Consider the following 56,636-nt stretch of genomic DNA (forward strand, 5'->3'; position numbering starts at 1 on the left):
ATAGCGCCCGCTGCGCCGCCAGTGCCAAACTTCCCGCGACTTCGTGCCTTGGCGCTTTTTGGACGCCGGCCGCCACAGCGCGTGGAACCGTCCGTTATGCCGGCGTCCAAAAACCTGCACAACATGAGACCCAAGCACCGCAGCAAAGAGCCGAGTTATTCGATCACCTCATCGGTGATGGCGAGTAGCCCTGGTGGTACATCGAGTCCGAGTACCTTTGCGGTGTTGAGATTAATGGCTAACTCGAACTTCGTCGGCAGTTGGATCGGCAGATCGGCAGGCTTCGCGCCTTTGAGGATGCGATCGATATACCCTGCCGCCCGGCGAAACGATCTCCAAGCACTGCACCGGGTGCGATCTCGTCTGGTCGGCCAACGAACGGCTGTGATCAATCAGATCCGTGGCTTTCTCCTGGAGCATGGCATTGCAGTACGTCAAGGGCTCCGCTTCCTCCGCCAACAGCTTCCAGACATCCTGGCTAAACGCGGCGACGTACTGTCACCTCGCATGATCAGAATCATCGAAGATCTCAGCGGCGATTGGCGGCGTCTTGATGAGCGTATCCAGCACGTCACCGAAGAGATCGAGGTTCTGGCGCATACCAGCGAGAGTTGTCGCCAATTGATGACCGCTCCGGGCATCGGCCCGCTCATCGCCAGCGCCATGGTAGCGGCCATTGGCAATGGTGCTGCCTTTGCCAAGGGCCGTGACATACTGGAAGACCCCTTGTCCGCTTCTCTGACCTCTTGGGTCGACTTGAGCCTCTCGAGTTCTAGGACCGATGTTTGCAAAGTGCCTTCAATAGGCGACACGAGGCGCCCGGCTGTGTTAGTCGAGGAAACTTCGCGCGATCTATACGCGACTGCATCTGTTGCGGCCCCTTTTCGGCCGATGTCGAACCGCCTATTCTCTCGGGCAACGGCTTCACGCCGTATGGGACAGAAAATGCTACATTGGCGTCTTTTACTGCCCAGCCTGACAGCGATCGTCGCGTTGGTGGCGACAAATCCGTGTTTACCAGCGAGCGCAGAAGAAAATCTCGCTATCAAACAAAGAATGCTAGTGGCCCAAGCCGGCAGTACGGGCGGAACTATTGGTAAAACGGACAAATCGATAATATTTAATGGTGCAGATCAACAATCTCCGGGCCACCACACGAGGTCTGGCCTTCCAGCGAACCGAAATTCGGATAAAGAGGATTCGCTCCCAAGGACTATTCAATTGAATGACCGCGCCAACGGCCTAAGTTACTCCGTTACATTGCAAAATGTTGGCGGCAACAATTATGCTGGAACATGGAGTCACGGCTATGTCACGAGATTCACGGTGATTGCCTTCACACACGATTCCATAAAAATGAAGCGAAACGACAGTCCCGCATTTGGTTCGGTTACCGGGAGTTATTTAGGATCGCGGACCGGCAACCACGCGACAGGAGAGGCAACTGTTTCGAACGGAGCCACTTCTAATTGGGATGCCTCCTGGTGATCTTTGATGGAGCGTTCTAGTTGAAAGCGGCCCGTCGATGTCTTCGCCACAGCGGCTCAACTCCACCTTGGCACACAGACCAGCTCTTCCGGCGTCTCCCACGTGGCTAGCAGCCCGCGCTCGAACGCCTCGAACGTCCTCAACTGGTGATAAATCTCCATCGAGTCCTCGGCGTAACCCGCCGAGAGCAGGTCTTCGACGGCGCGTATCGCTCGCGCAGCAGCGCCCGGCAACGACGTCTCGATCCAGCCGATCTCCGCCGCGATCGTTCTGGCCTCAAGGACAACCTCGGGACGAGACCGCGACGCGATGGCTTGCCCCGTGTAGGACAGCTTCGGGGCCATCAACGCGCGGCCATGCTCCTCCACCCTCAGCACCCGAGTGGCGTGCAGGTAGAGCTCAACCGATCGCTCTTCTGCGTCCTCGTTTGCGACTGACACGAACGAAGGGTACGGCCAGAACTGCGCCGTGGGCATCTGCGCGAGCTCATCCAGCGAAAACCGGAGCAGGTACTCGAATGCATGGCCCGGAGTGTCCATCCATTTTATAATCGGTCGACCGTGCTCGCCTGAGACCTCGCGGACGATGCGCCCAACGCGGGATCGATCCAGCCCTTGCCCGGCTCGATTGGCGAGGTCGAGCAGCGATCGGGTCAGTGGGTGCCATCGACGACCTGACGGACCTAGGTCTTCAGTCTCGGCAGGGATGACGACCAGCGGCCCGACCATGGTCGCGAGGCCAAGGCTTGCTGACCCGACCAGTAACTCCCTGCGCCCGATGTCCATGGCTGCCTCCCGCCCCTGTCGAGGGAAAGCCGTAAACCAGGAGGCAAGTCCCGTACATGCCAGGGCCGGCCAAATCCGGATGACCGATGAGCTCGGCCCGGGGCCGGAGAGTTCAGTCGGCCTTCTTCCGGCCCGAGGACCTGGCGGGCTTCCGGAAGAACTCGGCCGGGTCCGCCCCTAGGACTTCCGCCAGCTTCCCGATGATCTCCAGTCCCACGTGGGTCACGCCCCGCTCGACCCGGCTCAGGTAGGCCCGGTCCACCCCGGCGTCGTGGGCGAGCCCTTCCTGAGAGATCTTCCGCTCGTGGCGGACGCGCCGGAGGTTCGTCGCGAAAAGCTGGCGTAGGTCCATGTACGACCCAACCAGCCTGTGGTTTATTAGCCTACGGCTTTAAAGCCTCAAACGGTTCTTAGATCGGGAAACGGGGGTGACGGATGGCTATGAGGACGACGCCTACCAAGCTCGGGGCCACGCTCACGCTGGTCGGGATACTGGTGACCCTATTCGGGATAAGCTACCTGCGCGACGGGATACATGGTCTGGCCGGATCGTTCGCATCGCCCGCCGGGCCGAAGTTCAAGGTCGAGTACGGGTACTTCATGATCCCGGCTCTGGACTGCCCGGGCGGCCGATGCCAGCAGCCAAAAGCACAGCGGTTGAAGGTCCAGTCGCTGGGCGAGCAGCCGGTCGCGGTCCGGGACGTAACGGTCAACGGCCGTCCAGACTGCGTCCTGGTCAACGGCCCGAAGGACACCACGATGAATTTCGGGGACGTGAGCTACGTCATATCGATCTGCGACCCTCTGAGGGTCCGGATAGTAACCGACAGGGGCGAGAGCACGTATTACCTCGAGTGACGTCATTGCCGGCCGACGGTCGATCAGCGCGCCGACGAACGGGCTGGTTCTGCGGCGCGCAAAATAATAATCAGTGACGACAGAGATGCCGGCAAGACAGACTGATTACATAAGGTCCCCGACGGGAGCGGCACGTAGCGCTGCTCCAAGTAGCTATCTAATTCAACGGCAGCCAGACGATTTCGCAGAGGACGTTGCAGCTATTGCAGTGCGCCGGCTTGGCAAAGGTGTCGGCCAGCTCCCACTCCTGACGCTCGTTGCTCCACTGCACTGTCGCGTTCGAAACGATGTCATCGGAGCGGCAGTGGCCGCAGACCGGCGTCGTTCGCACTGACAAACCCGCGCGTCGCCGAGCCTCCTGCGCGCGTTCCGGCAGTTGCTCCTGTCTCGAATGAAACGGGTTGAACAGAAGGGGATGCTTCATTTTCTTATTCTCCAGAGCCCCGTTACCCACATGACAAGATTCGGTCGCTTAAGCCAAGACCGGATTTTCACGGAAAGTCGGTGATGCGGTTATCGCGGCCCGGGTTCAAAACGCATTGGCGGTGGCGCTGCAGACTCAATTTATTGGGACGATAGTTCGACCTCCCGAACAACGTCCAACGTCCTCCACGGCTTTGGCATGAACGTCGTCCCATCGGGAAGATCGGGGCGACTTCGACCGGACGAGACGACAATCTTCAAGTTGGGAAAGCGACGTCTAGCCATGGTCGCCAGTTCAGCACCAGTCATACTTCCAGCAAGATCCACGTCGGCGAACATCATGCAAAGGCAACCGCCGACTTTCTCAAGGACCAGTTCCGCCGCCTCGCCACTCTCGCACTGGATGACTTGGACGTCCGCTTCTTGCAGAAGCATGACCACCCTAGCACGATGCGCCTGGTCGTCTTCGACCACGAGGGCGATTGACTTGAGTTTCCCTTCCATACGGTCTCTCTCCTAATTGAGGCGAGCAGAACTGTTTGGCACGCAACCAGACGGGAACGCTAACGGGGCTACAACCGATCATCCTTCATGGACGGCACTATCGAGGGAGATCGCTGTTCCCTCTCGCGAAGCCGACCGAGCCGGCGCCCGAGAGAGGCCGGAAGCGGTGATGGGGCATTCGGTAATGAGGCGCGTAGCCTCTCAGCGATCTCGTCGCTTATCGCCCGGCTATGCACTGAGTCGATTCTGTCGGTTTGCTTCGGCATGTTGGGTTCCAGTCAAATCTGTTCGCCCAAGAGACCAAGAGCCGATCGCAGCAATGGTTCACGACACGGATGCTCAATCTTTGCACTCCCTGGCACGGAACGGTTGACGCAGTCGGCGCTTAGCTCGTCACACAGCAAGCTTTCAGTCGATCGGTGTTTGGTTGCGTCTTTTGGTTCGCGAACCACAAAGGGATGGACTGGCCAATGAAAGACTTTCCGAACGCGAGTTTTCCGCCCGAGACGATAAAGCTGATGAAGGATGCAATGGAAGCGGCGGTGGAGACCCTGCCCGATCCAGTCAGTTCCGGGCATCTGAAATCCATAGCGGAGACCATCCTGCGAACGGCCAAGGAAGGCGAGCGAGACCCCGCCACGTTGCAGCGAATGGCTTTGCTGGAGCTTCAGATAAGGCCGCGCGATTGAGTGGGCGCCGGTCCTCGACTGATGAGGTTTTTACCGGAGTAAAACCGACTTCGAGCGATCGGATCCCCTTCCCCACCGGGTCCGAGTTCGTCGCGCGTCCTCGGCAGAACCAGCACACCGTCGTCGTATGACACGCGCCCCCTCAAGATGGTCTTGAACACGTAGTCGACCGCGAGCTCGTGGGTCTCGGTGACTCGCCTGACGTCCAGCTTGGTGATCAGGCGACGCTTGCCCACGTACATCTCTTGGTAGTCACTAAAGTGCTCGTCGACCGGGATCGCGAGCCTGGTATCGGGTGGGACCATCAACAGGCCATGGAAGTGAAGGCCGCCATTGCAAAGGACGAGCGGGGAAGACGTCGGATCCTTCTTGTAGACTTGGAGGTCGGCAGCCCCGATGAGGACAGGAAGCTCATCGGAAGGAGTAGTCCGAGGCTTTCGATGCGTCCTCGTAACGAACGTCGAGTAGACCCGTTGGAGTTCGCCCTTCATCGCCTGGATGACCGCGCCACGAGGACCGGGAAACTGCACGAACGGGAAGGTCATGAGATGGCAGGACCATCCGTCGTTCACCCGGTCGATGACCAGGCGGCCGAAGCCATTCACTTGTTGTCGGGTGATTGGATCGACTCGGCAGATCCGATCGTAATCATGAATTTCCGGGCGGGGTTTGATTGACTGAGCCGGTTGATCAATCTCGGATTTGTGCTGTTTGATTTTGTACCGGTTGGATCGGTCTGAATTGTCTTTTTCGGTTGTTGGATTGGCTGCGGTTGAATTGGATGTAGATGACCAATTGCCGCGGAAGTTACCCGACATTGCGAAGCTCCGATGTCGCAGGCACGGTCGAGTGGCGTATCCATCGAAGGCGTGGGTCTGCCTCGTATTTAGATTTTTAGAGCCCTGAAATTGTCCCCACGGCGAAGGATTTTTTCGGTGCTTGGGCGCACTCCCAGCCCTCCACAAACCTGTTCATAACTGAAAAATTATGTGGGGTGGATTGTGGGGTAACCTACAAACGGCCATCAGCTAAAACTAACAAAATCAATTACTTGAAGAAATTTCGTGGCGGAGAGGGGGGGATTCGAACCCCCGATAGGCTTGCACCTATGCCGCATTTCGAGTGCGGTACAATCAACCACTCTGCCACCTCTCCAGGCGCACATCAGGGCAAATCAGTGCCCTGCAGGGTCGGGGGCGAGTTCTAGTTGAGGATGCCCGACCAGACAAGGCGCGCGGGGCTTAAAAATTTCACCAAAAAGGGTGGGACCGCCAGACGCGGAAAAAACCGGCGGTCCCGTGTCGCGTCATTAAAATTGCGGGCCGGGAAGTGCGGCTTCACAGGCCAGCCTGAGCGACGACGAGACCGTAACGGCAGGCTCGCTCTCGGCAACGCAAACCCGGTCTTAACCTAACCGCTCAAGGTTACCGGCCCATACGGCGGGGCGATCGGCATGATCGTTTGACGCGTTTGACGCGAGCCGGTACCCACCTCGCTTCAGTCCTTGTTCTTCTTCTTGTCGTCGTCGCGTTTTTCGTCCTTGTCCTTGTGGCGGTTGGTGAAGCGGGCGTTGCCGAGCCCGGTACCGATGGTCAGCACGCCCCAGTGGTCGACGTCCTGCATGAAGGGAACTTCGGACAGGCCCTGTGCGACGCCGTCATTGTGCATCAGCACCGCGGTGTCGTGATCGCCGATGACGGGAATCCCCTCGATCAGGCTCGCCGGCAAATTGAACTTGCTGCTTTCCCAATTGCCCGGCAGGTTCTGCGCGCCCTTGGCGATCGAGCCATCCTCGTTGATCACGCCGGGACAGGAGATCCCGATAAAGGGCGCGAGCTTCAGCCCTTCGGCGTCCGCCTCTTCGATCAAGGCCTTCAGCATCTTGACCAGCCGCTTGACCGTGCCCTCGCGCGTCGGCTCGTCATTGGCATGGCGCCAGAGATCGGAGTGCCAGACCGAAGCCTTCGAAAGGTCCTTCGCCTTCTTCCATCGGGTTTCAACGACGCCGCAGCGAATATTGGTGCCGCCGATATCGACCGCGAGGATGCTGTCATAGGCTTCGAAAATCCAGGACGGCGCCAAATGCAGGCAGCCGATCAGCCCGGCTTCATCGGGATCGAAGCGGATCGGCACCAGATCCACCTTGAAGCCGTCGGCTTTGAGCAGAATATCGGTGCGGGCAATGGCGATTTCACCGACGCGACTTTGGCGAAAACCGCCGCCGACCACGATGCGCTCGGTATCGGCCCACGCCTTGGTTTTCAGAAATTTCGAGGTCACATAAGCGAGTTCGCGGGCGAACTCCTCGATCGCGCCGTGGACCAGGGCGGCCGCGCCGACATCCTCGCCCGTCAAGGCCGCATCGAGCTCGCTTTTGCTGATTTTATCGGCGGATTTGCCGCCGAGTGGATCGTCGCCGTTTTTCCTCAGCGGCTTGCGCAGATCGTCCAGGATCTTGCGAAAGGCCCCCTTACTGGCGCGATCGCCGAGAAAGCCGTCGTCGTCCTTCAGCTCGATATTGAAGCTGTCGACGTCAACCGACGGCAGGCGCGCAGCGCCGTGCCGGCCGATTCCGACGGTCGTTAGGGTGTCCTCAGCCATTTTTTCCTTAGCCCGCTTGCCAGTATGGGGACACAACCCCCGGGGAACCCGTTGGTTTCACGGCCTGGCCGGGCCGGCCCTAATTGGCCTATCTGGCGTCGAACCCCTCGATTTTGGCGGGTTTTGGGGCCAGTTTGCCTTGACTTGGGGCCTTAAGCGGCTATAAGTCCGCTCACCCGGCGCGGGAGATTTCTCGCGCTGTTTGTTTTTGTGCGGACTTTAATTGAGGCCTTGGCTTTTGGTTTTGGCCCGATCGCGCGAAAATTGAACCCATAAAGACTGTAGAAAAAGGCCGGCCCGGACTTGGTTCGAGGCCGGGATCGAACACGAAGGAATAAAACGATGTTCGCAGTCATCAAAACCGGCGGCCGGCAATACCGGGTCGCGCCGGATGATGTGCTCGAGATAGGCAAGATCGCCGGCGACGTCGGCACGATCGTGCAGCTTGGCGAAGTCCTGCTGGTTGGCGGCGATACGCCGGTGCTCGGTGCGCCGACGGTGGCTGGTGCTTCCGTTGCGGCCGAAGTGCTGGACCACAAGCGCGGACCGAAGGTGATCGCGTTCAAGAAGCGCCGCCGCAAGAATTCGCGCCGCAAGCGCGGCTATCGCGACGAGATCACGGTGCTTCGCATCACCGAGATCCTGACCAACGATAACAAGCCTTCGATCGGACCGCGCCCGAAGCGCGAGAAGGTGGTGGCGAAGCCGGCCGATGATGACGCTGACGAGGTGCCGAAGGCCGCAAAGAAAAAGGCCGCGGCAAAGAAGCCCGCCGCGAAAAAGGCTGCAGCGAGACCTGCCGCCAAGACCGCGGCAAAGAAGGCCCCGGCCAAAAAGGCGGCGAAGAAGAGCGACAAGAAGTAGCGTGCTGAAGTGACACGCTTCAGAATAGCGTGACATCAAGTGAAATGATTGCGTCAAAGAATTGATCTAGAGAACGGATAGAGTTGGAGACGGGCCATGGCTCACAAAAAAGCAGGCGGTTCATCACGTAACGGCCGCGATTCCGCGGGCAAGCGCCTTGGTATCAAGGCCTATGGCGGCGAGCGCGTGATTCCCGGCAACATCATTGCGCGTCAGCGCGGCACCACCTGGCATCCCGGCCTTAATGTCGGCATGGGCACCGACCATACTCTGTTTGCGAAGGTGGAGGGCCATGTCGAGTTTCGTGCGAAAGCCAATGGCCGCACCTTCGTATCGGTGATTCCGATGACCGAGGCGGCCGAATAGACGGCGGACATGCAAGATTCCGCCGGCTCCTGTTGAACCGGCGGAGCAAATGAAGGCTCCAAGGGGAGGCGGGAAACCGGCCTCCCTTTTTGTTGCGCGGCTTCCTATCTGGAAGGCGCGCACATCCAAGAGTGACCCCTCAAGGAGCCTTTCAGATGCTGCAGGATATCCCGCCCCGGGCACTCCACGAGGCTGGACGGTGCGTCCTCGAGACCGAACGGCTTGCGCTGCGCAAGCCGACGCTCGCGGATGTGAATGCCATTGCGCATCTCGCCAGTGATCGCCGCATCGCGGAGAATACCCGTCGCTTGCCGCACCCCTATTCGCAAGGCGACGCGGTTGAATTCGTTCGCGGCATTGCCACCAATCGCGAAACGGTTTTCCTGGTCGAAAAGGATCACACGCCGATCGGCATGGTCGGCGTCGATTGGCGTGAGCCGGAGGCGCCGGAACTCGGCTACTGGTTAGGCGTGGACTATTGGGGACAGGGTCTTGCGACTGAAGCCGCGCGCGCCGTGATCGATTTCACCTTCGAGCAATTCGACACCGGTCAATTACGCGCCGGCGCGCGCGTCGCCAATCCGGCTTCGCGCAACGTTCTGGAAAAATGCGGCTTCCAGTGGAGCGGCGTCGAACTTCATCGCTTCGAATCGCTGGGATCGTCGACCCCCGTCGATTGTTTCCGCCTGACGCGCAGCGTCTGGGCGTCGCTGAAGAATTGGGGCAGTTCGACAATGCGCAGATAACGCTCATGCGGGCGGGTTGACCACGGCTTCAGTGCGCCCGAGTTCCCGCTCGCGCAGGAAGATATAAAGCCCGGCGCCGACGATGACCGCGGCGCCGATCGCGGTGGAGAGCTGTGGCACGTCGCCAAACACGAGATAGCCGAACGCGACCGCCCACACGATCATCGTATATTGATACGGCACGACGATAGAGGCCGGTGCGAGCTTCAGCGAACGGTTGACGCAGAGTAACGCACCAGCCGAGATCGCGCCGGCTGCGAAAAACAGTCCGAGGCTGCCCCATGTCGGCGTCACCCAGCCGACCGGCGCGATCAGAAGACCAAATATCAGCCCGCCTGCGAACTGCACTGATGCCAGCACGATATCGGGGGTCGTGCGCAACAGACGGGTGGTCAGCAGTGAACAGGAAAAAGCGAGGCTGCCGGCGAGCGCAATTATCGCGGGCCAGCTGATGGTTTGCGCCGAGGGCCGAAGCGCGATCAACACCCCGCCAAATCCGATCAGGATCGCGCTCCAGCGCCGCCATCCGATGTGCTCGCCCAGCACCAGCGCGGACAACGCGGTGACGAAAATCGGGGTCGCCTGATAGTAAGTCACGACATCGGCGAGCGGCAGATAGACGGTGGCGAGAAAGAACGCGGCAATCTCCAGCGTCGACAGGACAACGCGCAAGAATTGCAACCACGGCCGCTCGATCCGCCGAAACTCTCCACGCTGCCGCAACATCGACGGGCCCATCAGCACCAGCGCCGCGCAGGCGCGCAGCAACATCAGCTGTCCGACCGAATAGGTCGCCACGATATATTTGCCGAGCGCGTCGCCAAAGGCGAACATGCCAACGGCGGCCAGCATCAGCACGATGCCGGCGAGCCGCATCGAGCGATCGTCGGCTGCGTTCGATAGTGTTGCGCGAATACCCATCAAGCGATCGGCGAAGCTGTTGATGGCGCCGACCTATCAAGTCGGTCAAATTTGCTCGAGCGTGGCGGTTCAGAAGTCCGCATCATTGTGGCGCGCGAGTTCGTCATGCGGGCTTCTAAACCAAAGCCACACTAGGTCAATAAGTTTGCCAGTGTCCCGATTCAGAAGTTCGTAAATGAGGGGCCGCACAAGGATACGAACTTCGGAATCGGGACACTCTAGTTGCGTCTTCGCATTGCTGCCCGTCAGGACCTCTCTGTTTCGACGACTGACGAAAAGGCTCGAAAATTAAGGCTCCTCGTCAAAATCGGCGATTTGCAGGGTTGCCGCAGCACGGGCCCTGCCCTACGTGTAGCCAATGAAATTTCTCGACGAAGCCAAGGTCTATATCCGCTCCGGCGACGGTGGAAACGGCTGCGTGGCCTTCCGCCGCGAGAAGTATGTCGAGTTCGGCGGTCCCTCCGGCGGCAATGGCGGACGCGGCGGCGACGTGATCGTCGAAGTGGTCGATGGACTGAACACCCTGATCGACTATCGCTATCAGCAGCACTTCAAGGCCCAGAAGGGCACCAATGGCATGGGCAAGGACCGCCATGGCGCCAACGGCAAGGACATTGTGCTGAAGGTGCCCGTCGGCACGCAAATCTTCGACGAAGACCGCACTACGCTGATTCACGACTTCACCACGCTCGGCGAGAAGTTCGTGCTCGCCGAGGGCGGCAATGGCGGCTTCGGCAATGCGCATTTCAAATCCTCCACCAACCGCGCTCCGCGCAACGCCAATCCCGGCGAAGTCGGCGACGAGCGCTGGATCTGGCTGCGGCTGAAGCTGATCGCGGACGCAGGCCTCGTCGGCCTGCCCAATGCCGGCAAGTCGACTTTCCTGTCCAAGGTCAGCGCCGCGAAACCGAAAATCGCCGACTATCCCTTCACCACGCTGCATCCGCAGCTTGGCGTCGTGAATGCGGACGGCCGCGAGTTCGTGCTGGCCGACATTCCCGGATTGATCGAGGGCGCCCATGAGGGCGCAGGCCTCGGCGACCGCTTCCTCGGCCACGTCGAGCGCTGCCGTGTCCTGCTGCATCTGGTGGATGCAACGACCGAACACGCGGGCAAGTCTTATAAGACGGTGCGCGCCGAGCTTGAGGCCTATGCGGGTGACCTCGCCGACAAGATCGAGATCGTCGCCTTGAACAAGATCGATGCGGTGACGCCGGATGAGCTGAAGAAACAGAAGGACCGGCTGAAACGCGCCGCCAAAAAGACGCCGCTGCTGATCTCGGGCGCAACTGGCGAAGGCGTCGAGACGGCGCTACGGTCACTCGTCGAAGTGATCGGAGAAGCTCCGGTCTCTAGCAAGGCCAAAGGCGGTGCCGAAGCCGCGGTGTCCGAACCTTGGGCGACGCTCCCGAGCTGAGCGGCTTGCCGCCTGTACTGTCGTAGACTCTCGCAGTAATCGTCTTGCAAAGCTCCGCCTGCAAAGTCGCACTCGCCATGGCTCGCCCAAGCTTAAAAAAATTCCGCCGCATCGTCGTCAAGGTCGGCTCCTCGCTGCTGATCGATTCGGCTGCCGGCGAGGTGCGCACCGCCTGGCTTTCGGCGCTGGCGGGCGACCTTGCAAAGCTCCACGGCGAGGGACGCGAATTGCTGGTGGTCTCGTCCGGCTCGATCGCGCTCGGACGCAGCCGATTGAAATTGCCGCGCGGCCCGCTGAAGCTTGAGGAAAGCCAGGCCGCAGCCGCCGTGGGTCAGATTGCGCTGGCGCGGATCTGGTCGGAAGTACTCGGTGCGCACGGTATCGGTTCGGGGCAGATCCTCGTGACCTTGCAGGATACCGAGGAACGCCGCCGCTATCTCAACGCGCGATCCACCATCGCCAAGCTCCTGGAATGGCGCGCGGTGCCGATCATCAATGAGAACGACACGGTGGCCACCAACGAAATCCGCTACGGCGACAACGATCGGCTGGCCGCACGCGTCGCCACCATGGCGAGCGCCGACCTTTTGATCCTGCTCTCCGACATCGATGGACTCTACACCGCACCACCTGCCGCCAATCCCGATGCGAAACTGATTCCGGTCGTGGAGTCCGTCACCTCTGAAATCGAGGCGATGGCGGGCGCAGCCGAATCCGAACTCTCGCGCGGCGGGATGTACACCAAGATCGAGGCGGCCAAGATCGCCACCACCGCCGGCACCCATATGCTGATTGCGTCCGGCAAGATCGAGCATCCGCTGCAAGCCATCGCCGACGGCGGGCGCTGCACCTGGTTCCTGACGCCGGCCAATCCGGTCACCGCGCGCAAGCGCTGGATCGCCGGCTCGCTCGAGCCGAAGGGCACGCTGACGATCGATGCCGGTGCGGTGAGCGCGCTGCGTGCCGGAAAGAGCCTGTTGCCGGCCGGCGTGATCAGGGTAGACGGCCAGTTTGCCCGCGGCGATGCCGTGGTGGTACGCGGCCCCGACACCCACGAAATCGGCCGCGGTCTTGTTGCCTATGATGCCGACGATGCCGAGAAGATCAAGGGCCGCTCGTCAGGCGATGTGGCGACCATTTTGGGCATCAGCGGCCGGGCCGAAATGATCCATCGCGACGACCTCGTCATCGGCCCCAGCGGAGCAATCCCGCTCAAATAGGCCATTGGCCGACCTGGCGCGGCCGTCTCCAGGCCGTCGATCGGGCCACCCTCGTCACCGACGCATGCAGCCGGCCTTCGCAAGAAGCGGATTTTCATGCTAAAGCATGATGTTAATGGCTACCCGACCTTGGATTTGGACCGACATGACTGCGCCGCTGAAAGCCATAGACGGCAACGCCGATTTGACCGAACTGATGAATGCGCTTGCGACCCGCGCGCGGGCGGCTGCGCGGGTGCTGGCGCTCGCCTCGCCTGCGCAGAAGAACAAGGCGCTGGACGCCATCGAGCGGGCGATCCGCAGCCATGCAGCGGCCATTCTCGCCGCCAACGCCGAGGACGTCACGGAGGCTCGCGCCAACGGGGCCACTTCGGCCTTCGTCGATCGATTGACGCTGACCCAAAACCGCATCGATGCCATGGCGGACGGGGTCGCCACCGTGCGCGCGATCGAAGATCCGATTGGCGTGGTGACCGAGCGCTGGCAGCGCCCCAACGGCATGACGATCGAACGCGTTCGCGTGCCGCTTGGAGTCGTCGGCGTGATTTTCGAAAGCCGGCCCAACGTGGCCGCCGATGCCGGCGTGCTTTGCCTGAAATCCGGCAACGCCGTCATCCTGCGCGGCGGCTCGGACAGTTTCCGCTCCTGCCGCGCGATCCATGATTGCCTGGTGCGGGGTTTGCGCGAAGCAGGCCTGCCCGAAGCTGCGATTACGCTGGTGCCGACGCGCGACCGCGCCGCGGTCGGATTGATGTTGACGGGACTTGGCGGCGCCATCGACGTGATCGTGCCGCGCGGCGGCAAGAGCCTGGTCGGGCGCGTCGAAGCCGAAGCGCGCGTGCCGGTGTTCGCCCATCTCGAAGGCGTCAATCACGTCTATGTCGATCGCGCCGCAGATCTGGCGATGGCCAAATCGATCGTGTTGAACGCCAAGATGCGCCGGCCCGGCGTCTGCGGCGCGGCCGAGACTCTGCTGGTCGATCGCAAAGGCGCACCGACATCTCTCAAGCCGCTGATCGAAATGCTGCTCGATGCGGGCTGTGAAGTGCGCGGCGACGCTGCCGTGCAAGCGACCGATGCCCGCGTGAAGCCCGCTTCCGACGAAGACTGGGACACTGAATACGAAGACGCGATCATCGCAGCCCGGGTCGTGGACGGCCTCGACGAGGCGATCGCCCATATTCACAATCACGGATCACACCACACCGATGCGATCGTGACCGAGGACGAGGCGACAGCGCGCCAATTCCTCAATGAAGTCGATTCAGCCATCGTGTTGCACAATGCGTCGACGCAATTTGCCGATGGCGGCGAGTTCGGCTTCGGCGCCGAGATCGGCATTGCCACCGGCAGGTTTCACGCCCGTGGCCCTGTGGGCGCAGAACAATTGACGAGTTTTAAATACCGCGTTCACGGCACCGGACAGACGCGGCCGTGATGCGCAGAAATTGTCCGCAGCGGGGAACGCGTTGAGTAAAGTTTCTCCGGCCTCGGCATCGGTGGCTTCCGTTCTTCCGCCCTACGCCAACGGCATGCGCATCGGCCTTTTGGGCGGCTCGTTCGATCCGCCGCATCTGGCGCATCGCGCCATCAGCCTGTTCGCGATCAAGCGTTTGAAACTTGACCGGGTGTGGTGGCTGGTGACGCCGGGCAATCCGCTGAAGGCCGACCGGGCACCGCACGATCTTACCGAGCGCATGGAAGCGGCGCGGCAGCTGGCGCATGACCCACGCATCGACGTGAGCTGTCTCGAATCCGTCATTGGAACGCGCTACACTGCCGACACGATAAGATATTTGTGCCGCCGTGCCTCGGGCCTGCACTTTGTCTGGATCATGGGAGCGGACAATCTTGCGCAATTTCACCGCTGGCATGACTGGCGGCGCATAGCATCCGAGGTACCGATCGCTGTGATCGACCGACCGCCGCAAAGCTTTCGCGCCCTCGCCTCGCCGGCCGCCCAGGCTCTTGCGCGCTACCGCCTCCCGGAAAATCAGTCTGCAAGCCTCGCCGAGCAACGCACGCCGGCGTGGGTTTTTCTCACCGGTTTGAAACTGCATTTGTCCTCGACGGGCCTGCGGAACCAGGACGGAAGCTGGAGGACGAGTTGAGGCCGCGGGATCGCGGCGCCAGCGCACATGGGATTACCGGCTGCCTCACATTTTCCGACGTTCATGTCGGGGATAGCCGGAATGACACACTTTCGAACCTCGGAAACGCCGTGCCGGTGGGACACCAATGTGGTGGATTTGACATTCGCCACGGTGTCGCAGCGAGGGAGTAACGCGAATGTCAAATCCAAAACCACATTGAAATCTTATATTTGCCAGTGTCCCTTTGGTTCTGACATTCGTAAACGAACCCGTTGCGACAAGATATGAATGTCAGAACCAGGACACTGGATATTGAAACCGTTAACCCCACATGCATAGAATGGTGGCGGGCGTCCGAAGGATTCGGGCGGTCGCGATACAGTGAAAGGAATGGTCCCTGGCCACGTCTGTATTGTCCAAGTCTGTTTTACCCAAGGTTTCCAAGAAGACCGCAACCAAACCCGCGCGTAAAACATCGACCAAAGCTGCGGCCTTGAAGGCGCAACCAGACGCCGACAAGACCCTGAATCTGATCCTCTCCCGCCTCGACGATATGAAGGCGGAAGAAACGGTCACCATCGACCTTCGCGGCAAATCGGCATATTCCGACTACATGGTCGTCACCACCGGCCGGGTTAACCGGCACGTTGGCGCGATTGCGGAAAATGTCGCCAAGGGTCTCAAAGAGAGTGGAATCAAAAATCCCCATGTCGAAGGCCTGTCCAATTGCGATTGGGTGCTGATCGATTCGGGAGACGTGGTCGTCCACATCTTCAGGCCCGAGGTCCGCGAATTCTACAATCTGGAAAGATTGTGGATGCAGGGTCCGACGACCGCGAAGGCGATTTAGGCTTTCGGTTCAGCAGAGGGTCTGGAGTCCGGCATTTGCTTCCTGGGCCGCGTCCCGGAGGATGGTGGACGTCAACTTCATGCCAGAGGCCCTAGGTGGGGTTTATGGACACCCGCTTGAATCCACGGCAGCTTGGCCGAATCATGCGCCTTCTCGTCATTGCCATCGGACGGCTCAAGCGGGGCCCAGAACGGGAACTCGCCGAGCGCTACCGCGAGCGGTTCGACGATATTGGCCGCAAGCTGGGATTTCGCGGCCTCGAGATTCAGGACATGGCCGAAAGCCGCGCCCGCGATGCAACTGCGCGTATCGCCGAGGAGGCGGCGGCGATTTCGGCAGCGATTCCGCCCAAATCCGTGCTGGTCGCGCTCGATGAGCGGGGCGACAACATCGACAGCGGTACGTTTGCCGGGCAACTCGCCCGCTGGCGAGACGACCAGGTCGCCAATACTATTTTCATCATCGGCGGCGCGGACGGACTTTCGCCCGAATTGCGGCGCATGGCACAAATGAGGATGGCGTTCGGCTCAGCGACCTGGCCGCACCAAATGGTGCGCGTCATGCTTTTTGAGCAGATTTATCGCGCGGCCACCATCCTGGCAGGGCACCCCTATCACCGCGCGTAAACAGGCGCACCACGCTCGCGTAAGGCACGACGGGATTGATGCAACCGGCACGGAACAATCCGCACCTTCACGGCATCGCTCGCGCCGACGCGCTCTCTTTGGCCCGCATTTCGGTCATCCTGTTTTCCGCAACTCTCGCTTCGGCCGGCGTGAGCGCATCGGCCCAGGTTGCCGAGAACGCGCCGCAGGCAGCCGGCTCCCCTGACGCCATCAAACAGCGCGAGCAGGAACTGGAGGCGGCACGGGCCCAGCAAAAAAGTTCGACGGAACTTCAGCAACAGCTCAAAGCGTCGATTGCGTCGATCGGTCAGGACCGCAGCAAGCTGAACACGCAATTGATCGATGTGGCCGCCCAGGTTCGAACCGTCGAAACCAGGATCGGCGAGGCGGAAGCGAGGCTTCGCCCGCTCGACGCCCGCGACCAGCAAATCAGGAGCTCGCTCGATTCGCGCCGCGCTGAGGTGGTGGAAGTGCTGGCGGCGTTACAGCGCGCCGGACGCCGGACGCCGCCGGCCTTGCTGGTCAGGCCCGAAGATGCGCTGCAATCGCTTCGAACCGCCATATTGCTCGGAGCCGTTGTGCCCGAATTGCGCGCCCGTGCGGAAGTCCTCGCCAAGGACCTCGCCGAACTCGTGGCCTTGCGCAAGGCGATTGCCTCGGAGCGCGACCGCTTGGCCTCCGACCGTGACCACCTGAGGGACGACCAGACCCGGCTTGCGGCTCTGATCGATGAGCGCCAGCGCACGCAAAGCGGCGCCGAAAAGGACCTGGAGACGGAAAGCGCGCGCGCTATTGCGCTCTCCAAACAGGTCGACAGCCTTCAGGGCCTGATCAGCAGGATGGAACAGGACTCAAAGAGCGCGGCGAAGGCGGCAGCCGCAGCCATTTTGCAGGGGACGCCCGGCAACACGGCCGATGGCAAGCCTAATTTAGGCGGCCTGAAGAACCCGGCCCGGCAGAGCCCGGCGGTGGCGTTCGCTTCCGCGAAGGGATTGCTCGCTCTGCCGGTGAACGGCGTCAAAATACGGGAGTTTGGCGGTTCCGACGGCGTAGGTGGCGTCGAAAAAGGCATTTCTTTGGCAACCCGGGCCGGCGCTCAGGTCACAACCCCGTGTGACGGCTGGGTCGTCTATGCCGGTCCCTTCCGCAGCTACGGACAACTCTTGATCCTGAACGCCGGTGGCGGGTATCATGTCCTGATCGCCGGAATGGGGCGCATTTCGGTTAACATTGGACAGTTTGTTCTTACGGGGGAGCCGGTTGCGACCATGGGGACGACATCCCAGGTCGCTTCGATACTGGCAACCAGTGCCAGTCAACCCGTGCTCTATATTGAGTTCCGTAAGGACGGCACTCCCATTGATCCAGGCCCATGGTGGGCCGCAAATGAAGGCGAAAAGGTTCGCGGATGATGCGCAAGACTTCTCTCATTCTTCTTAGCGCCGCCACTGGCGCGGCATTGACGCTGTTCGTGACCCAGCCGCGCGCGGTGATGATGGGATCGATCGCGCGTGCCTCGACGTCGGACACCTATCGCCAGCTCAACCTGTTCGGCGACGTGTTCGAGCGGGTACGCAGCGACTATGTCGAGAAGCCGGACGACAGCAAGCTGGTCGAATCCGCCATCAGCGGCATGTTGAGCGGGCTCGATCCGCATTCCAGCTACATGGACGCCAAGAGCTTCCGCGACATGCAGGTGCAGACGCGCGGCGAATTCGGCGGCCTCGGCATCGAAGTCACCATGGAAGACGGCCTGATCAAGGTGGTGTCGCCGATCGACGACACACCGGCTTCCAAGGCCGGCATCCTCGCCAACGACATCATCACCATGCTCGACGACGAGCAGGTCCAGGGCCTGACGCTCAATCAGGCGGTTGAAAAGATGCGCGGGCCCGTCAACACCAAGATCCGGCTCAAGGTGATGCGCAAGGGCGCCGACAATCCGATCGACGTCACCCTGGTGCGCGACAATATCCGTGTCCGCTCGGTGCGCGCGCGCGTCGAAGGCGACGATATCGGTTATATCCGCATCACCACCTTCAACGAGCAGACCACCGAAGGGCTGAAGAAGGAGATCAACAATCTCAATACTCAGCTCGGCGACAAGCTGAAGGGCTTCGTCATCGATCTTCGCAACAACCCCGGCGGCCTCCTGGAAGAAGCGGTGACCGTTTCCGACACCTTCCTCGAGCGCGGCGAAATCGTCTCGACCCGCGGACGCAATGCCGAGGAAACCCAGCGCCGCTCGGCGCGTCCGGGCGACCTCACCAAGGGCAAGCCGGTGATCGTTCTGATCAATGGCGGCTCGGCGTCGGCTTCCGAAATCGTCGCCGGCGCGTTGCAGGACCACAAGCGCGCAACGCTGATCGGCACCCGTTCGTTCGGCAAGGGTTCTGTTCAGACCATCATACCGCTCGGCGCCGGTAACGGCGCGCTGCGGCTGACCACGGCGCGTTATTACACCCCGTCCGGCAAATCGATCCAGGCCAAGGGCATCGTTCCGGACATCGAGGTGTTGCAGGATGTGCCGGACGAGTTGAAGTCGCGGACCGACACCAAGGGCGAGGCTTCGCTGCGCGGTCACTTGAAGAACGATGGCGACGAGAAAACCGGTTCGCAGTCCTACGTGCCGCCGGATCCCAAGAACGACAAGGCGCTGAAGATGGCCGACGACCTTCTCCACGGCGTCAAGGTCAACCCGACCGCGCCGGCGACCGGCGACAACGCATCGGTCGAGAGGGCTCCCAACAAGGAAGCGAATTGATCGCTTAGAGGTATTTTTCGAAAAAGGGCGGCCAGCAGGGCCGCCCTTTTTATTTGCCTGCGGATGGAAACTCGCAGCGGCGGCGAATCAGGAAAAGCCCCGGAAATACCCGCGCGGCGATTCGACCGCCGTGGGAGGAGCGGTTCCACCCTGCCGTTGCCTTGCACGGCCGTGGTATCTTCAAACTGATTGATTCGGGGAGTTCGATGGCAGAGGCGGCCGACGAGCTGAGTGCTCCGCTTGGACGCGATATCGCGCGTGGCAGGCGCCGTTTTCGGCTGCCTTTCACCAAGATGCAGGTTTTGGCGGCGGCGCTCGGCCTGTTCCTGCTGATTTTTGCCGGCTATGCTCTCTTCACCGATGACCCGTTCGGCGGCGAGCCGCTGGTGCGGATCGCGATCGGGCCTTCGGGCGACGATAAGCCGGCCGCGAAGCCCGGCGAGATGGTGCCTGAGAAACCGGCCGAGAAATCGACCATGGCGTCGCACGGCGGCGAGCCATCGGCGAATTCATCCAAGGCCGGCGCAGCTTCGGACCAGCGAACCATCACCATCATCGACGGATCGAGCGGCGCGCGGCACGACGTGCCGATCGGCGGCGGCGAGGCTTCCGAAAAGGACGCAAATGCGGGCCCCGCCGCGATGTCCGGGATCGACCCGCGGCTTCTGGAAAAATCCCGCTACGGCATGATCCCGACCATGTCCGACGGGTTGAAGCCGTTTACCGCCTATGCGGGTGACGTCGACCGGGCCAAGGCCGCGAAGATGCCGATTATCGCCATCGTCGTCGGCGGCCTCGGTGTCGGCGCCGCCAAGACCGTCGATGCCATCCTGAGATTGCCTGCCGCGGTGACGCTGGCCTTCACCCCTTACGGATCGGACCCGGCCAAGCTCGTCGAGCGGGCACGCGCGCAGCATCATGAGATTCTGCTGCAGATCCCGATGGAGCCCTATGACTATCCCGACAACGATCCGGGACCGCAGACCCTGCTGACGACGCTGGCCCCCGAACAGAATGTCGATCGCCTGTATTGGCACCTCAGCCGGTTCCAGGGTTACGCCGGGATTGCCAATTTCATGGGCGCCCGCTTTGTGGCAACCGATACCGCGATGGCACCGATCGTGCGGGAAGCCGCCAAACGCGGCCTTGGTTATTTCGACGACGGATTGGCGCGCTCTACCGCCCTCTCGCTGACGGCAGCCCAGGCCGTGCCCTTCGCCAAGGCCGACCTCGCCATCGATGCGGTGCCGACTCCGGGCGAAATCGATCGCGCTTTGGCCAAACTCGAGGGATTGGCCAAAGAACGTGGAATCGCGGTGGGCGTCGCCTCGGCGTTGCCGATCTCGATCGAACGGATTAGCGTCTGGAGCAGGACGCTTGACAGCCATGGTCTCTTGCTCGTGCCATTGACAACCGCGATGCTGAAATCAAAATCAAGCTAGTGGAGTGGATTTGACATTCGCTATCCTGTCGCCGGGATTGCGTGAATAGCGAATGTCAAATCCAAAACTCCACTAGAAACTTATGTTTGCCAGTGGTCCTTTGTTTCCAACATTTGCAGAAGTGCCTGCCACATCGGGATACAAATGTTAGAATCGGACCACTAGCTGGTGTCACGCCACCACGCGGGAGGCATTGACGGAATGGCGCGTTACGAAGACCTGCCCTATCGAACCTGTGTCGGCATGATGCTGATCAACGCAGCCGGGCTGGTCTTCATCGGTCGCAGAGCCGGCGGCATCGAGCATGTCGACGAATCCCATGTCTGGCAGATGCCGCAAGGCGGCGTCGATCCCGGCGAGGATACGTGGGAAGCCGCCAAGCGCGAACTCTACGAGGAAACCAGCGTCCGTTCGGTCGAGAAGCTTGCCGAAGTCGCGGACTGGCTGGTTTACGATATTCCGCGCACCATCGCCGGCCGAGCCTGGAAGGGCCGCTATCGTGGCCAGCGCCAGAAATGGTACGCCGTTCGCTTCACCGGTGAAGACCGCGAGATCAATGTCGCGAGCCCCGGCGGCGGGCACAAGGCCGAGTTCGTCGGCTGGCGTTGGGAGCCGATGAAAAACTTGCCCGACCTGATCGTTCCGTTCAAGCGCCCGGTCTACGAGCGCGTGGTCAAGGAATTCGCCAAGCTCGCGGGCGGTTGAATTCGCCTCTCCCCTTAAGCGCCAACCCACGCAAGCGATTCGTCATGACAAAGCCCTACCGTCCTAATGTCGGCATTGCGCTGTTCAATGCCGCGGGCAAGGTTTTGATCGGACGACGCTTCAAGCACGACGGCCCGGAGATCATTCTCCCCGGCCTTGAGTGGCAAATGCCGCAGGGCGGAATCGACGCCGAAGAAAATCCACGCGAGGCGGTGATGCGCGAGCTTTGGGAAGAAACCGGCGTGAAAAGTGCCGGCTATCTCGGCGAGACCGATTGGTTGAGTTACGAGTTTCCGCCCTATTCGGGTCCGCCATCGCACCGGCTGGCGCAGTTTCGAGGCCAGCGGCAAAAATGGTTTGCGTTGCGCTTTGCCGGCTCCGAGCAGGAAATCGATCCACTCACTTCGCGCAACGGCCAGCCGCCGGAATTCGACCAATGGCGCTGGGAGCGGCTTGATCGCGTTGCCGACCTCGTGGTGCCGTTCCGTCGCGACGTCTATCGGGCGGTGGCGCAGCAATTCGCAAAATTCGCGGCAACGGGTTAATTCGGCGACCAGAAATGGCCTGATCGCGATGACGTGGCAATCGAGGGTCGCGTCCCGATGTCCTTCGATGACTTATCGGTGCGTTGGCAAAAGTCGCGCAGCGCAAGGTACGCGTTTAGTGCAGCGCCGTCGTATTGAGTTCGTGCTCGATGCTCTTGAAATGGTCGAGCCTTTCGATCTCGCGATCGAGCTCGGAGCCTTCCTTTTCGGAGAGCTTGGCTTCCATGTCGGCGATGGTTTCCGCAAACTGCGTCCGGTCGAGTTCGTCGAGCGAGGTGGCGACGTCGGCCAGCACCGTGAGACCCTTGGCCGAAACCTCGGCAAGCCCGCCGAGCACGATGATCTTCTGCTTCGATCCGCCCGATATCACGGTCAGGATGCCCGGCCGGATCGCGGCCACGACCGGCGCATGACCGGCCAGCACGCCGAAGTCGCCCTCGACCCCGGGAACGTCGACTTGATCGACTTCGCCGGAGAAGGCGAGCTTTTCGGGCGAGACGAGATCGAAGTGAAAGGTGGCCATGATTTACCTAGCGAATGGTGAGTAGCGAGTGGCGAAGGGCGGGAGCGGCTATTCGCCGCCCCTATTCGCTATTCGCGTTCTTACGCCGCTTCCGCGAGCTTCTTGCCCTTTTCGACCGCCTCTTCGATCGTGCCCACCATGTAGAAGGCGGCTTCCGGCAAATGGTCGTACTTGCCTTCGCACAGGTCGCGGAAGCCCTTGATGGTGTCGGCGAGGTCGACGAACTTGCCGGGCGAGCCGGTGAAGACTTCGGCGACATGGAAGGGCTGCGACAGGAAGCGTTCGACCTTGCGGGCGCGCGCGACCGTGATCTTGTCCTCTTCCGACAATTCGTCCATGCCGAGAATGGCGATGATGTCCTGCAGCGATTTATATTTCTGCAGCACCTGCTGCACCATGCGCGCGGTGTTGTAGTGCTCTTCGCCGACGACCAGCGGAGAAAGCATGCGCGAGGTCGAGTCGAGCGGGTCCACCGCCGGATAGATGCCTTTTTCCGAGATCGCACGGTTCAACACCGTGGTCGCATCCAAGTGGGCGAACGAGGTCGCGGGCGCCGGGTCGGTCAGGTCGTCGGCCGGCACGTAAATCGCCTGCACCGACGTAATCGAACCCTTGTGCGTCGTGGTGATGCGCTCCTGCAGCGCGCCCATGTCGGTCGCGAGCGTTGGCTGATAGCCCACGGCCGAGGGAATGCGTCCCAACAGCGCCGACACTTCGGAGCCTGCCTGGGTAAAGCGGAAAATGTTGTCGACGAAGAACAGCACGTCCTGGCCCTGGTCGCGGAAATGCTCGGCAACGGTCAGACCGGTGAGGCCGACGCGGGCGCGCGCGCCCGGCGGTTCGTTCATCTGGCCGAACACCAGCGCGCATTTCGACTTCACGCTTGGATCGGGATGATGCGGGTCCGCGTTGACCTTGGATTCGATGAACTCGTGATAGAGGTCGTTGCCTTCGCGGGTGCGCTCGCCGACGCCGGCGAACACCGAGTAACCACCATGCGCCTTGGCGACGTTGTTGATAAGTTCCTGGATCAGCACGGTCTTGCCGACGCCGGCACCGCCGAACAGGCCGATCTTGCCGCCTTTGGCGTAGGGCGCGAGCAGATCCACCACCTTGATGCCGGTGACGAGAATTTCGGCTTCGGTGGACTGATCGGTATAGAGCGGCGCTTCCTGATGGATGGCGCGCAGACCCTCCGATGCCACCGGACCGGCTTCATCGATCGGCTCGCCGATGACGTTGATGATGCGGCCCAGCGTTCCGGCGCCGACCGGCACCATGATCGGATTGCCGGTGTCGGTGACTTCCTGACCGCGGACCAGACCCTCGGTGGTGTCCATCGCGATCGTGCGCACCGTGGACTCGCCGAGATGCTGCGCGACCTCGAGCACCAGGCGGTTACCGCCGTTCTTGGTTTCGATCGCGTTCAGAATAGCGGGCAGATGTCCTTCGAACTGCACGTCAACGACGGCGCCGATGACCTGCGTGATGCGTCCGGTCTGGTTGGCAGGTGTAGCCATAAAACTATCTCCTTCGAATTCTCAATCTCTGGACCCGTCGGCCTGATCGTGCGTGTCGCCGTTACATCGCCTCGGCGCCGGAGATGATTTCAATCAGCTCCTTGGTGATCATGGCCTGACGGGTGCGGTTGTAAATCAGCGTCTGCTTGCGAATCATGTCGCCGGCGTTGCGGGTAGCGTTGTCCATCGCGCTCATCTGGGCTCCGTAGAAGGAGGCGTTGTTCTCCAGGAGCGCGCGGAAAACCTGCACCGCAATGTTGCGCGGTAAAAGCCGGGGCAGGATCTCGTCTTCCTCCGGCTCGTATTCATAGGAAACCGCTGGCTCGGCGTTCGCAGCAGTCGCTTCCACCACCAGCGGGATGATCTGCTGCGCGGTCGGGATCTGGGCGATCACCGAGCGGAAGCGCGAATAGAACAGCGTGCAAACGTCAAATTCGCCGTTGTTGAACCGCGCGATGACCTTTTTGGCGATGTCTTCGGCATTGACGAAGCCGAGCTGGCGAACCGAGCGCAATTCGACGCTTTCGACGATCTGCTTGTCGAAGGTGCGGCGAAGCTGTTCCAGCCCCTTGCGGCCGACGCAGAAGAACTTGACCTCTTTGCCTTGCGAAATCAGCTTCAGCGCGTGCTCGCGGGCGAGCCGCACGATCGAGGAGTTGAAGGCGCCTGAAAGACCGCGTTCGCCAGTACACACCAACAGGAGATGCACCTGATCTTTGCCGGTTCCGGCCAGGAGCGCCGGCGCGCCGGGCGAACCTGCCGCAGCCTTCGCAATATCGGAGATCACCGCATCCATCTTTTCGGCATAAGGCCGGGCGGCTTCGGCGGCGCTCTGTGCGCGGCGCAACTTCGAGGCCGCGACCATCTGCATCGCCTTGGTGATCTTCTGCGTCGCCTTGGTCGAGGCGATGCGGACCCGCATGTCCTTCAGTGAAGCCATCTCAGTTCACCCTGGCGACCCGATTCTGATCCGGCCGCGAACCCCTTATTTCGTTATGCCCGGCCTCGTGCCGGACATCCACGTCTTGAATTTCCCATCTATGTCCAAAGACGCGGGTGCGCCGGCCATGACGGCCTCTTTAAGCGAGCGTCTTGACGAAGCCCTCGACCACGCTCTTCAGCTTGGCCGCGGTATCGTCGGAAAGATCGCGGCTGTCACGAATGGTGTTGAGGATCTCGACGTTCTTGCCCCGCAGCGTCGACAACAGCCCGTCCTCGAACGCCCGCACCTTGTTGAGCGGAAGCGCGTCGAGATAACCGTTGGTGCCGGCCCAGATCACGCAGACCTGCTCTTCCATCTTCAGCGGCGAGAATTGCGGCTGCTTGAGAAGTTCGGTCAGGCGCGAGCCGCGGTTGAGCAGGCGCTGGGTCGAGGCGTCGAGGTCGGAGCCGAACTGCGCGAACGCCGCCATTTCGCGGTATTGCGCCAGCTCGCCCTTGATCTTGCCGGCGACCTTCTTCATCGCCTTGGTCTGCGCCGACGATCCGACGCGCGACACCGACAGGCCGACGTTCACCGCAGGCCGGATGCCCTGGAAGAACAGGTCGGTTTCGAGGAAGATCTGCCCGTCGGTAATCGAAATCACGTTGGTCGGAATGTAGGCCGAGACGTCGTTGGCCTGGGTTTCGATCACCGGCAGCGCCGTGAGTGAGCCCGAACCCTGCTCCTTGTTGAGCTTGGCGGCGCGTTCCAGCAGGCGCGAATGCAGATAGAAGACGTCGCCCGGATAGGCTTCGCGGCCCGGCGGACGGCGCAGCAACAGCGACATCTGGCGATAGGCGACGGCCTGTTTGGACAAGTCGTCATAGATGATGACCGCGTGCATGCCGTTGTCGCGGAAATACTCGCCCATGGTGCAGCCGGTGAACGGCGCGATGTACTGCATCGGCGCCGGATCGGACGCGGTGGCCGCGACAATGATCGAATATTCCAGCGCGCCCTGCTCTTCGAGCACCTTCACGAACTGCGCGACGGTGGAACGCTTCTGCCCGATCGCGACATAGACGCAATAGAGCTTGATGTTCTCGTCCGGCTGGGCGTTCAGCGGCTTCTGGTTGAGGATGGTGTCGAGCGCGATCGCGGTCTTGCCGGTCTGGCGGTCGCCGATGATCAATTCACGCTGGCCGCGGCCGACCGGGATCAGCGCATCGATCGCCTTGAGACCGGTCGCCATCGGCTCATTGACCGACTTGCGCGGAATGATGCCGGGCGCCTTGACGTCGACGCGCATGCGCTTGTCGGCCTTGATCGGGCCCTTGCCGTCGATTGGATTGCCGAGCGCGTCGACGACGCGGCCGAGTAGCCCCTTGCCGACCGGCGTATCGACGATGGCGCGGGTGCGCTTGACGGTCTGGCCTTCCTTGATCTCGCGGTCGGCGCCGAAAATCACGATACCGACGTTGTCGGTTTCCAGGTTCAGCGCCATGCCGCGTGTTCCATTCTCGAACTCGACCATCTCACCGGCCTGGACGTTGTCGAGGCCGAAGACACGGGCGATGCCGTCGCCGACAGACAACACCTGTCCAACTTCGGAGACCTCGGCCTCCTGGCCAAAATTCTTGATCTGGTCCTTGAGGATCGCGGAAATTTCCGCGGCGCGGATGTCCATCAGCCTGCCTCTTTCATCGCGTGCTTGATCGAATTGAGTTTGGTGCGAAGCGAACTATCGACCATGCGGCTGCCGAGTTTGACAACAAGGCCGCCGATGATCGAGGGATCGACTTTCACGTTGAGCGAAACATCTTTGCCCGTCACCGACTTCAGTGCGGTCTTGAGGGCATCGAGATTCTTGTCGCTGAGCTGTTCGGCCACCGTCACGTCGGCGGTCGCCTCGCCCTTGAATTTGGCCACCAGCGCGCGGAAGGCGCGGATCACCTGATCAACGGCGAACAGCCGCCGATTGGAGGTGAGAACTTTCAGGAAATTGGCGGAAATGCCGGAAATACCGGCCTTGTCGAGCACCGCCGACAGCGCCTTCACCTGGGTGTCGGAGGAAAAAACCGGGCTGCGAACGAGACGCTTCAGATCGGCGCTGTCCGCCAGCATCGCATCAAATGCGTCGAGATCAGCCTTGACGGCGTCGATTGATTTTTCATCGCGCGCCAATTCGAACAAGGCCGTTGCATAACGACCGGACACTCCCGATACGGACGGATTCTCAGCCACAAGCGCGCTCTTTATTGCTGTCAAACTCGCAAGGGAAAAACCGTCGCCCAAATGCGGCGCCTAGCGATCCAAGCCCTTGGAGTTCAATCGGGACTTCGATTTTCGACCGGCACAGGCAGCGCCAGGACCGTTAAAATCGCGGCTTTGCTAACATAGCAAGAGTGCAGGTGCAATATGACGGCCGCGGTCGGCGATGCCTTGCCGCACGCGGTTTGCAGGCCGATCGCTTATCGACCGTTTGGCTATTCGCCGAGACGGGCTAAGTCACCAGAACGGTATTCAGAAACCGGGCTTGAACAGCCAGAATCGTTCCGTCCGTTATTGCATGGCCGCATGCGCCCACCGGGCGGAACGCGAAAAGTCGGCCAGCCATCCCCAATTCGCAATACTTGCCGAAATCTCGGCAACCCACGCGAGAACTTTATTCATCAGTATTAACCGTATCACTCAAGTATAAATTTGACTACTTGATCAATAATTCCAGCATTACGGAACATCCAACGATCTTCTGTTCCATATAACAAGATGTTTCATGGTGAGACAAATCGGTTCTACTGCCCCTTTTATGCCTCATTGCGAAATCAAACGGCAGTCCTCAAAATGGAGCGGGGGTTCCACTCGTCACAGATGTGGCGTTACTTAAATTGAGGGACTGATATAATGCTGAAATTGAACAAGCAGACGCTGGGCAAAGTCGCCCAGTCGCGTACGGCGCTCGTCCTTTTTGCCGCAGCTGCTTTCACCGGTGGCGCCGCTTCCGAAGCCTCGGCGAGGCCCTATCGGCACCACCATCACCACCACCATTTTGCCCATCACGCCGCCCGGAGCGAGCATTCGTCCTGGCGGGAAGCCAATGCGTCGATCGAGCCGACCACGGGCGGCCGCAGCTTCTCGGGCATGGCCTCTTTCTACGGCAATGAATCCGGCAGCAGGACCGCCTCCGGCCAGCGCTTCAATCAGGAAGCCATGACCGCAGCCCATCGTAGCTTGCCGTTCGGCACCAAGCTTAGGGTCACCCATGGCGGCCGCAGCGTCGTCGTGACCATCAACGACCGCGGCCCGTTCGTTCGCGGCCGGGTACTGGACCTGTCCACGGGCGCTGCCCGTGCCATCGGTCTGACGGGCGCCGGCGTCGGCCGGGTCGTCGCCGAGGTCATGTAATCCACGCAGCCTTCAAGACATCAGTGCCATTTGTCCCGCACTTTTATCGGGTCAAGGAGCTGATTTGACGCTGACACCAAAGCCCGCCGTCGCAACCGACGGCGGGTTTTGTTTTTGGCTCACAAAAAGCTCTGCGGATCGACATCGACCTCTAGCTTGAGGTTACCTTTGGTCTTCGGGCCCGCGGCCAGCCATTCGCGCAGATATTCCGACAGATCGACATTACGCAGCGACTTCACCAGCAGGCGGAACCGATAACGGCCTTTGATGACCGCGAGCGGCGCTTCGGCGGGGCCGAGCACCTTGATTCGCTCATCGAGAGGCGCGATCGCCGCCAGCTTGCGCGCAAAACCTTCCGCGGTGGGACGATCGCCGGCCGACACGATCAGGCTCGCCAGCCGCCCGAACGGCGGGTAGCCGGTGCGTTCGCGGGAGTCGATTTCGCTGGCGTAGAATGCTTCGCGGTCACAGGCGACCAGCGCCTTCATCACGGGGTGTTCCACCTGATGGGTCTGCAAATAGCCGACGCCCCTGCCCTGGTCGCGCCCGGCGCGGCCGATCACCTGGTTGAGCAATTGCCAGGTGCGCTCGGCGGCGCGCGGATCGCCATTGCTGAGGCCAAGATCAGCATCCACCACGCCGACCAGATTGAGCCGCGGGAAATGGTGACCCTTGGCCACCAGTTGGGTGCCGATGATGATATCGACGCGGCCTTCGGCGATCTCGTTCAACTCGCTGCGCATAGTTTCGACCGAGGTGATGAGATCGCTCGACAGCACCATGGAACGTGCGTCCGGAAACAGGCTCGCCACCTCTTCCTGCAAACGCTCGACGCCGGGACCAACTGCCACCAGCGATTCCTCCGCGGCGCAATTCGGGCAGGCATGCGGACGCGGCATCGAGAAACCGCAGTGATGACAGACAAGTCGCTGGCGAAAGCGGTGGTCCACCAGCCACGCATCGCAAATGGTACAGGCGAAGCGGTGCCCGCAGGCGCGGCACAACGTCAGCGGCGCGTAGCCACGTCGGTTGAGAAACAACAGCGCCTGTTCTCGCCGTTCGACTGCAAGCCGAACCTGCTCGGCGAGCTTGGGTGCGATAAAGCGGCCGCGCGGCGGCGCTTCACGCCGGAGGTCAATCGCCTCGATATGCGGCATATGCTGGCCGCCGAACCGCGACGGCAGCAAGATGCGCTGATAGCGGCCCTTGCGCGCATTGACTTCGGTTTCCACCGACGGCGTGGCCGACGCCAAGACGATCGGAATTTTGGCGATATGGGCGCGCACCACCGCCATGTCGCGGGCGTGGTAATGCGCGCCCTCATCCTGCTTGTAGGCCTGGTCATGCTCCTCATCGACAACGATGAGACCTAGATCCGCATAGGGCATGAACAACGCGGAGCGGGCGCCCACCACGACCGGCGCCTCGCCGCTGGCGATCGCCGCCCAATTGCGCTGCCGGGTGCGTGGGGTCAATTCGGAATGCCACTCCAGCGGCCGCACGCCGAACCGCCGGGTGAACCGATCCAGGAACTGGCCGGTCAACGCGATCTCCGGCATCAGGATCAGCGACTGCCTGCCGCGGCGGATCGTCTCGGCGATCGCTTCGAAATAAACCTCGGTCTTGCCCGAACCGGTGACCCCGTCGAGCAGTGCGACGTGGAATGTGCCGTTGGCCGCCAGCGCGCGCATCGCGTCCACGGCGGTACGCTGCTGGCGGGAAAATTCAGGGACTGCAAAAGAAGGATCGGGCGCCGGGGGCGTCGGCGCGCGCGGCATGGCTTCGACCGTGAGCGTGCCTTCATCGACGAGGCCATCGACAACGCCGACGCTGACGCCGGCTTCCTTGGCGGCATCGGACTTGCCGTGCAACAGACCGTCGGACATGAGCTCGATCAACCGCCGCCGCGCCGGCGTCATGCGCTGTGGCGGTGGCCCCGAAAGACGCACGCCCGTTCGCACGCGCTCAGGTCCGAGATCCTCGCCCATGCGCAGGCACATCCTTAAGACCATGCCGCGCGCTGACAACGTGTAATTGGAGACCCAATCGATGAGCGCGCGCAATTCGCCCTTGAGCGGCGGCACGTCGAGCTTCTCGCCGACATCTTTCAACCGATTGTGCAGACGCGGATCGGGATTGGCGTTTTCGGCCCACACCACGCCGACCACCTCGCGCGGTCCGAGCGGCACACAGACCACATCGCCGGCTTTGAGTTCGAGCCCACGCGGCACGCGATAGGAATAGGCACGGTCGAGCGCGACAGGCACCAGCACATCGACGACCCCGGTCAACGATGCGGGCGATGATGAGGCGCGCGTGGGATGGTCCATCTGAGATATGAGCCTGGTTAATTAGCGAAGGATAAACCAAGACGGTGCGATATAATCAAAGGAATCATCGCGCCAAGAGCCGATCGAGAGCCGATATGGCAAAGCCAGCGACCACCTTGCAGCCGATTGAACTTGACTGCGCCGACGAATCGATCGCGCTGGAGATGGCTCGATGGCTCGCCTTTTTGCGAACCGAGCGGCGTTTGTCGCCAAAGACCTCGGAGGCCTACGCCCGCGACCTGCGTCAGTTCCTCGAATTTCTGGCCGAGCACTGGGAAGCCCGCGTGACCGTCGGCCGCTTTGCCGCGCTTGAGGCCACCGATATCAGAGCCTTCATGGCCAAGCGGCGCACCGACGAAATCGGCAGCCGTTCGCTGATGCGCACGCTGGCAGGTCTTCGTTCGTTCGGCCGCTTCCTGGAACGCGAGGGCCGAGGCAGGGTCGGCGCGTTGTCCGCGATCCGCGCGCCGAAGATCGGCAAGAGCTTGCCGAAGCCTTTGCCGATGGCGGCGGCCAGGCGTCTCGCCGATGCCGACGAACGCGCGGGCGAAAACCGCGATCCATGGATCTGGGCACGCGACGCCGCGGTCATGGCATTGCTCTATGGTTCGGGCCTGCGCATCTCCGAGGCGCTCGGGCTGAAGCGCCTTGACGTGCCCGCGCCCGGCGAAGGCGACGTCTTGATCGTCACCGGAAAAGGCAACAAGACGCGGATGGTACCGGTACTGAAAAATGTCCTGACGCTGATCCAAGATTATGCGTTGATGTGCCCGTATCCGTTGCCACCGGAGGGACCGGTTTTCGTCGGGGCCCGCGGCGGACCTCTACGTCCTCGCATCATTCAGCTGACCATGGCGCGATTGCGCGGCGCGCTTGGCCTGCCCGACAGCGCAACGCCGCACGCGCTGCGGCATTCCTTCGCCACGCACCTGTTGTCGCGCGGCGGCGATTTGCGTGCGATCCAGGAATTGCTCGGCCACGCCTCGTTATCGACGACCCAGATCTACACCGGGATCGACAGCGAGCGCCTGCTTGAAGTTTACAAGAGCGCGCATCCGCGCGCGTAAAGTCGGCTAATTTCGGGCAACGCCGCCGACGGCCGATCCCGACCGGACCCTTGCGCTCGCCTACTTGTTCGTCCATCGTTGAGCGACGTCGCAGGGGGAGAAGAATCATGAGCGCGCATGAGAGCATGGAACAGGCCGAACACGCCGAACATGCATCCGGAGAGAACAAGAAGATCGCGCTCCTGATCGCGGTGATCGCGCTGTGTCTGGCGCTGTCGGAGACGCTCGGCAAGGGCGCGCAAACCGAATCGATCGCCAAGAATGTCGAGGCGTCAAACCTGTGGGCATTCTTCCAGGCCAAGAGCATTCGCCGCACCACCGTGCAGACCGCCGCCGAGCAGGCCAAGCTCGCTGCTCCAGGCGATGATGCCATGAAAGCGGCGGTGCAAAAGCAGATCGACGACTGGCAGAAGACCGCGGCACGTTACCGCTCCGAACCCGAAACCGGCGAAGGCACCGAGCAACTCGCCGAACGTGCCAAGCACGCGGAAGAAGAACGCGACCTTGCGACGGCGAAGTATCATCACTTCGAACTGGCGTCCGGCGCCTTCCAGATCAGCATCGTGCTGGCGTCGGCCACCATCATCACCGGCATAGTCGCGCTTGCGTGGATCGCGGGCCTGTTGACCCTTACAGGTGTCGTCTTCACGGCGCTTGGAATATTTGCGCCGCACGCTCTGCATCTGGCTTTGTAAGGCGAGGAAGATTTAGCGGGCTTCGTGCACGCTTTTTCGGAAGCGCTGGATCAGCCGCAGCATTCGCGATGACCAGCGGTCGCCGTCGCCACGCAGGATTTCCACGATGCGCTGCTTGATCGGATCGACCAGGGCGGCTGCCTTGGCGCGCAAGCTCATAACGAATTCATAGAGCCGCTCGAACCATCCCATCTCCAGCAGTTTCGGCCGCGTCACGTCGAAGACAAAGGCCGTGATGCCGACACCGACCAGCTTGGCGAACAGGATCGTAAAGACAGCGCTGAGCCAGTATTCATGGGTGAGCAGATAAAACCCGATGAGCTTCAACGGAAACAACGGAATCACCGGCACGGCGAAAACGATCAGTGTCATCGCCGGCGACAGCGTGTCGACGCGATCGGCGAGCCAAGTTTTGAAAGCTTGCAGCGGCAGCTTCGCCACCACCCAGGCGACGATCGGCTCGAGATGATCCCACAGCCACGCCTCGATCAAAAAGATGACCGCGAGCAAAACCCAGATCGGTTGAAGAAGGCGGCGTAGCATAAAATTTTATCCTAACCCGACTCTCGCCGGGTGAGGATCACATATGGATGGCGCGTTTGCCAACCGCAAGCGCGGCTTCTTTCACCGCTTCCGAGCGAGTCGGGTGGGCGTGGCAGGTCCGCGCCAGATCCTCGGCGGAACCGCCAAACTCCATCAAAACAGCGGCTTCGTGGATCATTTCACCCGCTTCGCGGCCGATAATATGCACGCCGAGTACCCGGTCGGTCTTCGCATCTGCGAGGATCTTCACAAACCCGTCAGTCGTTTGGTTGACCTTGGAGCGGCCATTGGCGGTGAACGGAAATTTGCCGCTGGTATAAGCCACACCAGCCTGTTTCAGCTCTTCCTCGGTCTTGCCAACGGAGGAAACTTCTGGCGTTGTATACACAACGCCAGGAATGACGTCGTAATTCACATGGCCGGCCTGACCGGCCAAAATTTCAGCAACCGCGACGCCTTCGTCCTCGGCCTTGTGAGCCAGCATCGGGCCGGCGACCACATCGCCGATCGCATAGACGCCCTTCAGGCTGGTGGCGAAATGCGCGTCGATCTGCACGCGGCCGCGATTGTCGAGCGCGATACCGGCTTCTTTCAGGCCGAGCCCATCGGTGTAAGGGACGCGGCCGATGCAAACCAGCACGACGTCGGCCTCGATCTTTTCGGAAGCGCCGCCGGCCGCCGGCTCGACCTGGGCGATCAGCGTCTTGCCTGAAGTGTCGACACCTGTGACCTTGGCGCCAAGTTTGAACGAAAAACCCTGCTTCTCGAGGATGCGCTGAAACTGCTTGGCGATCTCGCCATCCATGCCGGGCAGGATGCGATCGAGAAATTCGACCACGGTGACTTGCGCGCCCAAGCGGTGCCACACCGAACCAAGCTCAAGCCCGATGACACCGGCGCCGACGATCAGGAGCTTGCCCGGCGCCTTTTCGAGCGACAGCGCGCCAGTCGAGGACACGACGCGCTTTTCGTCGATCTCGATGCCTTTGAGCCGCGCGATATCCGATCCCGTCGCAATGACGATGTTTTTGGTCTCGACGGTTTGCGCTTTGCCGTCGTTGCCCGACACTTCGATCTTGCCGGTGCCGACGATTTTCCCCTTGCCGAAAATCACGTCGATTTTGTTCTTCTTCATCAGGAACTCGACGCCCTTGACGTTGCCGTCGATGCCCTGCTGCTTGAAATTCATCATCGCCGGCAGATCGAGTTTCGGCGATGAGACGCTGACGCCCATCTTGGAAAAAGAGTGCGCGGCCTCCTCAAACATTTCGGAGGCGTACAACAACGCCTTCGAGGGCATGCACCCGACATTGAGGCAGGTCCCGCCCAACGTCGCGTTCTTTTCGATCACGGCGACTTTCATACCGAGCTGCGCGGCGCGGATGGCGCACACATAGCCGCCCGGACCGGTGCCGATAACAACAAGATCGTAAGAAGCCATGATCAAACCCTGTAGCTGAGAAATGCGGGAAGATTTATTTTAGCATGATCTCCGCGCAAACGTGTCCCACGTTTGTCGCGAGGCAAAACCGGTCTCCACTTTTCCGGATCATGCTCTAACGCCCGCCCGACACGTCAAGAATGGCGCTGGTCACGTAAGAAGCCTCGTCTGACATCAGCCAGACGATGGCGTTGGCAATTTCATCGGCGGTGCCGATGCGCTTCATCGGCACCACATGCGCGAGCTTGTGAGCGCGGTCCGGCTCACCGCCAGAGGCGTGAATTTCAGTGTCAATCAGACCGGGGCGGATCGCCGCGACGCGAATGCCCTCGCCGGCAACCTCGTATCCGAGCCCGATCGTGAAGGAATCAATCGCGCCTTTGGACGCGGCATAATCGACATAGGTATTGGGCGAGCCGAGTTTAGCGGCGACCGACGACAGATTGACGATGACGCCACCCTTGCCGCCATGCTGGGTCGACATCCGCTTCACGGCTTCGCGGGCACAAAGCATGCTGCCGGTGACATTGACCGCCATCATGCGCTGGATGCGCTCGGCCGACATGGCGTCGACGCGGGTCGTAGGCCCAACGATGCCAGCATTGTTGACTAGCGCGCCCAACGTGCCGAAGCCATCTGCGGCTTTGAACAGCGCCAGAATGTCGGCCTCGCTTGCGACATCGCACTTTGCTGCGATGGCCTTGCCGTTCTTGGCCTCGATATGGCTGACGACCTCGTCGGCCGCCTTCTGGTTGCTGGCGTAGCCGACAACGACCCGATAGCCGCGGGCGGCCGCGGCAAGCGCGGTGGCGCGGCCGATGCCGCGGCTGCCGCCGGTGATGATCGCAACTTTGTCGGTCAAGAGAACGCCCCTACGATTCAGTCCGTTCTATCAGAAGCGCCGCTGCAAAAGGACAGCACGCATAAAAGGCCCGATCAGCCAATGGATCAGAGATCCAGCACCAGCCGCGCCGGATCTTCCAGGCTTTCCTTCACGCGCACCAGGAAGGTCACGGCTTCCTTGCCGTCGATGACACGGTGATCGTAGGACAGCGCCAGATACATCATCGGCCGAATCTCAACCTTGCCGCCGATCGCCATCGGACGTTCCTGAATCTTGTGCATGCCGAGGATGCCGGCCTGCGGCGCGTTGAGGATCGGCGTCGACATCAGCGAGCCGTAGATGCCGCCATTGGTGATGGTGAAGGTGCCGCCCTGCATCTCGTCGATCTTGAGCTGGCCGTCACGGGCGCGCCGGCCAAAATCGGCGATGCTCTTTTCGATTTCCGCAATCGACTTGTGGTCGCAGTCGCGCACGACGGGAACGACAAGGCCCTTGTCGGTGCCGACCGCGACGCCGATGTGGTAGTAGTTCTTGTAGATCAAGTCGGTGCCGTCGATCTCGGCATTGACGGCCGGAATGTCCCTCAGCGCCTGCACGCAGGCCTTGGTGAAGAAGCCCATAAATCCAAGTTTACTGCCGTGCTTCTTCTCGAACACGTCCTTGTAGTGTGCGCGGAGCGCCATGACGTTGGTCATGTCGACCTCGTTGAAGGTCGTGAGCATCGCCGCGGTGTTCTGCACGTCCTTCAGGCGCCGCGCGATGGTCTGGCGCAGCCGCGTCATCTTCACCCGCTCTTCGCGGGCAGCATCATCCGCCGGCGAGGGCGCGCGGACCTGCACGGCGGCCGCCGGCTGATTGACCGGCGTCGGCGCGGAGGCGGCCTTTTCGATCGCGGCCAGCATGTCACCCTTGGTAACGCGGCCGTCCTTGCCGGAACCGGGAACGGTCGCCGCATCGACGCCGCTTTCGACCGAAAGCTTGCGCACCGACGGCGCGAGTGGCGCATCCGAAGGCGGTACCTTGGCGGTTGGCGCGGGAGCGGCCGGTGCGGGAGCCGATGCCGCGGGCGCAGCGGCCTTGGCGGGCGCCGCGGCAGGTTTTGCAGCCGCGCCCGTCGCTCCGTCATTGATTTGCCCGAGCAGCGCACCGACGGCGACAGTCTCGCCATCCTTGGCGACGATGTCGCCGAGCGTGCCAGCGGACGGCGCCGGAACTTCGATCGTCACCTTGTCGGTTTCGAGCTCGACCAACGGCTCATCGACCGCCACGGTATCGCCGGCCTTCTTGAACCAACGGCCGATGGTGGCTTCGGTCACGGATTCGCCGAGCGTCGGCACGCGAATTTCAGTCATGGTCTGTTTCCTCAATGCCCCTGTGCGGCGATATTCCCGTGCTGTCATCCTCCGCGAAAGCGGAGGATCCAGTATTCCGCGACGGCTGTCGTCGAAAATGAACGATGCGGCTTACTGGATGCGCCCCGCTTTCGCAGGGCGCAGGACGTGTTGAAAACTTCGTTAGTTCAGCGCCTCATCCAGTAGCGCCTTGAGCTGCGCCAGATGTTTCGACATCAAGCCGGTCGCCGTGGCCGCAGCCGCCGCACGCCCGGCATAACGCGGGCGTTTGTAGGTGGCGTTGATCTGGTTCAGCACCCATTCGAGATAGGGCTCGATGAAGTGCCACGCGCCCATGTTGCGCGGCTCTTCCTGGCACCAGACAACCTCGGCGCCCTTGAAACGGGTCAGCTCCGCAACCAGCGCCTTCAGCGGCACCGGATAAAGCTGCTCGATCCGCATCAGGTAAATGTCCTCGATGCCGCGCTTCTCGCGCTCCTCGTAAAGATCGTAATAGACCTTGCCCGAGCACAGCACGATGCGCTTGATCTTCTCGTCAGGCACCAGCTTGATCTTCTCGTCGGGAAGCATCTGGGCGTCATCATAGAGGATGCGGTGGAAGGTCGTTCCATCGCCGAGTTCGTCGAGCCGCGAGACGGCGCGCTTGTGCCGCAGCAACGACTTCGGCGTCATCACGATCAGGGGTTTACGGATTTCGCGATGCAGCTGCCGCCGCAGCGCGTGGAAATAGTTGGCGGGCGTGGTCGGATAGACCACCTGCAGGTTGTCTTCGGCGCACATCTGCAGGTACCGCTCGAGGCGCGCGGAGGAATGCTCCGGTCCCTGTCCTTCGTAACCGTGCGGCAGCAGGCAGACGAGGCCCGACATACGCAGCCATTTGCGTTCGCCCGAGGAAATGAACTGGTCGAACAGCACCTGCGCGCCGTTGGCGAAGTCGCCGAATTGCGCTTCCCACATCGCAAGCGCATTCGGTTCCGCCAGCGAATAGCCATACTCGAACCCGAGCACGGCTTCTTCCGACAGCAAGGAGTTGATGACTTCGTAGTGGCCTTGATCGTTGCCGAGATGGTTGAACGGCGTGTAGCGGCTCTCGTCTTCCTGGTCGATCAGCACCGAATGGCGCTGCGAGAACGTGCCGCGCTCGGAATCCTGTCCCGACAGCCGCACATGATGGCCCTCCTGCAACAGCGTGCAGAACGCCAGCCCCTCGCCGGTCGCCCAGTCGATGCCAACGCCGGTGTCGATCGCCTTGGCGCGGTTGTCGAGGAAGCGCTGGATGGTGCGGTGAACCCGGAAGCCGTCCGGCACTTTGGTGATCTTGCGGCCGATGTCCTTCAGCACCGCAACATCGACGCCGGTGACGCCGCGACGCGGATCCTCTTCCTGATCGGCGGACTTGAAGCCCGCCCATTTGCCGTCGAGCCAGTCAGCCTTGTTCGGCTTGTAGCCGGTGCCCGCTTCGAATTCCGCATCGAGCCGCGCGCGCCAGTCGGCCTTGGCCTTCTCGACCTCGCCTTCGGTCATCACGCCCTCAGTGATCAAGCGCTTGGCGTAGATTTCCAGCGTGGTCGGATGCGAGCCGATCTTCTTGTACATCACCGGCTGGGTAAACGCGGGCTCGTCGCCCTCGTTGTGACCGTGGCGGCGGTAGCAGAACATGTCGATGACGACAGGCTTGTGGAATTTCTGCCGGAATTCGATCGCGACCTTGGCCGCGAACACCACGGCTTCCGGATCGTCACCGTTCACGTGGAAGATCGGCGCATCGATCATCTTCGCGACATCGGACGGATACGGCGAAGAACGCGAATAGCGCGGATAGGTGGTGAAACCGATCTGGTTGTTGACGATGAAGTGCAGCGAGCCGCCGGTGCGGTAGCCCTTCAAGTCGGACAGGCCAAAGCACTCCGCCACCACGCCCTGGCCGGCGAAGGCGGCGTCGCCATGCATCAACAACGGCAACACCGAAATCCGCATGTCCGGCGGATCACCGTGCTGGTCTTGTTTAGCGCGCACCTTGCCGAGCACCACCGGATCGACGATTTCCAGATGCGACGGGTTGGCGGTCAGCGACAGATGGATCTTGTTGTTGTCGAACTCACGGTCCGACGACGCACCGAGATGATATTTGACGTCGCCGGAGCCTTCGACGACGTCGGGATTGGCCGAGCCGCCCTTGAATTCGTGAAACAGCGCGCGATGCGGCTTGCCCATCACCTGCGTCAGCACGTTGAGGCGGCCGCGATGCGGCATGCCGACGACGATTTCCTTCACGCCGAGATTGCCACCGCGCTTGATGATCTGCTCGAGCGCCGGGATCAGCGATTCAGCACCATCGAGACCGAAGCGCTTGGTGCCGGTGAATTTGACATCGCAGAATTTCTCGAAGCCCTCGGCCTCGACCAGCTTGTTGAGGATCGCGCGCCGGCCCTCGCGGGTAAACGAAATCTCCTTGTCCGGCCCCTCGATGCGTTCCTGAATCCAGGACTTCTGCGCCGCGTTGGAGATATGCATGAACTCGACGCCGAGGGTCTGGCAGTAGGTGCGCTCGCAAATCGCGACGATCTCGCGCAGGGTGCCGTATTCGAGACCGAGCACGTGATCGAGGAAAATCTTCCGGTCGAAGTCGACTTCCGTAAAGCCATACGAGCGCGGATCGAGCTCTTCGCGATCGCGTGGCGCCTCGATGCCGAGCGGATCGAGCTTGGCGTGAAAATGGCCACGCATCCGGTAGGCGCGGATCAGCATCAAGGCGCGCACGGAATCCCGCGTCGCCTGGTGCACGTCGGTTGAGGCGAGTTCGCTGCCGGTGTCCTGCGCCTTGGCCGCGAGCTTCTTGCCGACAACCTTCTCGACTTCCACCCAGTTGCCGTCGAGCGCCGAGGTCAGATCGTCCTGCGGCGTGACCGGCCAGTTGCTTCTGGCCCACGAAGGCCCTTCCGCGTTCTTGCGAACGTCGCTTGGCGTATCCTTCAGGCTTTTGAAAAACTCCTGCCATTCGGAATCGACCGAAGAAGGGTCGTTCTCATAGCGGGCGTAGATTTCATCGATGTAGGTGGCGTTTGTGCCCTGCAAAAAAGAGGAAAGGGCAAAAGCTGCGTTCGCATCCTGGCGAGACATGGGAGCGTCCTGGTAATGTCTTCATCGCGCGTGACAGACGGCGCGGGGCCGGTCCGCAACGCGCGGCCCGGCGAGGTTTTGAACCTCTACCCTATTTAGGCGAAAACTTCCCGCCGAAAAGAACCAAAAAATGAATTATGACTTCAATTTTTCTATCAGGGTCTTCCCGAGCCGTGCCGGGGACGGAGAAACGGTAATTCCAGCCGATTCCATCGCTGCCGTCTTGGAACCGGCGTCGCCCTTGCCGCCGGAGATGATGGCGCCGGCATGGCCCATACGCCGTCCGGGGGGTGCCGTGACGCCGGCAATGAAGCCAACCATGGGCTTCTTGCGTCCGCGCTTGGCTTCGTCTTTCAGGAACTGGGCGGCGTCCTCCTCGGCCGAACCGCCGATCTCGCCGATCATGACGATCGAGGTGGTCTTGGGGTCAGCTAAGAACATTTCCAGCACGTCGATGAATTCGGTGCCCTTCACGGGGTCGCCGCCGATACCGACCGCGGTGGTCTGGCCGAGGCCTTCCTGAGAGGTCTGGAACACCGCCTCATAGGTCAGTGTACCCGAGCGCGACACGATGCCGACATTGCCGGGTTTGAAGATATTCGCCGGCATGATGCCGATCTTGCATTCGCCGGCGGTCATGACGCCAGGGCAGTTCGGCCCGATCAGACGCGACTTCGAGCCCGACAGCGAGCGCTTCACCCGCACCATATCGAGCACAGGAATGCCTTCGGTGATGCAGACGATCAGCGGAATTTCCGCATCGATCGCTTCGCAGATCGCATCCGCCGCACCCGGCGGCGGCACGTAGATCACGGAAGCGTCGGCGCCGGTCTTTTCGCGCGCTTCCACCACCGTATCGAACACCGGCAGGCCGAGATGCGTCGATCCGCCTTTGCCCGGCGAGGTGCCGCCGACCATCTTGGTGCCATAAGCGACCGCGGCCTCCGAATGGAAGGTGCCGTTCTTGCCGGTAAAGCCCTGGCAGATGACCTTGGTGTTTTTGTCGATCAGGATGGACATGGCTGAGACTGCTTTCGCGAGATAGTCGGTAAGGGGTCTAGTTGATCCGCCGATAAACGCCGGTGAGCACGTCGGCCCACCCTTCCGCATCGGGCGAAAACTGGATTTTCATGGAGTAGCTGTTGTCGTCGACGATTTCGTAGACATGGCGCGCGTTGCCGCGCAGCGAACCGCGCACGAGGATCAGCGATTGGCCGCTCCAGCCGCCGGATGCCGGCGACGGCGGATAATAACCGAGGGAGTCGTGCCAGAATAATTTATAGAGCCGGTCGTCGCGGTCATAGGTGAACACGCCGTGGGTGGCGAAGCTCTCCTTGCCGTCACGAATCTGGCGGGCGTCCTGGATCAGGTAGAAGCCGTTCAGATCGATGCGGGCCGAGACCGTGGCCGTCGCCGGCCCGCCTTCGGTCCAGCGCGAGGGATAGACCACCTCCTCGCCGGCCCACTCGCCCGCGAAGGCCGCGAGCTTGCGGTGTTCTTCGAGCGGTGTCGGGGCGGCGAGATGATCGGCCATCGTCAGCTTCCCTTGACGGCCTTGACGATCTTTTGCGCGGCGTCGTCGAGATTGTCGGCGGGCAGCACGTTGAGGCCGCTTGCGCTGATGATCTTCTTGCCGGCATCGACATTGGTACCCTCGAGGCGCACCACCAGCGGCACCTTGAGGCCGACTTCCTTCACCGCGGCCACCACGCCCTCGGCGATGACATCGCACTTCATGATGCCGCCGAAGATGTTGACCAGGATGCCCTTCACGTTGGGATCGGCGGTGATGATCTTGAAGGCGGCCGCGACCTTTTCCTTGCTGGCGCTGCCGCCGACATCGAGGAAGTTCGCCGGCGCCATGCCGTAGAGCTTGATGATGTCCATGGTCGCCATGGCGAGACCGGCGCCGTTGACCATGCAGCCGATGGTGCCGTCGAGCGTGACGTAGTTGAGGTCGTATTTCGAGGCTTCGATTTCCTTGGCGTCTTCCTCGCTCTCGTCGCGCAGCACGACGACCTCGGGATGACGGAACAGCGCGTTGTCGTCGAACGAGACTTTGGCGTCGAGCACGCGCAACTGACCCTGCTTGGTGACGACCAGCGGGTTGATTTCCAGCATCGCCATGTCCTTGGCGGTGAACGCAGCATAGAGTTGAGCCACCAGCTTTTCCGCCTGCTTGGCCAGATCGCCGGTCAGGTTCAACGCCTTGGCGACCGTGCGACCGTGATGGCCCATGATGCCGGTGGCCGGATCGACCGAGAAAGTGACGATCTTCTCCGGCGTCTTGTGCGCGACGTCCTCGATATTGACGCCGCCTTCGGTCGACACCACGAACGACACTTCGGAGGTTTCGCGGTCGACCAGGATCGAGAGATAAAACTCCTTGTCGATATCGGAGCCGTCTTCGACGTAGAGGCGGTTGACCTGCTTGCCATGCGGCCCGGTCTGTACCGTCACCAGCGTCGCACCCAGCATCTGCTTGGCGAACTCGTTGACCTCGGCGACCGACTTGGCGATTCGCACGCCGCCTTTGCTCCCCGCGGAGGCTTCCTTGAAGGTGCCCTTGCCGCGGCCACCCGCATGAATCTGGCTTTTGACCACCCAGATCGGGCCGGGAAGGGTCTTGGCGGCGGCGTCGGAATCGGCGGCCCGGAGCACCGGCACGCCCTTTGAGATCGGCACCCCGAACTCGTGCAGCAGCGCCTTGGCCTGATATTCATGGATATTCATTGTCGACGCTCTCCCCGAATTCTTCCGCTCACATCAGCCGCGGCGCCCGATTTTGGGCTGGTATACCATATACCAGGGCTAAGCGTAAATCTCAAATCGAACGTAATCTCATTACGTTGGACAGAAGACCGGTCGACCGGCCTCCATGCCCCAGGACCGAACCCGATCAGCGGCCGAGCAGATCCGGCGCGATCTTCTTGCACGCATCGACCAGGCCCTGCACGGCCGCAACCGATTTGTCGAAGGCTTCGCGGTCCTTGCCGGCGAGTTCGATCTCCACGATGCGTTCGACACCCTTGCTGCCAATCACGACCGGCACGCCGACATACATGTCCTTCACGCCATACTCGCCGTTGAGGTAAGCGGCGCAGGGCAGCACGCGCTTCTTGTCCTTCAAGTAGGACTCAGCCATCGCGATTGCGGACGCCGCCGGCGCATAGAAGGCCGAACCGGTCTTGAGGAGATTGACGATCTCGGCGCCGCCATTGCGGGTGCGGTCAACGATCTCGTCGATCCGCGACTGGGAGGTCCAGCCCATCTTCACGAGATCGGGCAGCGGAATGCCCGCCACCGTCGAGTAGCGCACCAGCGGCACCATGGTGTCGCCATGGCCGCCGAGCACGAAAGCGGTGACGTCCTCGACCGAGACGTTGAACTCGTCGGCGAGGAAATAGCGGAAGCGCGACGAATCCAGCACGCCGGCCATTCCTACCACCTTCTTTTGCGGCAGACCGGTGGACTTCTGGAGCGCCCAGACCATCGCGTCGAGCGGGTTGGTGATGCAGATGACAAAAGCATCGGGGGCGTATTTTTTGATACCGGCGCCGACCTGCTCCATCACCTTGAGGTTGATGCTCAAGAGATCGTCGCGGCTCATGCCGGGCTTGCGCGGCACGCCGGCGGTGACGATGCACACATCGGCACGGTCGAGCGCCTCATACGAGTTGGCGCCGGTCAGATGTGAATCAAACCCGTCGACTGGCGAAGACTGCGCAATATCAAGCGATTTGCCCTGCGGAACGCCCTCGGCGATGTCGAACATGACAACGTCGCCGAGCTCCTTCAGGCCGATGAGGTGGGCCAGCGTTCCGCCGATCTGGCCGGAGCCAATCAGAGCAATCTTGTTGCGCGCCATGGGAATGTCCTTTGAACCGATGCAGATGATGAAAGCCGTTGAGAGGCTGGTTATCCCTTTCGAACGGCACGTTCAAGCCGGAGCGTGCTCAATTGTAGGTCTGCCTTGCTTCCCGACGCGGCAGCGAACGCAGGCGCTTACGTCTCGACCAACCCCGTCGTCGAACCACTGGCCGCCGAATCCTTGTGGCCATGCGGCAGGCCCAAGTAGGATTCCGAGCCCATCTCGATCAGCCGCGACGACGTCCGCTTGAATTCGTTCGCCTCGACGCCTTCCGAGGCGACATAGAGCGACAACGGATCGGCCTCGGCCGAGGCCATCAGCTTCACGCCATTGTCGTACAGCGTATCGATCAGGGCAATGAAGCGTTTGGCGGCGTTGCGCTCGGGATAATCCATCACCGGAATCCGATCGATCATCAGGGTGTGATAGTCGCGGGCAAGCCTAAGGTAGTCGGATGCGGCAAGCGGCTGCTCGCAGAGTTCGGCGAAGCCAAACCGCGCCACGCCATGCGCTGAGCACGGCACATGCAGGATGCGACCCTTGATCGAAATCTCCCGCGGGCGACACAACGCATTGCCGGTCATGCGGGCCCAGGCCTTGTCGAGCGCCGCCGAGGCGGCGCTGTCGGCCGGTACCAGCCACATTTTCACGCCGGCCAGTTTTTCGAGCCGGAAATCGGTGCGGGCGTCCAGCCGCAGCACGGCCATGTGTTCCGTGATCTGACCAATGAAGGGCAGAAACAGCGACCGGTTCAGCCCCCCTTTGTAGAGGTCTTCGGGCGCCACATTGGATGTCGCTACCACCACCGTGCCAAGCTCGAACAGACGGGCGAACAGTCGGCCCAGAATCATGGCATCCGCAATATCGGTGACGTGGAATTCGTCGAAGCACAACAGCCACGCCTGCTCGAAAATTGCATTGGCCGTGAGTCCGATCACGTCTTCATCGGGAATCTTGCCGCGTGCGATCTCCTGGCGGAAGCCGTAAATCCGTTCATGCACGTCGGCCATGAATTCGTGAAAATGGGCACGGCGTTTATGCTCGACCGGACACGCCTGAAAAAACAGATCCATCAGCATGGTCTTGCCGCGGCCGACATCGCCGTGAACGTAGAGGCCGCGCGGCGGCGCACTGTCCTTGTCGGCAAACAGCCGGCTGAGCAGGCCGTGCTTGCGTACCGGCTTGTAGTGCCAAAGCCTTTGCTCGAGGTCGCCAAAGGCTTCCGCGACCTCGCGCTGGGCGGCATCGGGCTCAATCGCGCCCGAGGCGACGAGCGCTTCATACTGGTCCAGAAAAGAGGCGGAGGGAGCGGAAGACAACATATCCCTGTTACGGCTCAAGCTAGCCAAAATTGCAAGTCAGGAATTGGTGCAACAGGCATGCCCCCTTCGTCTCGCTCTCCCAGATGCGGAAGAGGTGATTACGCGCTCAGTGCGTAGGAGTCCTCGACCACATAAGGTCCGCCGCCGGTCGAGGCGCGTGAGGAAAACAGCACGAAGCGGGAAGCGGTGAAGACCTTGGTCGGGAAGTAGCCACGCACCGAAAGATAGTCGGCAACGTCTTGCGCCGCCGCGTCGCGCAGCCGCGCCAGCGTGACATGGGGGGTGAATTTTCGTCCCTCGGGATCGAGCCCGATCCGCTGCATCAGCCGCTCGAGCTCGGCCTGCAATTCGATCAACGGCCGGCTCGGGGCGATATTGGCGACCACCGCGCGCGGCTTTTTACCGCCGAAGCTGGAGAGGCCCTGGACTGCGACCTCGAACGGCTTGCGGTTGACCCGAAACAGCATGGACGCGATTTCGTTGGCGGATATGCCGTCGATATCGCCGATGAAGCGCAAAGTGACGTGGTAATTTTCGGGGTCGATCCAGCGGGCTCCGGGCAGTCCTCCACGCAATGAGGAGAGGGTTTGGCCGATCTCGGCCGGAATTTCCAGTCCGGTAAACAGACGCGGCATCGCAAGACTCCCGATGCTGGAACATGATTCGAGGAAGAGAATAACAGCTTTCCTAAAAGATCATGTTCTCTGACAGACCCGGCGACGAATCACCGATGATAATTTTTAGCGCAGTTATATGACCCTGCGAAGCATCCCGCGTTAACCGGTCAGAAAGGTTCTCCACGCCTCACCCTCGCGGTTCGTTTTTCAGCTCGCGCCTCGATATCGGGCCGAGAAATGCCTCAACGGTAGGCAAGATATTTTTGACGATGATGTCAACTCCCTCCGCGGTTGGATGCATGCCGTCGGCCTGGTTGAGTTTGGCATCGGCCGCGACGCCTTCGAGAAAAAACGGATAGAGCGGCACGCCCGACGATTTGGCGATGTCGGGATAGATTGTATTGAAGCGAGCAGCAAAATCCGCGCCATAATTTGGCGGCGCAAGCATTCCGCACAACATCACCGCGATGCCCCGCGCCTTCAGCCGCGTCACAATATCGGTCAACGACGTACGGGTGACGGCGGGATCGGTGCCGCGTAAGGCGTCATTGGCGCCGAGTTCGACGATGACGGCCTGCGTGCCTTCAGGCACCGACCAGTCGAGCCGGTCGCGACCGCCCGAGGAGGTATCGCCGGAAACGCCGGCATTGGTCATATCGACCTCTATCCCCTTAGCCTTCAACGCCTTTTGCAATTTGGCAGGGAAAGCGTCCGGGCCGGACAAGCCAAGCCCCGCGCTCAAGGAGTCGCCCAGCACCACCATTTTGATCGGCGCACCGCCAGCGGCCGCCGAGGATTGGGCGAAGGCCGGTTCCGCCGCGGCCAACAACAGACCCCACACGAGCATATGCTTGAACATCGACAACAGCACCGCCGATCGTGAACTTCGGAAAGTGGGCGCTCGCCTCTCGACCGCGGCGCCGGAAGTACCATATGACCGAACTATGGACAGTCTCATCGACCCCTCATCCTTGTCCGGCCTCGCGCCCGACAGCATCTCAATCTCCAACGTCAATCTGTCGCTCGGTTCGGGTGCCGCGCGCGTCCATATTCTCAAGGACATCAGCCTGTGCGTGGCATCGGGCGAAGCGCTCGGCCTGATCGGGCCTTCGGGTTCGGGAAAATCGACGCTCCTCATGGTCATGGCGGGACTGGAGCGTCCCGACAGCGGAGAGGTGGTGGTCAATGGAACCCCTTTCAATGCCCTTGATGAGGACGCATTGGCGCGTTTTCGAGGCCGCCAGGTCGGTATCGTCTTCCAGTCGTTTCATCTGATCCCGACCATGACGGCGCTGGAGAATGTCGCGGTGCCACTGGAGCTCGCCGGAAATCCCGATGCCTCGGAGCGCGCCGCGCAAGAGCTTGCTTCCGTGGGCCTCGGCGATCGGCTGCATCATTATCCCATGCAGCTTTCAGGCGGCGAGCAGCAGCGCGTTGCGCTCGCCCGTGCGCTCGCGCCCGATCCGGCTATTCTGGTGGCTGACGAGCCGACCGGCAACCTCGATGAGACCACCGGCAAGCAGATTGTCGATCTCCTGTTCACCAAACATGCCGAGCGCGGCATGACGCTGGTATTGGTGACGCACGACGTCACGCTGGCGCATCGCTGCGACCGCGTCGTGCGGCTGCGCTCGGGCCGCATCGATGCGCACGTCGCGGAGCATGATGCCGCTTCATGACGATCGTTGCCGAAGCCCAAGCCACTAAACGCCGCCCGGCTTCCCTCCCCCTGCGTTTCGCCCTGCGCGAATTGCGCGGCGGCTTGCGCGGTTTCTACGTCTTCATCGCCTGTATCGCGCTCGGCGTCATGACGATCTCCGGCGTCGGATCGGTCGCCGCCAGCCTCAGTGACGGGCTGGCGCGCGAGGGCCGCACGCTGCTCGGCGGCGACGTCTCCTTCTCGCTCTTCCAGCGCGAGGCGAAGCCCGACGAGATCGCCTTCCTGCGCGCGCGCGGCAATGTCTCCGTGACGGCTTCGCTGCGCGGCATGGCGCGCGCGGGAGATGCCCGCCTGGCGCTGGTCGAGATCAAGGCGGTGGACGCCGCCTACCCGATGCTCGGCCAGTTGTCGCTCGAACCGAACATGCCGATCGCCGACTTGCTCGCCGAACATGACGGCGCCTTCGGTGCAGCCGCCGATCAGACGCTGTTGACCCGGCTCGATCTGAAGCTTGGCGATCGCGTCAATGTCGGCAGCGCGAGCTTTCAGATCCGCAGCCTCGACAATGGCGAGCCCGACAAACTCGCCGGCGGCCTCGGATTCGGTCCGCGATTCCTGGTCAGCGAGGCCGGGCTTCGCGCCACGCAATTGATCCAGCCTGGAAGTCTCGTGCGCTGGAACTACCGGGTCAAACTGCCGAACGACGTCAACAGCGATCACAACATGGCCCGGCTCGTCGACGATACGCGGCAGGCGCTGCCGCAGGCCGGCTGGGAAGTCCGCTCCCGCGACAACGCCTCGCCGCAACTCGAACGCACGATCAGCCGTTTCACGCAGTTCCTGACGCTGGTTGGACTGGCGGCGCTATTGGTCGGCGGCGTCGGCGTTGCTAACGCGGTCAAGAGCCATATCGATCGCCGCCGCGACGTCATCGCAACCTTCAAGGCGGTCGGTGCCACCGGCGGTGACGTATTTGCGATTTATCTGACGCAAGTGATGGGGCTTGCCGTGATCGGCTCGACCATCGGACTTGTCGCCGGCGCCGCGCTGCCGTTCGTCATCGTGCACCTATTCGGCAAGCTGTTGCCGTTGCCGGTCGAACCCGCGCTGCATATCGGTGAACTCGCTTTGTCGCTTGTCTATGGGCTGTTGACCGCGCTCGCCTTCGGGTTATGGCCGCTTGGCCGCGTTCGCGACGTGCCAGTCGCCGCGCTGTTTCGCGAAACCATATCGGTCGCATCGCATCGTCCGCGCTGGCGTCACCTCGTGTGGATGGGCGCCGTCATCGCATTGCTGATCGCCGTCATCGTTGGTCTTGCCTACGACAAGCGCGTGGCCACCGTCTTCGTGGTGTCGGCGATCGCCGTCTTCGCTCTGTTGCGCGCCGTTGCCGCGATCCTGATGGCGCTGGCGCGCCGTCTGCCGCGGGCGCGGATAACCATGCTGCGGCTCGCGATCACCAATATCTACCGGCCGGGCGCGCTGACGCCGTCGGTCGTGATGTCGCTCGGCCTTGGCCTCGCCGTCCTGGTCACGATCACCCAGATCGACGGCAATCTGCGGCGGCAATTCATGGCGGCGTTGCCGGAGCATGCGCCGTCATTTTACTTCATCGATATCCCCTCCACCGAAGCCGACCGGTTCACCGCGTTCCTGCGACAGACCTCGCCGGGATCGACGGTGGAGGAAGTGCCGATGTTGCGCGGACGCATCGTCTCGGCCCGCGGCGTCAAGGCCGAGGACCTCAAGCCCTCCACCGACAGCGAATGGGTGCTGCAAAGCGACCGCGGCTTGACCTCGACCGGCGAAATCCCGAAAGGCTCCAAAATTGTCGAGGGCGAATGGTGGGGCGCCGATTATAACGGGCCGCCACTGGTTTCGATCGAGAAGAAAATCGCCGACGGGCTCAAGCTCAAGATCGGGGACGAGATCGTCGTCAATGTGCTCGGCCGCGACATCTCGGCAAAAATTGGCAACACGCGCACCGTCGACTGGCAGGGGCTCGGCATCAACTTCGTGCTGGTTTTTTCGCCCAACGCCTTCAGAGGCGCGCCTCATACACATATAGCAACATTGACCGAGGCCCATCCCGACGCCGCCAGCGACGCTGCGATCGTCAAATCGGTCGCGAACGCCTTCCCGACGGTAACGAGCGTACGGGTTCGCGAGGCGCTGGAGACCATCGGCTCGGTCGTCACCAATCTGGTACTGGCGATCCGCGGCGCCAGCGCCATTACCCTGATTTCGGCCGTGCTGGTGCTCGGCGGAGCGCTGGCCGCCGGTCATCGCCACCGCGTTTATGATGCGGTTATTCTCAAGACGTTGGGGGCGACGCGAGTAAGTCTGCTCGGTGCCTACGCCCTTGAATACCTGCTGATCGGCCTGGCTACCGCGATCTTCGGCGTGATTGCCGGCTCGGTTGCGGCCTGGCTGATTGTGACCAGATTGATGACCCTGAGCTTTATCTGGCAGGCCGGCAGCGCCGCCGGCGTCGTGGCGGCAACCCTCCTTGTCACCGTCGGACTGGGATTGGCAGGAACGCTGATGGCCTTGAACCAAAAACCCGCTGCGGTGCTGAGGAACCTCTAGTGAGCAGCCGCCCCTGGATGCAAAAGTCAGAAGCGGCCCATCCGTATAAAAATCGTATAAAAATTCAGGCGGTATCGACTGCATACCAGCGCGGCCTCGCGACATTCAGCCGCGCATGGACGCTTGCGGCGGATGTGCTAGTTTCCCAAATATCGGATCAACGACCAGATACCGCTTCATGACGCAAAATTAATGTCTGATGGCGGCGATATCTGGGTTAATTCTAGCTGGCGAGGCGAGATTTGCCTGCCAGACAACCAACAGGAATTCGACCATGTCGGACCTAGACCGCAACTACGCCTCTCCTTTCGGCCGGGCCGCCGGGCGCGCTGACGCCGCGACGGTAGACGCCGGTCTGCGCGCCTACATGCTGCGCATCTACAATTATATGAGCATCGGCCTCGCCATTACCGGCCTGGCCGCGCTTGGCGTCTATATGGCCGCCGTCACCAATGACCCCTCGGGGGCCGCTGCCAAGATCGGCAACGCGTTCCTGACCCCGTTCGGCTACGCTATGTTCGTCAGCCCCTTGAAGTGGCTGTTCATCCTGGCGCCGCTTGCGATGGTTTTTGTGATCTCGGCCGGTATCAACCGTCTCGCGCCGTCGACCGCCCAGATGCTGTTCTGGGTGTTCTCGGCACTGATGGGCATCTCGCTGTCCTCGATTTTCCTGGTGTACACGCACACCTCGATCGTGCGGGTATTCTTTATCACTGCCGCCACGTTCGGCGCGCTGAGCCTCTATGGCTACACCACGAAGCGTGACATGACGGGAATGGGATCGTTTCTGATCATGGGCCTGTTCGGCATCATCATCGCAAGCCTGGTCAATATCTTCCTGGCGAGTTCGATGCTGCAATTCGTGGTTTCCGTGGTTGGCGTTCTGGTGTTCGCGGGCCTCACCGCCTGGGATACCCAGCGGCTGAAGAACGACTACATCTACGGCTACGCCAGCGCGGGTGGCGACGTGGCGGAGCGTGCGGCGATTACCGGAGCCTTGTCGCTCTACCTGAACTTCATCAACCTGTTCACGCTGCTGTTGCAGCTGCTTGGCCAGCGCGACTAACGCCTCCAAGTCGATCGAAGACGAAGAAGCCCCGGCCTCAGATGCCGGGGCTTTTCTTTTGGCGGCTCTGAAAATAACCTTCGCCAATGTCCTCGCTCGAAATCAGGCCGACAGCGGCGGTTGACCTGCCTTCCATCACCGAGATTTACGCGCACGAAGTTTGCTTCGGAACCGCGACCTTCGAACTTGTCCCGCCCGACCTTGCCGAGATGACGCGGCGCTTTCAGGCGCTGATCGAAGGCGGCTTCCCTTATTTCGTGGCCGTCCTGGAGGGCAGCGTGGTCGGATACGCCTATGCATCCTCGTATCGGCCGCGGCCGGCCTATCGCTTCACGGTCGAGAATTCCGTCTATCTGCGGCCGGCTACCCATCGCCGCGGAATCGGCCGGCAACTGCTCGAGCGGCTGATCGCCGAATGCGAGACGCGCGGCTTTCGGCAGATGATCGCGGTGATCGGGGATTCGGCGAATGCCGCATCGGTCGGCGTCCATGCGGCCTGCGGCTTCCGGATGATCGGAACCCACCCCCATGTCGGCCTCAAGTTCGGCCGCTGGCTCGACACGGTGATGATGCAGCGCGAACTAGGCCAAGGAGCCCGCACGGTGCCGGGAGGTGAAGGCGGAACAGGATGAGGGGGTAGCGTTCGCGGGTCAAACCACCGCCAGTTTGCGGTCGATCACGAGCAGCACGCGATCCAGTTCATGGCCGCGGCGCAGGATCAGACCGCTGGCGGAGATCACGCTGTACATGCCCTGCTTGCGCGCCAGTCGCGGATCTTTTTCGATCCGGTAAATCGGAACTTCGGAGGCGCGGCGGAAGATCGAGAAAACCGCGCGCTCGCGCAGGAAGTCGATGGCGTAATCGCGCCATTCGCCGTCGGCGACCATGCGTCCATACAAATTCAGAATGCGGTTGAGTTCGAGACGATTGAACGTCACCCGACTGGGCTGGGCGGGCGCAGCGGCCTGGCGCGCCGCGGCGCGTGCCTCGCTCGGATCGGCATCCTCCGAGATCAAACTCATGGAACGTCTCCTGTCATTCCTGTCATTTGCCGGACATGATTGCGCCGACTGAACGGCTTCGCAAGGGGCCGCGTTTACGCACCCGGCTCGCGGCGGGCATCCGGACTTTCGACTTATGGTGGAACGAGGGCTGTCGGCAACGTCACGGCATCGTTAGCGGAATCATAATACGGCCCCACTTCTGCCCACCGCGTGCCCTGCTAGCTTGCGAAAAGTAATTCCTGCGCTGGCCCGGTCCTTTCGATGCCGGATTCCTCAGCCCCCAGCCCCCCGGGGTCGTCGGGATCGGGTCTCGCGCAGAGTATTGATCCGTGACTGGACCAACGCGAGTTGGTCCTTTTTCTTTTTCAGGAAGATTTCTGTTTCGGCTTGAGAAACACGCCGAAATATCCGCAAAGCACAGAGATTGCGCCCGTGTGAGCGACTGACGCGGATAAGATTTTGGATGCAGGGGTCTTTGGAAGTCGTCTGTCGTCTAGTGCAGCGCCGTATAGGCCGCACCGAGCATCGGGCCTGGCCGATCGCGGCTTCCATCCTGAACGAAGACGGCCGCGGCATCGATGCCGTCATGGGAAATATTTTCCAGCGGCACCGTCCAGCTTCCGGCACTACCGTTCCAGTCGCCGACCTTCAGCACGTTGCGGACCACGTTGTAGTAGGTCACCTCGCGTCCGCGGTTCTCGCCGCGGCCGATGGAGATCGGAACTGCCTTGGAGATCGAGCAAATCCACACTTCGCCATGGGTTGCCACCGGCGGCCTGTTCGAAGCGGCGACTGAAACCGTGATCTGTTTCCCGTTCAGCTTCATCGAAACCGGCACGGACATCACGCCATCGCTCTCCCGGGTGACCTCAATCGCACGCTCAATTCCGGCACGATCGCTGCCGATCACATGGGCCTCGCCATTGACGACGACTTGCGGCGTATAGACATCGCGGTCGCCACGCATCAGCGAATAAGCCTTCTGACGGGCGGAAAAGCGTGCGTCCGCCAGCGTATCTTTCCAACCCAGATAGTCCCAATAGTCGATCGGCATGCTCAGCGCGATCACGCTGGGATCCTTGGCTAGTTCGCCGACAACCTTGTCGGCGGGCGGGCAGGACGAACAGCCTTGCGACGTGAAAAGTTCGATCACGGCGCGCGGCTCCGCGGCGACAGCGGGACGGACGACGGCCACGATGGCGCAAACGCCAAGGGCGCTGGACCACCGTGAAATAGAGTTACAGGCCATCATCACTGTCATACCGGAACCGGGGAACCGTTGTTGCCACCACTCGCCGCTACCATCTAACGGACCACAAAGCCATCGGCTTTCGAACGGGCAGGCTCCAATTTAGGGTGCCTGCCCCCTGGTCGCTACTCACTTCGCGGTGAGCCCCCGATCACAATCACGCGGCGAGTTTGCGCAGCACATACTGCAAAATGCCGCCGTTTCGGTAGTAATCCAGCTCATCGAGGGTATCGATCCTGCACAACAATGAAACACGCTGCAGTGCACCGTCGCCCGATACGATCTCGGCGGTCAACTTTTGGCGTGGTTTCAGGTCGCCCTGCAACCCGCGTATGGTTACTTTTTCGTCGCCCTTCAGGCCGATCGACTGCCACGACGCGCCCTCCTCAAAGGTCAACGGCAGCACGCCCATGCCGACCAGGTTGGAGCGATGGATGCGCTCGAAGCTCTGACAAATCACGGCACGTACGCCAAGCAGCCGGGTCCCCTTCGCGGCCCAGTCCCGCGACGAGCCGTTGCCATATTCGGCGCCGGCGAACACCACCAGCGGCACATTCTCGGCCTGATACTTCATCGCGGCTTCGTAGATCGACATCTGTTCGCCGTCGGGCCAGTGCTTGGTCATGCCGCCTTCGGGGATGTTGCCGTCGGCGCCCTTCAGCATGAAGTTCTTGATGCGGATATTGGCGAAGGTGCCGCGCATCATGATCTCATGGTTACCGCGCCGTGTGCCGTACTGATTGAAGTCAGCCGGGCGCACCTGATGCTCCGACAGATATTTTCCTGCGGGCGATGTCAATTTGATCGCACCGGCCGGCGAGATGTGATCGGTGGTGATCTTGTCGCCGAACATCGCGAGGATCCGTGCATCGACCACGTCGACGATCGGCTCCGGCTCTTTCTTCATGCCTTCGAAATAAGGCGGGTTCTGCACATAGGTCGAGCTCATGTTCCAGCGATAGGTCTCGCTCTCGACGGTCTTGATCTTGCGCCAGTTGGTGTCGCCCTTGAAGACGTCGGCATATTTCTTCTTGAAGATCGTCGCGGTCACGAACTTCTTCATGAGTGCGTTGATCTCTTTCGCCGTCGGCCAGATGTCCTTCAGGTAAACCGGCTTGCCGTCCTTGCCCGTTGCGATGGGCTCGACCGCGAGATCCTTCGTGACTGTTCCGGCAAGCGCGTAGGCGACAACCAGCGGCGGCGAAGCCAGATAATTCGCCTGTACGTCCGGGCTGACGCGCCCTTCGAAATTGCGGTTGCCCGACAGCACCGCGGCACCAACAATGCCGTTGTCGTTGATCGATTTCGAAATCTCTTCCGGCAGCGGGCCGGAATTACCGATGCAGGTGGTGCAGCCGAAGCCGATCAAATTGAAGCCGACCTTGTCGAGCTCAAGCTGCAATCCGGAATTGGCAAGATACTCCGCCACCACCTGGCTGCCGGGCGCCAGCGAGGTCTTGACCCAAGGCTTGGCCTTCAATCCCCTGGCAGCCGCATTGCGCGCAAGCAGTCCGGCGCCGATCAGGACGCTCGGATTGGAGGTGTTGGTGCAGGAGGTGATGGCCGCGATCACCACATCGCCATGACCGAGATCGAAATCGCGATTTTCGACCGCATAGCGCGTCGCGGCATCGGTCGTCTTCTTGTATTCGCTGGTGAGCGCGCCCGCGAAGCCTTCGGCCACCGCCGGCAGGGCAACACGGCCCTCCGGGCGCTTCGGTCCGGCCATGGACGGCACTACGTCCTTGAGATCGAGCGTGAGCGTCGTCGTGAAAACCGGATCGGCGGAATCGGACTTGCGGAACAGACCCTGGGCTTTTGCGTAGGCCGAGACCAGCGCGACGCGATCGGCCTTGCGACCGGAGGTCTTGAGATAATCGATGGTCGCGGCATCGACCGGGAAGAAGCCGCAGGTCGCGCCATATTCGGGCGCCATGTTGCCGATGGTCGCCTTGTCCGCGACCGAGAGGTGATCAAGACCAGGGCCAAAGAACTCGACGAATTTTCCGACCACGCCCTGCTTGCGCAGCATCTGCGTGACCGTGAGCACGAGGTCGGTCGCGGTGACGCCTTCCTTGAGTTGGCCCTTCAATTTGAACCCAACCACTTCCGGCAGCAGCATCGACAGCGGCTGGCCGAGCATGCAGGCTTCCGCCTCGATGCCGCCGACGCCCCAGCCAAGCACGGCGAGACCGTTCACCATCGTGGTGTGCGAGTCGGTGCCGACGAGCGAATCCGGATAGGCGACCTCGAACGTGCCGGTCTTCTTGCCGACCGTCATCTTCTCCTTCTTGGTCCACACGGTCTGCGCGAGATATTCGAGATTGACCTGATGGCAGATGCCGGTGCCGGGCGGCACCACGGAGAAATTCGAAAACGCCTTCTGACCCCACTTCAGGAATTCGTAGCGTTCCTGGTTCTGCTTGTATTCCTCGACCACGTTCTTGCCGAACGCCTTGTTGTCGCCGAAGAAGTTCACGATCACCGAGTGGTCGATGACGAGATCGACCGGCACCAGCGGATTGATCTTCTCGGCGTCGCCGCCAAGGCTTTGCATGGCATTGCGCATCGCGGCGAGATCGACCACGGCGGGAACACCGGTAAAATCCTGCATCAGCACGCGCGCCGGGCGGAAGGCGATCTCATGTTCGAGTGCACGCTTCTTCAGCCACTTCGAGACCGCGACGATGTCTTCCTTCTTGACGGTGCGGCCATCTTCGTTGCGCAGAAGGTTCTCCAGCAGCACCTTCATCGAATAAGGAAGCTTGGCGATCCCCTTCAGACCGTTCTTCTCGGCGGTGGGCAGGCTGTAATAAACGTAGGTCTTGCCGCCAACCTTGAGGGTTTTCTGGCACTTGAAGCTGTCGAGAGAGGTCATGTGAGGAATCCCAAATTGTCGGTCATACCCGGCAAGGGTATTATAGTACTATAGAAAGCAGTGACCGGACGGCTTGCGGCCGGCGGATTGTGCGGCGAGTCAAGTTCCGGCTTATAGAATCTTTCAACAATCACCGCCACACCGAGAAGCGGCTGGAAGCAATGCGCGGCAAAGGAAAATAATGCGGCTCTCGGGACGCGGCGTCAGATGTGTGCGGGGCGGCCGGGAAGTCTTTTCCGGCCTCGATTTCGAAGCAAGCAACGGTGAGGCGCTCGCGGTGGTCGGCCCCAACGGGGCCGGCAAAACCTCGTTGCTGCGGCTGATTGCGGGCCTGCTGGCCCTCGCGGGAGGGACCATCGCCCTCGAAGGTGGCGAAGACGAGCTGACGCTGGCCGAGCAATCGCATTATCTCGGCCACCGCGATGCGCTGAAGCCGGCGCTCAGCGTGTCGGAAAATTTGAGGTTTTGGCGGGATTTTCTCGGCGGGGCGACGTCGGACCCGGCCGAGAGCCTGGCCATCGTGGAGCTCGACCATGCCGCGCGTTTGCCGGCCGCCTATTTGTCCGCGGGACAGCGGCGCCGGCTGTCGATTGCCCGTCTATTGACCGTGCGGCGGCCGGTCTGGCTGCTCGATGAACCGACCAACGCGCTTGACACCGCCGGGCAAAAGCTGTTCTCGACCCTGATGGGGGATCATCTGGCGCGCGGCGG

General features: G+C 61.5%; 53 protein-coding genes, 1 tRNA gene and 2 pseudogenes (1 of these 56 running past the window's edge). 26 read left to right on the forward strand and 30 right to left on the reverse strand.

Going from position 1 to position 56,636, the window contains the following annotated elements:
• The coding region (locus ABSE61_RS17845; protein ID WP_423872543.1) for a hypothetical protein at positions 1-188 on the forward strand (188 nt) is incomplete at its 5' end.
• On the opposite strand, the pseudogene ABSE61_RS17850 reads toward ABSE61_RS17845, so the two are convergent.
• Positions 156-326: pseudogene (locus tag ABSE61_RS17850) on the reverse strand (ABC transporter substrate binding protein); the annotation flags it as partial. The gene ABSE61_RS17845 and the pseudogene ABSE61_RS17850 overlap by 33 nt on opposite strands.
• Between ABSE61_RS17850 and ABSE61_RS17855 the strand changes: the two are divergent.
• Positions 319-711 (forward strand): annotated as a pseudogene (locus ABSE61_RS17855) (transposase); the annotation flags it as partial. The pseudogenes ABSE61_RS17850 and ABSE61_RS17855 overlap by 8 nt on opposite strands.
• Before the next feature lie 833 nt (positions 712-1,544).
• Here ABSE61_RS17855 and ABSE61_RS17860 read toward each other — a convergent pair.
• Both ABSE61_RS17860 and ABSE61_RS17865 read right to left on the reverse strand, forming a co-directional pair.
• Entirely contained in the window at positions 1,545-2,273 is a 729-nt protein-coding gene (locus tag ABSE61_RS17860) for a hypothetical protein (RefSeq protein WP_423872450.1), read from the reverse strand.
• Positions 2,274-2,385: 112 nt separating this feature from the next.
• Positions 2,386-2,625, reverse strand: coding sequence for a helix-turn-helix domain-containing protein (locus ABSE61_RS17865; RefSeq protein ID WP_423872451.1), 240 nt, complete (start codon positions 2,623-2,625; stop codon positions 2,386-2,388).
• An 83-nt stretch (positions 2,626-2,708) separates the two neighbouring features.
• On the opposite strand from ABSE61_RS17865, the gene ABSE61_RS17870 reads away from it, so the two are divergent.
• The gene (locus ABSE61_RS17870; RefSeq protein WP_423872452.1) at positions 2,709-3,131 is read left to right on the forward strand and encodes a hypothetical protein; all 423 of its coding nucleotides are present in this window, start codon (positions 2,709-2,711) and stop codon (positions 3,129-3,131) included.
• Between the two features lie 157 nt (positions 3,132-3,288).
• Here ABSE61_RS17870 and ABSE61_RS17875 read toward each other — a convergent pair whose 3' ends face one another.
• A complete protein-coding gene (locus tag ABSE61_RS17875; protein WP_423872453.1) occupies positions 3,289-3,555 on the reverse strand; it encodes a hypothetical protein in 267 nt (88 codons plus the stop codon).
• A 140-nt stretch (positions 3,556-3,695) separates the two neighbouring features.
• A complete protein-coding gene (locus tag ABSE61_RS17880; RefSeq protein ID WP_423872454.1) occupies positions 3,696-4,058 on the reverse strand; it encodes a response regulator in 363 nt (120 codons plus the stop codon).
• A gap of 470 nt (positions 4,059-4,528) precedes the next feature.
• Between ABSE61_RS17880 and ABSE61_RS17885 the strand changes: the two genes are divergently transcribed.
• Positions 4,529-4,747: a hypothetical protein gene (locus tag ABSE61_RS17885; protein ID WP_423872455.1), complete on the forward strand. Its 219-nt coding sequence runs from the start codon at positions 4,529-4,531 to the stop codon at positions 4,745-4,747.
• On the opposite strand, the gene ABSE61_RS17890 is transcribed toward ABSE61_RS17885, so the two are convergent.
• From ABSE61_RS17890 to ABSE61_RS17900, 3 genes are all read right to left on the reverse strand, one after another.
• Entirely contained in the window at positions 4,726-5,565 is an 840-nt protein-coding gene (locus ABSE61_RS17890) for a hypothetical protein (RefSeq protein ID WP_423872456.1), read from the reverse strand. The two genes, ABSE61_RS17885 and ABSE61_RS17890, sit on opposite strands and share 22 nt — an antisense overlap.
• Before the next feature lie 247 nt (positions 5,566-5,812).
• Positions 5,813-5,902, reverse strand: a tRNA-Ser gene (locus ABSE61_RS17895).
• A 342-nt stretch (positions 5,903-6,244) separates the two neighbouring features.
• Positions 6,245-7,348: an ROK family protein gene (locus tag ABSE61_RS17900; protein ID WP_423872457.1), complete on the reverse strand. Its 1,104-nt coding sequence runs from the start codon at positions 7,346-7,348 to the stop codon at positions 6,245-6,247.
• Positions 7,349-7,690: 342 nt separating this feature from the next.
• Here ABSE61_RS17900 and rplU point away from each other — a divergent pair, with 342 nt between their 5' ends.
• From rplU to ABSE61_RS17915, 3 genes are all read left to right on the forward strand, one after another.
• Positions 7,691-8,212 carry a 50S ribosomal protein L21 gene (gene rplU / locus ABSE61_RS17905; protein ID WP_423872458.1) on the forward strand — a complete coding sequence of 174 codons (522 nt, stop codon included), beginning with the start codon at positions 7,691-7,693 and terminating at the stop codon, positions 8,210-8,212.
• Between the two features lie 96 nt (positions 8,213-8,308).
• Positions 8,309-8,578 (forward strand): 50S ribosomal protein L27, encoded by a 270-nt coding sequence (gene rpmA / locus ABSE61_RS17910; RefSeq protein ID WP_161850786.1) that lies wholly within the window; start codon positions 8,309-8,311, stop codon positions 8,576-8,578.
• A 155-nt stretch (positions 8,579-8,733) separates the two neighbouring features.
• Positions 8,734-9,324 (forward strand): GNAT family N-acetyltransferase, encoded by a 591-nt coding sequence (locus ABSE61_RS17915; protein ID WP_423872459.1) that lies wholly within the window; start codon positions 8,734-8,736, stop codon positions 9,322-9,324.
• A gap of 3 nt (positions 9,325-9,327) precedes the next feature.
• Here ABSE61_RS17915 and ABSE61_RS17920 read toward each other — a convergent pair whose 3' ends face one another.
• Positions 9,328-10,245: a DMT family transporter gene (locus ABSE61_RS17920; protein ID WP_423872460.1), complete on the reverse strand. Its 918-nt coding sequence runs from the start codon at positions 10,243-10,245 to the stop codon at positions 9,328-9,330.
• A 358-nt stretch (positions 10,246-10,603) separates the two neighbouring features.
• Here ABSE61_RS17920 and obgE point away from each other — a divergent pair, with 358 nt between their 5' ends.
• The 11 genes from obgE to ABSE61_RS17975 all read left to right on the forward strand — a co-directional run bounded on the left by obgE (position 10,604) and on the right by ABSE61_RS17975 (position 21,907).
• Positions 10,604-11,662 (forward strand): GTPase ObgE, encoded by a 1,059-nt coding sequence (gene obgE / locus ABSE61_RS17925; RefSeq protein WP_423872461.1) that lies wholly within the window; start codon positions 10,604-10,606, stop codon positions 11,660-11,662.
• 77 nt (positions 11,663-11,739) lie between these two features.
• Positions 11,740-12,882, forward strand: coding sequence for a glutamate 5-kinase (gene proB, locus ABSE61_RS17930; RefSeq protein WP_423872462.1), 1,143 nt, complete (start codon positions 11,740-11,742; stop codon positions 12,880-12,882).
• A gap of 145 nt (positions 12,883-13,027) precedes the next feature.
• Positions 13,028-14,320 carry a glutamate-5-semialdehyde dehydrogenase gene (locus tag ABSE61_RS17935; protein ID WP_423872463.1) on the forward strand — a complete coding sequence of 431 codons (1,293 nt, stop codon included), beginning with the start codon at positions 13,028-13,030 and terminating at the stop codon, positions 14,318-14,320.
• A gap of 31 nt (positions 14,321-14,351) precedes the next feature.
• Entirely contained in the window at positions 14,352-14,993 is a 642-nt protein-coding gene (locus ABSE61_RS17940) for a nicotinate-nucleotide adenylyltransferase (RefSeq protein WP_423872464.1), read from the forward strand.
• 475 nt (positions 14,994-15,468) lie between these two features.
• Positions 15,469-15,825 carry a ribosome silencing factor gene (gene rsfS / locus ABSE61_RS17945; RefSeq protein ID WP_423872537.1) on the forward strand — a complete coding sequence of 119 codons (357 nt, stop codon included), beginning with the start codon at positions 15,469-15,471 and terminating at the stop codon, positions 15,823-15,825.
• Positions 15,826-15,968: 143 nt separating this feature from the next.
• Positions 15,969-16,451 (forward strand): 23S rRNA (pseudouridine(1915)-N(3))-methyltransferase RlmH, encoded by a 483-nt coding sequence (rlmH, locus tag ABSE61_RS17950; RefSeq protein ID WP_423872538.1) that lies wholly within the window; start codon positions 15,969-15,971, stop codon positions 16,449-16,451.
• A gap of 38 nt (positions 16,452-16,489) precedes the next feature.
• Positions 16,490-17,863 carry a murein hydrolase activator EnvC family protein gene (locus tag ABSE61_RS17955; RefSeq protein WP_423872465.1) on the forward strand — a complete coding sequence of 458 codons (1,374 nt, stop codon included), beginning with the start codon at positions 16,490-16,492 and terminating at the stop codon, positions 17,861-17,863.
• Positions 17,860-19,215: a S41 family peptidase gene (locus ABSE61_RS17960; protein ID WP_423872466.1), complete on the forward strand. Its 1,356-nt coding sequence runs from the start codon at positions 17,860-17,862 to the stop codon at positions 19,213-19,215. The genes ABSE61_RS17955 and ABSE61_RS17960 overlap by 4 nt, the downstream gene beginning before the upstream one ends.
• A gap of 206 nt (positions 19,216-19,421) precedes the next feature.
• A complete protein-coding gene (locus ABSE61_RS17965; RefSeq protein ID WP_423872467.1) occupies positions 19,422-20,657 on the forward strand; it encodes a divergent polysaccharide deacetylase family protein in 1,236 nt (411 codons plus the stop codon).
• 201 nt (positions 20,658-20,858) lie between these two features.
• Positions 20,859-21,362 carry an RNA pyrophosphohydrolase gene (locus ABSE61_RS17970; RefSeq protein ID WP_423872468.1) on the forward strand — a complete coding sequence of 168 codons (504 nt, stop codon included), beginning with the start codon at positions 20,859-20,861 and terminating at the stop codon, positions 21,360-21,362.
• Positions 21,363-21,406: 44 nt separating this feature from the next.
• Entirely contained in the window at positions 21,407-21,907 is a 501-nt protein-coding gene (locus tag ABSE61_RS17975) for an RNA pyrophosphohydrolase (protein ID WP_423872469.1), read from the forward strand.
• Between the two features lie 115 nt (positions 21,908-22,022).
• Here ABSE61_RS17975 and ABSE61_RS17980 read toward each other — a convergent pair whose 3' ends face one another.
• The 5 genes from ABSE61_RS17980 to ABSE61_RS18000 all read right to left on the reverse strand — a co-directional run bounded on the left by ABSE61_RS17980 (position 22,023) and on the right by ABSE61_RS18000 (position 27,131).
• The gene (locus ABSE61_RS17980; protein ID WP_423872470.1) at positions 22,023-22,430 is read right to left on the reverse strand and encodes a F0F1 ATP synthase subunit epsilon; all 408 of its coding nucleotides are present in this window, start codon (positions 22,428-22,430) and stop codon (positions 22,023-22,025) included.
• An 80-nt stretch (positions 22,431-22,510) separates the two neighbouring features.
• A complete protein-coding gene (atpD, locus tag ABSE61_RS17985; protein ID WP_423872471.1) occupies positions 22,511-23,950 on the reverse strand; it encodes a F0F1 ATP synthase subunit beta in 1,440 nt (479 codons plus the stop codon).
• A 61-nt stretch (positions 23,951-24,011) separates the two neighbouring features.
• Complete coding sequence (locus tag ABSE61_RS17990) at positions 24,012-24,890, reverse strand: F0F1 ATP synthase subunit gamma (protein WP_423872472.1); 879 nt, start codon at positions 24,888-24,890, stop codon at positions 24,012-24,014.
• A 139-nt stretch (positions 24,891-25,029) separates the two neighbouring features.
• Positions 25,030-26,559: a F0F1 ATP synthase subunit alpha gene (gene atpA, locus ABSE61_RS17995; RefSeq protein WP_423872473.1), complete on the reverse strand. Its 1,530-nt coding sequence runs from the start codon at positions 26,557-26,559 to the stop codon at positions 25,030-25,032.
• Positions 26,559-27,131 (reverse strand): F0F1 ATP synthase subunit delta, encoded by a 573-nt coding sequence (locus ABSE61_RS18000; RefSeq protein ID WP_423872539.1) that lies wholly within the window; start codon positions 27,129-27,131, stop codon positions 26,559-26,561. Before ABSE61_RS18000 ends, atpA begins: the two co-directional genes overlap by 1 nt.
• Positions 27,132-27,776: 645 nt before the next feature.
• On the opposite strand from ABSE61_RS18000, the gene ABSE61_RS18005 reads away from it, so the two are divergent.
• Positions 27,777-28,277 carry a septal ring lytic transglycosylase RlpA family protein gene (locus ABSE61_RS18005; RefSeq protein WP_423872474.1) on the forward strand — a complete coding sequence of 167 codons (501 nt, stop codon included), beginning with the start codon at positions 27,777-27,779 and terminating at the stop codon, positions 28,275-28,277.
• A 119-nt stretch (positions 28,278-28,396) separates the two neighbouring features.
• Here the strand turns inward: ABSE61_RS18005 and ABSE61_RS18010 are convergent, their stop codons facing one another.
• Positions 28,397-30,607, reverse strand: coding sequence for a primosomal protein N' (locus tag ABSE61_RS18010; RefSeq protein ID WP_423872475.1), 2,211 nt, complete (start codon positions 30,605-30,607; stop codon positions 28,397-28,399).
• A gap of 95 nt (positions 30,608-30,702) precedes the next feature.
• On the opposite strand from ABSE61_RS18010, the gene ABSE61_RS18015 reads away from it, so the two are divergent.
• Together ABSE61_RS18015 and ABSE61_RS18020 are read left to right on the forward strand one after the other, a co-directional pair.
• On the forward strand, positions 30,703-31,674 hold the full coding sequence (locus ABSE61_RS18015; protein WP_423872476.1) for a tyrosine recombinase XerC: 972 nt from the start codon (positions 30,703-30,705) through the stop codon (positions 31,672-31,674).
• A gap of 107 nt (positions 31,675-31,781) precedes the next feature.
• A complete protein-coding gene (locus ABSE61_RS18020) occupies positions 31,782-32,369 on the forward strand; it encodes a DUF4337 domain-containing protein (RefSeq protein WP_423872477.1) in 588 nt (195 codons plus the stop codon).
• Between the two features lie 12 nt (positions 32,370-32,381).
• On the opposite strand, the gene ABSE61_RS18025 is transcribed toward ABSE61_RS18020, so the two are convergent.
• The 12 genes from ABSE61_RS18025 to ABSE61_RS18080 form a co-directional block, all read right to left on the reverse strand.
• A complete protein-coding gene (locus tag ABSE61_RS18025; RefSeq protein ID WP_423872478.1) occupies positions 32,382-32,912 on the reverse strand; it encodes a hypothetical protein in 531 nt (176 codons plus the stop codon).
• A gap of 37 nt (positions 32,913-32,949) precedes the next feature.
• A complete protein-coding gene (gene lpdA / locus ABSE61_RS18030) occupies positions 32,950-34,353 on the reverse strand; it encodes a dihydrolipoyl dehydrogenase (RefSeq protein ID WP_423872479.1) in 1,404 nt (467 codons plus the stop codon).
• A 115-nt stretch (positions 34,354-34,468) separates the two neighbouring features.
• Positions 34,469-35,215 (reverse strand): SDR family oxidoreductase, encoded by a 747-nt coding sequence (locus tag ABSE61_RS18035; RefSeq protein WP_423872480.1) that lies wholly within the window; start codon positions 35,213-35,215, stop codon positions 34,469-34,471.
• Between the two features lie 86 nt (positions 35,216-35,301).
• Positions 35,302-36,549 carry a 2-oxoglutarate dehydrogenase complex dihydrolipoyllysine-residue succinyltransferase gene (gene odhB / locus ABSE61_RS18040; RefSeq protein WP_423872481.1) on the reverse strand — a complete coding sequence of 416 codons (1,248 nt, stop codon included), beginning with the start codon at positions 36,547-36,549 and terminating at the stop codon, positions 35,302-35,304.
• A gap of 162 nt (positions 36,550-36,711) precedes the next feature.
• Positions 36,712-39,669 (reverse strand): 2-oxoglutarate dehydrogenase E1 component, encoded by a 2,958-nt coding sequence (locus ABSE61_RS18045; protein WP_423872482.1) that lies wholly within the window; start codon positions 39,667-39,669, stop codon positions 36,712-36,714.
• A 135-nt stretch (positions 39,670-39,804) separates the two neighbouring features.
• Complete coding sequence (sucD, locus tag ABSE61_RS18050) at positions 39,805-40,689, reverse strand: succinate--CoA ligase subunit alpha (protein WP_423872483.1); 885 nt, start codon at positions 40,687-40,689, stop codon at positions 39,805-39,807.
• A gap of 37 nt (positions 40,690-40,726) precedes the next feature.
• Positions 40,727-41,203, reverse strand: a complete 477-nt coding sequence (locus ABSE61_RS18055) for a DUF1579 family protein (protein ID WP_423872484.1) — start codon at positions 41,201-41,203, stop codon at positions 40,727-40,729.
• 2 nt (positions 41,204-41,205) lie between these two features.
• Positions 41,206-42,402: an ADP-forming succinate--CoA ligase subunit beta gene (gene sucC / locus ABSE61_RS18060; RefSeq protein WP_423872485.1), complete on the reverse strand. Its 1,197-nt coding sequence runs from the start codon at positions 42,400-42,402 to the stop codon at positions 41,206-41,208.
• A 166-nt stretch (positions 42,403-42,568) separates the two neighbouring features.
• A complete protein-coding gene (mdh, locus tag ABSE61_RS18065) occupies positions 42,569-43,537 on the reverse strand; it encodes a malate dehydrogenase (RefSeq protein WP_423872486.1) in 969 nt (322 codons plus the stop codon).
• Between the two features lie 137 nt (positions 43,538-43,674).
• A complete protein-coding gene (gene zapE / locus ABSE61_RS18070) occupies positions 43,675-44,862 on the reverse strand; it encodes a cell division protein ZapE (RefSeq protein WP_423872487.1) in 1,188 nt (395 codons plus the stop codon).
• A 98-nt stretch (positions 44,863-44,960) separates the two neighbouring features.
• On the reverse strand, positions 44,961-45,497 hold the full coding sequence (gene thpR / locus ABSE61_RS18075; protein WP_423872488.1) for an RNA 2',3'-cyclic phosphodiesterase: 537 nt from the start codon (positions 45,495-45,497) through the stop codon (positions 44,961-44,963).
• A 169-nt stretch (positions 45,498-45,666) separates the two neighbouring features.
• Complete coding sequence (locus ABSE61_RS18080) at positions 45,667-46,437, reverse strand: arylesterase (protein ID WP_423872489.1); 771 nt, start codon at positions 46,435-46,437, stop codon at positions 45,667-45,669.
• On the opposite strand from ABSE61_RS18080, the gene ABSE61_RS18085 reads away from it, so the two are divergent.
• The 4 genes from ABSE61_RS18085 to ABSE61_RS18100 all read left to right on the forward strand — a co-directional run bounded on the left by ABSE61_RS18085 (position 46,424) and on the right by ABSE61_RS18100 (position 51,426).
• Positions 46,424-47,158 (forward strand): ABC transporter ATP-binding protein, encoded by a 735-nt coding sequence (locus ABSE61_RS18085; protein WP_423872490.1) that lies wholly within the window; start codon positions 46,424-46,426, stop codon positions 47,156-47,158. The two genes, ABSE61_RS18080 and ABSE61_RS18085, sit on opposite strands and share 14 nt — an antisense overlap.
• The gene (locus ABSE61_RS18090; protein WP_423872491.1) at positions 47,155-49,728 is read left to right on the forward strand and encodes an ABC transporter permease; all 2,574 of its coding nucleotides are present in this window, start codon (positions 47,155-47,157) and stop codon (positions 49,726-49,728) included. Before ABSE61_RS18085 ends, ABSE61_RS18090 begins: the two co-directional genes overlap by 4 nt.
• 274 nt (positions 49,729-50,002) lie before the next feature.
• Positions 50,003-50,794 (forward strand): Bax inhibitor-1/YccA family protein, encoded by a 792-nt coding sequence (locus ABSE61_RS18095; RefSeq protein ID WP_423872492.1) that lies wholly within the window; start codon positions 50,003-50,005, stop codon positions 50,792-50,794.
• A gap of 86 nt (positions 50,795-50,880) precedes the next feature.
• Positions 50,881-51,426, forward strand: a complete 546-nt coding sequence (locus ABSE61_RS18100) for a GNAT family N-acetyltransferase (protein ID WP_423872493.1) — start codon at positions 50,881-50,883, stop codon at positions 51,424-51,426.
• A gap of 18 nt (positions 51,427-51,444) precedes the next feature.
• Here ABSE61_RS18100 and ABSE61_RS18105 read toward each other — a convergent pair whose 3' ends face one another.
• The 3 genes from ABSE61_RS18105 to acnA form a co-directional block, all read right to left on the reverse strand.
• The gene (locus tag ABSE61_RS18105) at positions 51,445-51,816 is read right to left on the reverse strand and encodes a DUF2794 domain-containing protein (protein WP_423872494.1); all 372 of its coding nucleotides are present in this window, start codon (positions 51,814-51,816) and stop codon (positions 51,445-51,447) included.
• A gap of 475 nt (positions 51,817-52,291) precedes the next feature.
• On the reverse strand, positions 52,292-53,059 hold the full coding sequence (locus ABSE61_RS18110; RefSeq protein WP_423872495.1) for a DUF1223 domain-containing protein: 768 nt from the start codon (positions 53,057-53,059) through the stop codon (positions 52,292-52,294).
• Between the two features lie 145 nt (positions 53,060-53,204).
• A complete protein-coding gene (gene acnA / locus ABSE61_RS18115) occupies positions 53,205-55,925 on the reverse strand; it encodes an aconitate hydratase AcnA (protein WP_423872496.1) in 2,721 nt (906 codons plus the stop codon).
• Positions 55,926-56,106: 181 nt separating this feature from the next.
• Here acnA and ccmA point away from each other — a divergent pair, with 181 nt between their 5' ends.
• A protein-coding gene (gene ccmA / locus ABSE61_RS18120; protein WP_423872497.1) for a heme ABC exporter ATP-binding protein CcmA crosses the window boundary here: on the forward strand, positions 56,107-56,636 show its 5' portion. Its footprint extends 73 nt past the window's final position; 530 of the gene's 603 nt are visible here — the first part of the coding sequence; it begins with the start codon at positions 56,107-56,109; the stop codon falls past the right edge of the window.

Origin of the sequence: Bradyrhizobium sp., from assembly GCF_049519115.1 — a bacterium.
In the GTDB taxonomy this organism is placed as follows: Bacteria; Pseudomonadota; Alphaproteobacteria; order Rhizobiales; family Xanthobacteraceae; genus Bradyrhizobium.

Coding starts and splice junctions, on each gene's coding strand:
- ABSE61_RS17860 (WP_423872450.1), bottom strand. CDS start 2,273: ATGGACATCGGGCGCAGGGAGTTACTGGTCGGGTCAGCAAGCCTTGGC.
- ABSE61_RS17865 (WP_423872451.1), bottom strand. CDS start 2,625: ATGGACCTACGCCAGCTTTTCGCGACGAACCTCCGGCGCGTCCGCCAC.
- ABSE61_RS17870 (WP_423872452.1), top strand. CDS start 2,709: ATGGCTATGAGGACGACGCCTACCAAGCTCGGGGCCACGCTCACGCTG.
- ABSE61_RS17875 (WP_423872453.1), bottom strand. CDS start 3,555: ATGAAGCATCCCCTTCTGTTCAACCCGTTTCATTCGAGACAGGAGCAA.
- ABSE61_RS17880 (WP_423872454.1), bottom strand. CDS start 4,058: ATGGAAGGGAAACTCAAGTCAATCGCCCTCGTGGTCGAAGACGACCAG.
- ABSE61_RS17885 (WP_423872455.1), top strand. CDS start 4,529: ATGAAAGACTTTCCGAACGCGAGTTTTCCGCCCGAGACGATAAAGCTG.
- ABSE61_RS17890 (WP_423872456.1), bottom strand. CDS start 5,565: ATGTCGGGTAACTTCCGCGGCAATTGGTCATCTACATCCAATTCAACC.
- ABSE61_RS17900 (WP_423872457.1), bottom strand. CDS start 7,348: ATGGCTGAGGACACCCTAACGACCGTCGGAATCGGCCGGCACGGCGCT.
- rplU (WP_423872458.1), top strand. CDS start 7,691: ATGTTCGCAGTCATCAAAACCGGCGGCCGGCAATACCGGGTCGCGCCG.
- rpmA (WP_161850786.1), top strand. CDS start 8,309: ATGGCTCACAAAAAAGCAGGCGGTTCATCACGTAACGGCCGCGATTCC.
- ABSE61_RS17915 (WP_423872459.1), top strand. CDS start 8,734: ATGCTGCAGGATATCCCGCCCCGGGCACTCCACGAGGCTGGACGGTGC.
- ABSE61_RS17920 (WP_423872460.1), bottom strand. CDS start 10,245: ATGGGTATTCGCGCAACACTATCGAACGCAGCCGACGATCGCTCGATG.
- obgE (WP_423872461.1), top strand. CDS start 10,604: ATGAAATTTCTCGACGAAGCCAAGGTCTATATCCGCTCCGGCGACGGT.
- proB (WP_423872462.1), top strand. CDS start 11,740: ATGGCTCGCCCAAGCTTAAAAAAATTCCGCCGCATCGTCGTCAAGGTC.
- ABSE61_RS17935 (WP_423872463.1), top strand. CDS start 13,028: ATGACTGCGCCGCTGAAAGCCATAGACGGCAACGCCGATTTGACCGAA.
- rlmH (WP_423872538.1), top strand. CDS start 15,969: ATGCGCCTTCTCGTCATTGCCATCGGACGGCTCAAGCGGGGCCCAGAA.
- ABSE61_RS17955 (WP_423872465.1), top strand. CDS start 16,490: ATGCAACCGGCACGGAACAATCCGCACCTTCACGGCATCGCTCGCGCC.
- ABSE61_RS17960 (WP_423872466.1), top strand. CDS start 17,860: ATGATGCGCAAGACTTCTCTCATTCTTCTTAGCGCCGCCACTGGCGCG.
- ABSE61_RS17965 (WP_423872467.1), top strand. CDS start 19,422: ATGGCAGAGGCGGCCGACGAGCTGAGTGCTCCGCTTGGACGCGATATC.
- ABSE61_RS17970 (WP_423872468.1), top strand. CDS start 20,859: ATGGCGCGTTACGAAGACCTGCCCTATCGAACCTGTGTCGGCATGATG.
- ABSE61_RS17975 (WP_423872469.1), top strand. CDS start 21,407: ATGACAAAGCCCTACCGTCCTAATGTCGGCATTGCGCTGTTCAATGCC.
- ABSE61_RS17980 (WP_423872470.1), bottom strand. CDS start 22,430: ATGGCCACCTTTCACTTCGATCTCGTCTCGCCCGAAAAGCTCGCCTTC.
- atpD (WP_423872471.1), bottom strand. CDS start 23,950: ATGGCTACACCTGCCAACCAGACCGGACGCATCACGCAGGTCATCGGC.
- ABSE61_RS17990 (WP_423872472.1), bottom strand. CDS start 24,890: ATGGCTTCACTGAAGGACATGCGGGTCCGCATCGCCTCGACCAAGGCG.
- atpA (WP_423872473.1), bottom strand. CDS start 26,559: ATGGACATCCGCGCCGCGGAAATTTCCGCGATCCTCAAGGACCAGATC.
- ABSE61_RS18005 (WP_423872474.1), top strand. CDS start 27,777: ATGCTGAAATTGAACAAGCAGACGCTGGGCAAAGTCGCCCAGTCGCGT.
- ABSE61_RS18010 (WP_423872475.1), bottom strand. CDS start 30,607: ATGGACCATCCCACGCGCGCCTCATCATCGCCCGCATCGTTGACCGGG.
- ABSE61_RS18015 (WP_423872476.1), top strand. CDS start 30,703: ATGGCAAAGCCAGCGACCACCTTGCAGCCGATTGAACTTGACTGCGCC.
- ABSE61_RS18020 (WP_423872477.1), top strand. CDS start 31,782: ATGAGCGCGCATGAGAGCATGGAACAGGCCGAACACGCCGAACATGCA.
- ABSE61_RS18025 (WP_423872478.1), bottom strand. CDS start 32,912: ATGCTACGCCGCCTTCTTCAACCGATCTGGGTTTTGCTCGCGGTCATC.
- lpdA (WP_423872479.1), bottom strand. CDS start 34,353: ATGGCTTCTTACGATCTTGTTGTTATCGGCACCGGTCCGGGCGGCTAT.
- odhB (WP_423872481.1), bottom strand. CDS start 36,549: ATGACTGAAATTCGCGTGCCGACGCTCGGCGAATCCGTGACCGAAGCC.
- ABSE61_RS18045 (WP_423872482.1), bottom strand. CDS start 39,669: ATGTCTCGCCAGGATGCGAACGCAGCTTTTGCCCTTTCCTCTTTTTTG.
- sucD (WP_423872483.1), bottom strand. CDS start 40,689: ATGTCCATCCTGATCGACAAAAACACCAAGGTCATCTGCCAGGGCTTT.
- ABSE61_RS18055 (WP_423872484.1), bottom strand. CDS start 41,203: ATGGCCGATCATCTCGCCGCCCCGACACCGCTCGAAGAACACCGCAAG.
- sucC (WP_423872485.1), bottom strand. CDS start 42,402: ATGAATATCCATGAATATCAGGCCAAGGCGCTGCTGCACGAGTTCGGG.
- mdh (WP_423872486.1), bottom strand. CDS start 43,537: ATGGCGCGCAACAAGATTGCTCTGATTGGCTCCGGCCAGATCGGCGGA.
- zapE (WP_423872487.1), bottom strand. CDS start 44,862: ATGTTGTCTTCCGCTCCCTCCGCCTCTTTTCTGGACCAGTATGAAGCG.
- thpR (WP_423872488.1), bottom strand. CDS start 45,497: ATGCCGCGTCTGTTTACCGGACTGGAAATTCCGGCCGAGATCGGCCAA.
- ABSE61_RS18085 (WP_423872490.1), top strand. CDS start 46,424: ATGGACAGTCTCATCGACCCCTCATCCTTGTCCGGCCTCGCGCCCGAC.
- ABSE61_RS18080 (WP_423872489.1), bottom strand. CDS start 46,437: ATGAGACTGTCCATAGTTCGGTCATATGGTACTTCCGGCGCCGCGGTC.
- ABSE61_RS18090 (WP_423872491.1), top strand. CDS start 47,155: ATGACGATCGTTGCCGAAGCCCAAGCCACTAAACGCCGCCCGGCTTCC.
- ABSE61_RS18095 (WP_423872492.1), top strand. CDS start 50,003: ATGTCGGACCTAGACCGCAACTACGCCTCTCCTTTCGGCCGGGCCGCC.
- ABSE61_RS18100 (WP_423872493.1), top strand. CDS start 50,881: ATGTCCTCGCTCGAAATCAGGCCGACAGCGGCGGTTGACCTGCCTTCC.
- ABSE61_RS18105 (WP_423872494.1), bottom strand. CDS start 51,816: ATGAGTTTGATCTCGGAGGATGCCGATCCGAGCGAGGCACGCGCCGCG.
- ABSE61_RS18110 (WP_423872495.1), bottom strand. CDS start 53,059: ATGACAGTGATGATGGCCTGTAACTCTATTTCACGGTGGTCCAGCGCC.
- acnA (WP_423872496.1), bottom strand. CDS start 55,925: ATGACCTCTCTCGACAGCTTCAAGTGCCAGAAAACCCTCAAGGTTGGC.